This window comes from Methylobacterium indicum (genome assembly GCF_017347565.1).
GTDB lineage: Bacteria > Pseudomonadota > Alphaproteobacteria > Rhizobiales > Beijerinckiaceae > Methylobacterium > Methylobacterium indicum.
Genome location: NZ_AP024145.1, coordinates 3,505,463 through 3,561,468, shown reverse-complemented (window position 1 = coordinate 3,561,468; position 56,006 = coordinate 3,505,463). Strand labels below are relative to the sequence as shown.

At 71.5% G+C, this 56,006-nt stretch carries 50 protein-coding genes and 1 other RNA gene (2 of these 51 running past the window's edge); 24 read left to right on the top strand and 27 right to left on the bottom strand.

The window, feature by feature from the left end; all coding sequences use genetic code 11:
* The 3 genes in view from miv_RS16700 to miv_RS16690 are tightly spaced (at most 17 nt apart) and all read right to left on the bottom strand, a layout consistent with a single transcriptional unit that may run on beyond the window.
* A protein-coding gene (locus miv_RS16700; protein ID WP_244748553.1) for an AraC family transcriptional regulator crosses the window boundary here: on the bottom strand, positions 1–8 show its 5' portion. The gene continues 847 nt to the left of window position 1, outside the view; only the first 8 of its 855 coding nucleotides appear in the window; it begins with the start codon at positions 6–8; the stop codon falls past the left edge of the window.
* A gap of 17 nt (positions 9–25) precedes the next feature.
* Complete coding sequence (locus tag miv_RS16695) at positions 26–679, bottom strand: YoaK family protein (RefSeq protein ID WP_058619485.1); 654 nt, start codon at positions 677–679, stop codon at positions 26–28.
* Between the two features lie 12 nt (positions 680–691).
* Positions 692–3,460, bottom strand: a complete 2,769-nt coding sequence (locus miv_RS16690; RefSeq protein WP_207177865.1) for a bifunctional acetate--CoA ligase family protein/GNAT family N-acetyltransferase — start codon at positions 3,458–3,460, stop codon at positions 692–694.
* A gap of 309 nt (positions 3,461–3,769) precedes the next feature.
* Between miv_RS16690 and miv_RS16685 the strand changes: the two genes are divergently transcribed.
* Positions 3,770–4,096, top strand: coding sequence for a hypothetical protein (locus tag miv_RS16685; protein WP_048429779.1), 327 nt, complete (start codon positions 3,770–3,772; stop codon positions 4,094–4,096).
* Between the two features lie 187 nt (positions 4,097–4,283).
* Complete coding sequence (locus tag miv_RS16680) at positions 4,284–5,192, top strand: peptidylprolyl isomerase (RefSeq protein ID WP_207177864.1); 909 nt, start codon at positions 4,284–4,286, stop codon at positions 5,190–5,192.
* 284 nt (positions 5,193–5,476) lie between these two features.
* On the opposite strand, the gene miv_RS16675 is transcribed toward miv_RS16680, so the two are convergent.
* Positions 5,477–7,396 (bottom strand): bifunctional sugar phosphate isomerase/epimerase/4-hydroxyphenylpyruvate dioxygenase family protein, encoded by a 1,920-nt coding sequence (locus tag miv_RS16675; RefSeq protein WP_058620521.1) that lies wholly within the window; start codon positions 7,394–7,396, stop codon positions 5,477–5,479.
* Positions 7,397–7,580: 184 nt separating this feature from the next.
* On the opposite strand from miv_RS16675, the gene miv_RS16670 reads away from it, so the two are divergent.
* Together miv_RS16670 and miv_RS16665 are read left to right on the top strand one after the other, a co-directional pair.
* Positions 7,581–8,444 carry a shikimate dehydrogenase gene (locus tag miv_RS16670; protein ID WP_207177863.1) on the top strand — a complete coding sequence of 288 codons (864 nt, stop codon included), beginning with the start codon at positions 7,581–7,583 and terminating at the stop codon, positions 8,442–8,444.
* Positions 8,445–8,542: 98 nt separating this feature from the next.
* Positions 8,543–9,871 carry an MFS transporter gene (locus miv_RS16665; RefSeq protein ID WP_207177862.1) on the top strand — a complete coding sequence of 443 codons (1,329 nt, stop codon included), beginning with the start codon at positions 8,543–8,545 and terminating at the stop codon, positions 9,869–9,871.
* 90 nt (positions 9,872–9,961) lie between these two features.
* On the opposite strand, the gene miv_RS16660 is transcribed toward miv_RS16665, so the two are convergent.
* Positions 9,962–13,105 carry an autotransporter serine protease gene (locus miv_RS16660; protein ID WP_207177861.1) on the bottom strand — a complete coding sequence of 1,048 codons (3,144 nt, stop codon included), beginning with the start codon at positions 13,103–13,105 and terminating at the stop codon, positions 9,962–9,964.
* A gap of 270 nt (positions 13,106–13,375) precedes the next feature.
* On the opposite strand from miv_RS16660, the gene miv_RS16655 reads away from it, so the two are divergent.
* From miv_RS16655 to miv_RS16645, 3 genes are all read left to right on the top strand, one after another.
* The gene (locus miv_RS16655; RefSeq protein ID WP_058619294.1) at positions 13,376–14,263 is read left to right on the top strand and encodes an MBL fold metallo-hydrolase; all 888 of its coding nucleotides are present in this window, start codon (positions 13,376–13,378) and stop codon (positions 14,261–14,263) included.
* Between the two features lie 140 nt (positions 14,264–14,403).
* Positions 14,404–14,637 (top strand): hypothetical protein, encoded by a 234-nt coding sequence (locus miv_RS16650; RefSeq protein WP_244276589.1) that lies wholly within the window; start codon positions 14,404–14,406, stop codon positions 14,635–14,637.
* A gap of 184 nt (positions 14,638–14,821) precedes the next feature.
* Complete coding sequence (locus miv_RS16645; protein ID WP_048430238.1) at positions 14,822–15,061, top strand: hypothetical protein; 240 nt, start codon at positions 14,822–14,824, stop codon at positions 15,059–15,061.
* Between the two features lie 23 nt (positions 15,062–15,084).
* Here miv_RS16645 and miv_RS16640 read toward each other — a convergent pair whose 3' ends face one another.
* Positions 15,085–15,840, bottom strand: a complete 756-nt coding sequence (locus miv_RS16640; protein ID WP_048430239.1) for a glycerophosphodiester phosphodiesterase family protein — start codon at positions 15,838–15,840, stop codon at positions 15,085–15,087.
* A gap of 19 nt (positions 15,841–15,859) precedes the next feature.
* The gene (locus miv_RS16635; protein ID WP_048430240.1) at positions 15,860–16,333 is read right to left on the bottom strand and encodes a RidA family protein; all 474 of its coding nucleotides are present in this window, start codon (positions 16,331–16,333) and stop codon (positions 15,860–15,862) included.
* Positions 16,334–16,633: 300 nt separating this feature from the next.
* On the opposite strand from miv_RS16635, the gene miv_RS16630 reads away from it, so the two are divergent.
* The 4 genes from miv_RS16630 to miv_RS16615 all read left to right on the top strand — a co-directional run bounded on the left by miv_RS16630 (position 16,634) and on the right by miv_RS16615 (position 20,769).
* Entirely contained in the window at positions 16,634–17,827 is a 1,194-nt protein-coding gene (locus miv_RS16630; protein WP_207177860.1) for an aspartate aminotransferase family protein, read from the top strand.
* Entirely contained in the window at positions 17,827–18,774 is a 948-nt protein-coding gene (gene argF / locus miv_RS16625) for an ornithine carbamoyltransferase (protein ID WP_048430242.1), read from the top strand. Before miv_RS16630 ends, argF begins: the two co-directional genes overlap by 1 nt.
* Before the next feature lie 347 nt (positions 18,775–19,121).
* Positions 19,122–20,123 (top strand): Hsp33 family molecular chaperone, encoded by a 1,002-nt coding sequence (locus miv_RS16620; protein ID WP_058619292.1) that lies wholly within the window; start codon positions 19,122–19,124, stop codon positions 20,121–20,123.
* A gap of 94 nt (positions 20,124–20,217) precedes the next feature.
* The gene (locus miv_RS16615; RefSeq protein ID WP_207177859.1) at positions 20,218–20,769 is read left to right on the top strand and encodes a PRC-barrel domain-containing protein; all 552 of its coding nucleotides are present in this window, start codon (positions 20,218–20,220) and stop codon (positions 20,767–20,769) included.
* Between the two features lie 433 nt (positions 20,770–21,202).
* On the opposite strand, the gene argE is transcribed toward miv_RS16615, so the two are convergent.
* Positions 21,203–22,387, bottom strand: a complete 1,185-nt coding sequence (gene argE / locus miv_RS16610; RefSeq protein ID WP_207177858.1) for an acetylornithine deacetylase — start codon at positions 22,385–22,387, stop codon at positions 21,203–21,205.
* A gap of 108 nt (positions 22,388–22,495) precedes the next feature.
* Positions 22,496–22,888, bottom strand: coding sequence for a Co2+/Mg2+ efflux protein ApaG (gene apaG / locus miv_RS16605; protein ID WP_048430246.1), 393 nt, complete (start codon positions 22,886–22,888; stop codon positions 22,496–22,498).
* Positions 22,889–23,018: 130 nt separating this feature from the next.
* Between apaG and miv_RS16600 the strand changes: the two genes are divergently transcribed.
* The 3 genes from miv_RS16600 to miv_RS16590 all read left to right on the top strand — a co-directional run bounded on the left by miv_RS16600 (position 23,019) and on the right by miv_RS16590 (position 27,225).
* Complete coding sequence (locus tag miv_RS16600; protein ID WP_207177857.1) at positions 23,019–23,513, top strand: hypothetical protein; 495 nt, start codon at positions 23,019–23,021, stop codon at positions 23,511–23,513.
* A gap of 63 nt (positions 23,514–23,576) precedes the next feature.
* On the top strand, positions 23,577–24,662 hold the full coding sequence (locus miv_RS16595; RefSeq protein ID WP_048430247.1) for a 2'-deoxycytidine 5'-triphosphate deaminase: 1,086 nt from the start codon (positions 23,577–23,579) through the stop codon (positions 24,660–24,662).
* A 340-nt stretch (positions 24,663–25,002) separates the two neighbouring features.
* On the top strand, positions 25,003–27,225 hold the full coding sequence (locus miv_RS16590) for a methyl-accepting chemotaxis protein (RefSeq protein ID WP_207177856.1): 2,223 nt from the start codon (positions 25,003–25,005) through the stop codon (positions 27,223–27,225).
* Positions 27,226–27,238: 13 nt separating this feature from the next.
* Here the strand turns inward: miv_RS16590 and pgl are convergent, their stop codons facing one another.
* From pgl to rpmH, 9 genes are all read right to left on the bottom strand, one after another.
* Positions 27,239–27,958, bottom strand: coding sequence for a 6-phosphogluconolactonase (gene pgl, locus miv_RS16585; protein WP_207177855.1), 720 nt, complete (start codon positions 27,956–27,958; stop codon positions 27,239–27,241).
* Positions 27,955–29,487, bottom strand: coding sequence for a glucose-6-phosphate dehydrogenase (zwf, locus tag miv_RS16580; protein WP_207177854.1), 1,533 nt, complete (start codon positions 29,485–29,487; stop codon positions 27,955–27,957). The genes pgl and zwf overlap by 4 nt, the downstream gene beginning before the upstream one ends.
* The gene (gene gnd, locus miv_RS16575; protein ID WP_207177853.1) at positions 29,484–30,458 is read right to left on the bottom strand and encodes a phosphogluconate dehydrogenase (NAD(+)-dependent, decarboxylating); all 975 of its coding nucleotides are present in this window, start codon (positions 30,456–30,458) and stop codon (positions 29,484–29,486) included. Before gnd ends, zwf begins: the two co-directional genes overlap by 4 nt.
* 244 nt (positions 30,459–30,702) lie before the next feature.
* Complete coding sequence (locus tag miv_RS16570) at positions 30,703–33,525, bottom strand: bifunctional transaldolase/phosoglucose isomerase (protein ID WP_207177852.1); 2,823 nt, start codon at positions 33,523–33,525, stop codon at positions 30,703–30,705.
* A 113-nt stretch (positions 33,526–33,638) separates the two neighbouring features.
* Positions 33,639–34,010 (bottom strand): DUF423 domain-containing protein, encoded by a 372-nt coding sequence (locus tag miv_RS16565; protein ID WP_207177851.1) that lies wholly within the window; start codon positions 34,008–34,010, stop codon positions 33,639–33,641.
* A complete protein-coding gene (gene yihA, locus miv_RS16560) occupies positions 34,010–34,681 on the bottom strand; it encodes a ribosome biogenesis GTP-binding protein YihA/YsxC (RefSeq protein WP_207177850.1) in 672 nt (223 codons plus the stop codon). The genes miv_RS16565 and yihA overlap by 1 nt, the downstream gene beginning before the upstream one ends.
* A 13-nt stretch (positions 34,682–34,694) precedes the next feature.
* Entirely contained in the window at positions 34,695–36,530 is a 1,836-nt protein-coding gene (yidC, locus tag miv_RS16555) for a membrane protein insertase YidC (RefSeq protein ID WP_207177849.1), read from the bottom strand.
* A gap of 116 nt (positions 36,531–36,646) precedes the next feature.
* Entirely contained in the window at positions 36,647–37,141 is a 495-nt protein-coding gene (locus miv_RS16550) for a ribonuclease P protein component (RefSeq protein WP_058618158.1), read from the bottom strand.
* 30 nt (positions 37,142–37,171) lie between these two features.
* Positions 37,172–37,306, bottom strand: a complete 135-nt coding sequence (gene rpmH / locus miv_RS16545) for a 50S ribosomal protein L34 (protein WP_010300405.1) — start codon at positions 37,304–37,306, stop codon at positions 37,172–37,174.
* A 214-nt stretch (positions 37,307–37,520) separates the two neighbouring features.
* Between rpmH and miv_RS16540 the strand changes: the two genes are divergently transcribed.
* Positions 37,521–37,712, top strand: a complete 192-nt coding sequence (locus miv_RS16540; RefSeq protein WP_058618157.1) for a DUF1192 domain-containing protein — start codon at positions 37,521–37,523, stop codon at positions 37,710–37,712.
* 724 nt (positions 37,713–38,436) lie between these two features.
* Positions 38,437–38,961 (top strand): protease adaptor protein RcdA, encoded by a 525-nt coding sequence (gene rcdA / locus miv_RS16535; RefSeq protein ID WP_048428927.1) that lies wholly within the window; start codon positions 38,437–38,439, stop codon positions 38,959–38,961.
* Between the two features lie 203 nt (positions 38,962–39,164).
* Here rcdA and rpmE read toward each other — a convergent pair whose 3' ends face one another.
* A complete protein-coding gene (gene rpmE / locus miv_RS16530; protein WP_048464135.1) occupies positions 39,165–39,401 on the bottom strand; it encodes a 50S ribosomal protein L31 in 237 nt (78 codons plus the stop codon).
* Between the two features lie 227 nt (positions 39,402–39,628).
* Here rpmE and miv_RS16525 point away from each other — a divergent pair, with 227 nt between their 5' ends.
* Positions 39,629–41,461: an ABC transporter transmembrane domain-containing protein gene (locus miv_RS16525; RefSeq protein WP_058618156.1), complete on the top strand. Its 1,833-nt coding sequence runs from the start codon at positions 39,629–39,631 to the stop codon at positions 41,459–41,461.
* A gap of 230 nt (positions 41,462–41,691) precedes the next feature.
* Here miv_RS16525 and miv_RS16520 read toward each other — a convergent pair whose 3' ends face one another.
* The 5 genes from miv_RS16520 to ssrS form a co-directional block, all read right to left on the bottom strand.
* On the bottom strand, positions 41,692–42,705 hold the full coding sequence (locus miv_RS16520; protein WP_048428925.1) for a peptidoglycan -binding protein: 1,014 nt from the start codon (positions 42,703–42,705) through the stop codon (positions 41,692–41,694).
* A gap of 19 nt (positions 42,706–42,724) precedes the next feature.
* Entirely contained in the window at positions 42,725–43,777 is a 1,053-nt protein-coding gene (locus miv_RS16515; RefSeq protein ID WP_207177847.1) for a MotA/TolQ/ExbB proton channel family protein, read from the bottom strand.
* A gap of 177 nt (positions 43,778–43,954) precedes the next feature.
* Positions 43,955–44,776 (bottom strand): TIGR00282 family metallophosphoesterase, encoded by an 822-nt coding sequence (locus miv_RS16510; RefSeq protein WP_048428923.1) that lies wholly within the window; start codon positions 44,774–44,776, stop codon positions 43,955–43,957.
* 8 nt (positions 44,777–44,784) lie between these two features.
* Positions 44,785–45,372, bottom strand: coding sequence for a 5-formyltetrahydrofolate cyclo-ligase (locus miv_RS16505; RefSeq protein WP_207177846.1), 588 nt, complete (start codon positions 45,370–45,372; stop codon positions 44,785–44,787).
* A 10-nt stretch (positions 45,373–45,382) separates the two neighbouring features.
* Positions 45,383–45,540: non-coding RNA, 6S RNA (gene ssrS / locus miv_RS16500), on the bottom strand.
* 141 nt (positions 45,541–45,681) lie between these two features.
* Between ssrS and miv_RS16495 the strand changes: the two genes are divergently transcribed.
* Positions 45,682–46,101: an MAPEG family protein gene (locus miv_RS16495; protein WP_207177845.1), complete on the top strand. Its 420-nt coding sequence runs from the start codon at positions 45,682–45,684 to the stop codon at positions 46,099–46,101.
* Between the two features lie 71 nt (positions 46,102–46,172).
* On the opposite strand, the gene miv_RS16490 is transcribed toward miv_RS16495, so the two are convergent.
* Positions 46,173–46,361: a hypothetical protein gene (locus miv_RS16490; protein ID WP_048428920.1), complete on the bottom strand. Its 189-nt coding sequence runs from the start codon at positions 46,359–46,361 to the stop codon at positions 46,173–46,175.
* 111 nt (positions 46,362–46,472) lie between these two features.
* Here miv_RS16490 and miv_RS16485 point away from each other — a divergent pair, with 111 nt between their 5' ends.
* The 3 genes from miv_RS16485 (at position 46,473) to miv_RS16475 (ending at position 50,105) form a co-directional block, all read left to right on the top strand.
* Positions 46,473–47,759, top strand: a complete 1,287-nt coding sequence (locus miv_RS16485; protein ID WP_207177844.1) for an RsmB/NOP family class I SAM-dependent RNA methyltransferase — start codon at positions 46,473–46,475, stop codon at positions 47,757–47,759.
* A 254-nt stretch (positions 47,760–48,013) separates the two neighbouring features.
* On the top strand, positions 48,014–49,066 hold the full coding sequence (locus miv_RS16480) for an alpha/beta hydrolase (protein WP_058618151.1): 1,053 nt from the start codon (positions 48,014–48,016) through the stop codon (positions 49,064–49,066).
* 106 nt (positions 49,067–49,172) lie between these two features.
* Complete coding sequence (locus tag miv_RS16475) at positions 49,173–50,105, top strand: alpha/beta fold hydrolase (protein ID WP_207177843.1); 933 nt, start codon at positions 49,173–49,175, stop codon at positions 50,103–50,105.
* A 78-nt stretch (positions 50,106–50,183) separates the two neighbouring features.
* Here the strand turns inward: miv_RS16475 and miv_RS16470 are convergent, their stop codons facing one another.
* Complete coding sequence (locus miv_RS16470) at positions 50,184–50,420, bottom strand: hypothetical protein (protein WP_048428916.1); 237 nt, start codon at positions 50,418–50,420, stop codon at positions 50,184–50,186.
* A gap of 141 nt (positions 50,421–50,561) precedes the next feature.
* Between miv_RS16470 and guaA the strand changes: the two genes are divergently transcribed.
* Together guaA and miv_RS16460 are read left to right on the top strand one after the other, a co-directional pair.
* Positions 50,562–52,118 carry a glutamine-hydrolyzing GMP synthase gene (guaA, locus tag miv_RS16465; protein WP_048428915.1) on the top strand — a complete coding sequence of 519 codons (1,557 nt, stop codon included), beginning with the start codon at positions 50,562–50,564 and terminating at the stop codon, positions 52,116–52,118.
* Positions 52,119–52,438: 320 nt separating this feature from the next.
* Positions 52,439–54,508, top strand: coding sequence for a putative bifunctional diguanylate cyclase/phosphodiesterase (locus miv_RS16460; protein ID WP_207177842.1), 2,070 nt, complete (start codon positions 52,439–52,441; stop codon positions 54,506–54,508).
* Positions 54,509–54,541: 33 nt separating this feature from the next.
* On the opposite strand, the gene miv_RS16455 is transcribed toward miv_RS16460, so the two are convergent.
* A complete protein-coding gene (locus miv_RS16455) occupies positions 54,542–55,561 on the bottom strand; it encodes a TRAP transporter substrate-binding protein (RefSeq protein ID WP_048428914.1) in 1,020 nt (339 codons plus the stop codon).
* 311 nt (positions 55,562–55,872) lie between these two features.
* On the opposite strand from miv_RS16455, the gene miv_RS16450 reads away from it, so the two are divergent.
* Positions 55,873–56,006 carry the 5' portion of a lysophospholipid acyltransferase family protein gene (locus miv_RS16450; RefSeq protein WP_048428913.1) on the top strand. 616 nt of this gene lie beyond the right edge of the window, so only the first 134 of its 750 coding nucleotides appear in the window; it begins with the start codon at positions 55,873–55,875; the stop codon falls past the right edge of the window.

The following is a 56,006-nucleotide window of genomic DNA, read 5'->3' as shown; positions in this document are numbered from 1 at the left end:
TCGGCCACGGCGGTGCCTCCGGTTCTCACGCCGCCGCCCGCACGGCCCGGCCGACGGCGAGCGCCAGCACCAGACCGACGCCCAGCATCGGCACCGCCAGGGCCTCGAGCCCGTGAGCCCGATACGCCAATCCCCCCGCCACCGCGCCCGCGACCAGCGCCAGCCAGGTGCAGGCATCCGGCAGCCAGCCGAGAGCCGGGCCGATCCGGGTGGCGGCCTGGGCCAGGGTGTGGCTGAGGCTGAACAGGGTCCCGGTGACGAAGGTGACGCCGGGCCGGAATCCCGCGCTCCGGCGGAGCGCCGCGTTCTGCGCCCCCATGGCGGCGGCGAGAAGCGGCGCCACCGGCCCCTGCGCGGGGCCGAAGGCGAGGGACAGGGCCGCGGCCAGGAGCGCCGCCTCGACCGCCAGCACCGCGGCCGGCCCCCAGCGGCCGGGGGTGCGCAGCGAGACCACGCTGCCGCAGAAGCCGCCGGTAAGGAACGACACGAAGAGGAGGCCGATCTCCCAGGCGACCGGGTGGCCGGGTTGCGCCAGCGAGACCGCGAACTGGGTCGAGTTGCCGCTCATGAACGAGGTGTAGAGCCCGTCGAGCCGCAGAAAGCCGACGGCGTCGACGAAGCCGGCGGCGGCGGTGAGGAGCAGGCCGCCGGCGATGTCGAGGGGAGGGGTGTCGCGCATGGGAGGAGGGTGTCAGGTTGCGGGCGCGCCACTCTCCTCCGCCAGCGCGCGCCGCACCAGCATCAGGTCGGGGTCGGAGGGGTCGGTCCTCACCGTAAAGCCGAGCTTGCGGCACATCGCCAGCATGGTGGTATTTTCGCGAAGCACCTGGCCCTCAACGTGGCGCAGGCCCTCGGCCCGGGCCCAGTCGAGCATCAGCCCCATCAGCGACCAGCCCAGCCCGAGGCCCTTGAGGTCGGAACGGACCAGGATCGCGTATTCGCCGGTCTCGTGGTTGGCGTCGGCGTGGAGGCGCACGGCCCCCATCATCGTGCCGGTCGCCTCCTCGATCGCCACGAAGGCGATGGCGCGGGCGTAGTCGAGCTGGGTCAGGCGGGCGAGAAAGGCGTGGCTGAAGTCGCGCACCGGCGCGAAGAAGCGCAGGCGCAGGTCCTCGGCGCTGACCTGCTTGAAGAAGGCCTCGAACAGCCCCTCGTCCTCGGCCCGGACCGGGCGGACCAGGATGCCCTGCTCGTCGAGGACGATGCGGCGCTCCCAGGCGCGGGGATAGGGCCGCACGGCGAAGCGCGCGTGGCTCGGTCCGGCGCCCGCGTCGCGCCGCCGCTCCGGCGGCAGGGGCGCCACCGCCGCGCGGGCGTCGAGGGCGATGACGCCGTCGCGGTCGGCCAGCAGCGGATTGATGTCGAGCTCGCGCAATTCCGGCAGGTCGGCGGCGAGCTGGCCGAGCTTGACCAGCACCAGGGCGACCGCTGCCTCGTCGGCGGCCGCGACGTCCCGGTAGGCCTTGAGGCGGCGCGCCACCCGGGTCCGCCCGATCAGGTCGGCGGCGAGACGCCGGTCGAGGGGCGGGAGCGCCAGCGCCCGGTCGTCGATCACCTCGACGGCGGTGCCGCCGCGGCCGAACACCACGACGGGACCGAAGACCGGATCGTCGACGAGGCCGGCGATCAGTTCGCGCGCCTGCGTCCGGCGCAGCATCGCCTGGACCACGAAGCCGGTGACGCGGGCCTCGGGCCGCTCCTGCGCCACCCGGGCCAGCATCTCGGCGGCTGCCTCCCGCACCGCCGCCTCGCTGGTGAGCCCGAGGCGCACGCCGCCGACATCGGACTTGTGCACCACGTCCGGCGAGGCGAGCTTGAGCGCCACCGTGCCCCCCGCCGCGATGATCGGCCAGGCGGCCTCCGCGGCCGCATCGGCGTCGGCGGCGAGCGTCACCGGCTGGGCCGGGATGCCGTAGGCCGCGAGCAGGTCCGCCATCTCGCGCGGGTCGAGCCAGGTGCGTCCCTCCGCCAGCACGCGGTCGACGATCGCCCGGGCGGCGCCCGCATCCGGCACGAGGTCGTCGGGCAGCACCGCCGGGGTGGTGGTGAGGTCGTCCTGCGCCTCGCGGTAGCGCACGAGGTGGGTGAAGCCCTCGACCGCGTCGGCATCGGTGGCAAAGCGCGGGAGGCCGGCCTGGCTCAGGATCTCGCCGGCCGCCTCGTCGCCCACCGTGACGGCGAAGACCGGACGGGCGCGGAACGCGCCCTTGCGCCCCCGCTTCACCGCCTCGACGATCTCGCTCGCGACCGCGCTGCCGCCGGACAGGGCGGTCGGCACGTTGATGACCAGCACCGCGTCGTTGTCGCGCTCGGCCATCAAAGCCTCCAGCGCCGCGGCGTAGCGCGGCCCGTCGGCGTCGGCGCCGATATCGACCGGGTTGTGCCAATCCTGTGCGCTCGTGCCCGGCACCGCCGCGGCGAGCCGCGCCCGGGTCTCGTCCGAGAGGCCGGCGAGGGAGCCGCCGAGGTCGATCAGCCGGTCGACCGCGATGGCGCCGACCCCGCGGCCGTTCGCCAGGATGGCGAGGCGCCGGCCCGGGAAGGGCCGCTGGCGCCCGAGCGTCTCGACCGCCGAGAACATCTCGTCGAGGTCCTGCACCCGCAAGAGGCCCGCGCGCCGGAAGGCGGCGTCGTAGACGGCGTCGGTGCGGGCCAGGATTCCCGTATGGGTGATGCCGGTATGGGCGAAGGCGCGAGAGGCGGGACGCCCGTCGGCGATCCGGGCGGCGTCGTGGCGGCCGGAGCGGAGCACCACCACGGGCTTCGCCCGCGCGGCGGCCCGCGCCGCCGACATGAATTTCGGCGCGTCGGTCACGGTGGCGATCGACAAGAGGATCGCCCGGGTGCGGATGTCGGCGGCGAAGTGGTCGAGGCAGTCGGCGATGTCGACGTCGAGAGCGTTGCCGAGGGAGACGATGCCCGAGAAGCCGGTGCCGCGCGCCTGCGCCCAGGCGACGATGCCGGCCGCCACCGTGCGCGACTGCGAGATCAGCGCCAGGTCGCCGGGGAGCGGCGCCCGGGCGAGCAAACTCGCGTTGAGCGCGCTCCCCGGTACGGCGAGCCCCATGCTGTCGGGCCCGACGAGCCGCAGCGAGTGGCGCCGTGCCGCCGCCCGCGCGGCTTCCGCCAGCGAATCCGGCCCGCTGCCGAGACCGGTGGTGATGACGACCGCCGCCCCGCAGCCCTTGCGGCCGGCCGCCGCCACGACGTCCGGCACGGTCTCGGGCGGGGTCACGATCACCACGAGGTCGGCGGGCTCGGGCAGGTCGGCGAGATCGGCGAAGGCCTGGACGCCGTCGACGCTGTCGTGGCGCGGGTTGACCGGCCAGATCGGTCCGGAGAACCCCGCCTCGCGCAGGTTGCGCAGGATCGCGGCACCGAACGCGTTCGGCCGTGCGCTCGCGCCCACCAGCGCCACGGAGCGCGGGCTGAGGAGCCTGTCGAAGCGGTAGGTACTCATGGCGAGTCCAGCAAGTGGCTGCCCAGCCATCCGGGTCGGCGAGGGCGGGCGGCCATGTGAGACGGGTCGACGGGGCAGGTAGGGCGGAGCGGCCCGCAGGTCACGGGAGGTCGGAAGGCGCGATGGGCGGCACGCGCGGTCGCACTGCAGGATGAGCATGAATGCAGGCGGGCCGATGCACCCGCATCATTGTGCAATGCAATATGTTTCTATTGCGTCGCACAATGGTGAATGCTTTATTGACGTCTCCCGGCAGATCCCGGCTTTCCGGACGCGCTTCTCGCGCCGGACAGAACTCCTGGACCACCGATGCGCCTCATCGCTCTCTCCGCCCTCGGTCTCGTTCTCGCCACCGCGGCGGGTGCCTCCGAGCTGACCCCGCGCCAGTCGCACAGCCTCGATCTCGGCCCGGTGCGCGGCTCGGCTTACTACACCGTCGAGAAGGACGGCCTGCGCGTCGTCGCCACCCTGGCGCCGACCGACGCGACCGCCGCCACCCCGCTGCGGGTGATCACCACGCTCGCCTCCGACCAGGTCGTCAGCTTCTCGGTGCCCGGCACCCAGGACGGCGCGGCCGCTTCCGTCGCCTTCGCGCGCCGCGGCAACCGGGTCGAGGTCGCCTCGACCGGCTACTGAACGCCTCGCTCCCGCATCCCCGCGGACCGCTCGTGGTCCGCGGGGCGCGTCTGTCCGTTGTCGCTGCGGCGGCCTGCGCCGTCTGCCTGCCTCTGCGGCGCCGTGCGCCGCTTGTCTTGGCGACCGATCTTTGCCACCTGTCCGCCGTCTGAAAACGACCTCGCGCACGGGCCCCAAGGATCACGCCATGCCGACCCACCCTCCCTTCTGGCGCAACGGCGCGCTCGCCCTCGGGCTCCTCCTGCCCGGCGCCGCACTCGCTCAGGCGCCGGCCGCCGCGCCTGCAGCCGCTCCGGCTGCTGCCCCTGCCGCCGCCCCGGCCCAGTCCCCCGACACCGTCGTGGCCAAGGTCAACGGCGCGACCATCACCGCCGGCGACCTCGCGGTGGCGGCCGACGACCCGGCCCTGTCGCTGCCCGGCGTCGACGAGGCGCAGAAGCGCAACCTCCTCGTCGACTACATGGTCGACCTGAAGATCGGCGCCCAGGCCGCCGAGAAGGACAAGGTGGCCGAGAGCCCGGACTTCGCCCGCAAGCTCGCCTATTTCCGCGACAAGCTCCTCCTCGACGAGTACCTCGAGCGCGAGGCCAAGAAGGCGGTGACGCCGCAGGCCGAGCGGGCGCTCTACGACGAGACCGTCAAGGCGATGAAGCCCGAGGAGGAGGTCCACGCCCGCCACATCCTCGTCGACAACGAGGCCGAGGCCAAGAAGATCGCCGCGCGCCTGAAGGCCGGCGAGGACTTCGCCAAGGTGGCGGCCGAGACCTCGAAGGACCCGGGCTCCAAGGCCGAGGGCGGCGATCTCGGCTGGTTCACCAGGGAGCGGATGGTCGCGCCCTTCGCCGACGCGGCGTTCAAGATCGAAGCCGGCAAGATCTCCGACCCGGTCAAGACCCAGTTCGGCTGGCACGTCATCAAGGTCGAGGAGAAGCGCAGCAAGCCGGTGCCGAGCTTCGACGAGATGAAGGAGCAGGTCGAGGCCTACCTCACCCGCAAGACCCAGCAGGACATCATCACCAAGCTGCGCGAGGGCGCCAAGATCGAGCGGGTCGGGGCCGCGCCGGCCGCGGCGCCGAAGGCAGACGAGAAGAAGTAAACCGCGACGTCGGTTGAAGGACAGCCCTCGGAAGCCCTGCTTCCGGGGGCTTTTTGCTGGCTCGCGATCGAGCCGGTCACCCGCGCCCTGTCCCGGACGACTGAAGCGTCAGCGGAAGGAGATCCGGGATCCAGGAGACAAGTGCCGCGAAGCGGCTCTGTAGGCTGCAACGTTGCAGAGAGCGGTCGCTTCGCGAGTCCGTGTGCTGGTTCCCGGATCTCCTTCCGCTTCGCTGCAGTTGTCCGGGAAAGGGGAGGGGCGGAACAGGCCCGCCCCCGACCCGCCTACCGCAGCACCTGCGACAGGTTCGGCCCCCGCAACGCCGCCAAGGCCGCCATTCGCACCGGCGCGTTCGGCGCGCCGTAGAGGTCGTAGCCGCCCTTGCGCTGCACGACCTCGAAGTAGAACCGCTCCTCGAACGGCGTCGTGTAGAATTGCAGGAACTCGCCGTCGCCGACCCGGTCGTAGAGGATGCTCAAGCTCTGCATCCGCGCGATGGTCGCATCGTCGAGGCCGAAGCGGGCAGCCACGTCGTCGTAGTAGTTGGCCGGAATCGGCAGCAGCGTCGCCCCGGCCGCCTTCAGGCGCTCGGCCGCCGCGAAGATGTCGTCGGTGGCGAGCGCGATGTGGTGGACGCCGGCGCCCGCGAAGCTCGATACCAGGCGGGCGGTGGCGGTGTTGCGGCTCTCCGAGATGTTGAGCGGCAGCCGCATGGTGCGCTCGGCGTTCGACATCGCCTTGCTGCGCACGAGGCCGTAGGGATCGGGCAGCACCACGACGTCCTCCGGCTCGAGACCGAGCACGGCGCGGTAGAACAGCACCCAGGAATCGAGCTGGCCCTCGGGCAGGGCCTGGGCGACGTGATCGACCCGGGTCAGCAGGCCCGCCGGCTCGGGCGCGTCCTCCATCACGAAGTCGTGCTCGAACTCGCCCCCGGTCTGCGGATCGGTGAGGATGATCAGGCTGCCGTCGGGGGCGCGGATCGACGGGAAGGAATTCTCGTCCGGCCCGATCCGGCCGCCGAACCGGGCGGCGCCGTAGGATTCGGCCCGGCCCAACGCCGCGAGCGCGTCGTCGGTGGCGATGGCCTGGGCGCAGACCGAGGGGCCGTGCATCAGGAAGTAGGACGAGGCGAAGGAATCCGGCTCGCGGTTGAGGACGATGCGGATCTCGCCCTGGCCGTAGAGCGTCACCGCCTTGCTGCGATGCCGGCCGAGCCGGGCGAAGCCGAGCTGGCCGAGGAGGCGCGCCAGCGCGTCCTCGCAGCGCTCATCCACCGCCACCTCGATGAAGCGGTGGCCGGTGATGGCCGGCGGCAGCGGCGGATCGAACAGCTCGACCCGGCGCCGGGGCCGCTTGACCGGGGAGGGCGCCTGGGAGGCCGCCTCCTCGGTGCGGCGCACCCGCTCCTCGAGGAACAGCAGCGAGCGGTGGCCGTCGGCCGCGGTCTGGCGCGGGGGCGCGGCCCGCATGTCGTCGTTGAAGATTTCGAGCGAGATCGTGCCGGTATAGCCGCAGGCGAGCACCGCCTGGAGGAAGCCCGGCACGTCGAGGTCGCCCTGGCCGGGCAGGCAGCGGAAGTGGCGGCTCAAGGTCAGCGGGTTCATGCCGATGCGCGGCGCATCCGCCAGCTGGACGAAGAACACCCGCTGGCCCGGGAGATTCGCGATGCCCGACCAGTCGTCGGGGAGCGCGAGCGTGTGGAAGCTGTCGAGGATCAGGCCGAGATGCGGGTGGTTGGCCCGCTCGACGATGCGCCAGGCCCGGTCGAAGGTGCGGACCTTGGTGCCCCAGGACAGGGCCTCGAAGCCGATCTTGAGGCCTCTTTTCGCCGCCCGCTCGGCGAGCTGGTAGAGCTGGTCGGCCATCCGGGCATCGTCGTCGGACACGTCCGTGCCGACGTTGGAGCAGACCAGGATCAGGGGCGCGCCGAGCTCCTCCATCAGGTCGAACTTGCGCTCGGCCCGGTCGAGGTTGCGCTTCAGCTGCTCGTCCGACACGCCCTCGAAATCGCGAAAGGGCTGGAACAGGTCGATCGAGAGGCCGAGATCGGAGGCGTAGCGGCGCACGTCGCGGGCGGCGCCGGTGTGGAACAGAAGATCGTTCTCGAAGATCTCGACGCCGTCGAACCGCGCCGCCGCGATCGCCTCCAGCTTCTCGATCAGCGTGCCGCTCAACGACACCGTGGCGATCGCCTTCCTCATCGCGTTCTCCCGTCCGCTTCTCCGGCCCTCCATGGCAAACGGGGCCGGCTCCGTCGAGCCCGGCGCGGCGGCCCGCCGGCCTCCGTTCGTCCCGGCTTGACATGAACGTACTGGTTCGTACATTTGGATTCAAGCGCGTCGCAATCGCGCCATCCGAGGAACGTTCGAGAGAGGAGCCCGCATCATGGGCGCATCCCCCAGATCCGTCCTGGCCGGCTTGATCGGCAACGGCATCCAGGCATCCCGCACCCCTCCGATGCACGAGCACGAGGGCGACGCGCAGGGCCTGCGCCTCCTCTACCAGACAATCGACCTCGAAAAGCTCGGCCTCGGTGCCGACGCCCTGCCGGAGCTGCTCACCGCCGCCGAGCGGATGGGGTTTTCGGGCCTCAACATCACCCATCCCTGCAAGCAGGCGGTGCTCGCCCACCTCGATGCGCTGTCGCCGGACGCAGCGGCCCTCGGCGCGGTCAACACGGTGGTGCTGCGCGACGGCAAGCGCGTCGGCCACAACACCGACTGGTGGGGCTTCGCCGAGGCGTTCCGGCGCGGCCTGCCGGACGTCAATCTCGACCGTGTGGTGCAGCTCGGCGCCGGCGGCGCGGGCGCGGCGGTGGCCCACGCGCTCCTGACCCTCGGGGTCAAGGACCTCGTTCTCAACGACATCGATCCGGCGCGCGCGGCGGGCGTCGCCGCCTCGCTCTGCGAGCGCTTCGGCGCCGGCCGGGCGCGGGCCTGCACCGATCTCGCGGCGGAGGTCGCGGCGGCGGACGGCCTCGTCCACTGCACGCCGACCGGCATGGACAAGTATCCGGGCCTGCCGCTGCCGGCCGAATACCTGCACCCCGGGCTCTTCGTCTCCGAGATCGTCTACTTCCCGCTCGAGACCGCGCTCCTGCGCGAGGCGCGCCGGATCGGCTGCCGCACCCTCGACGGCGGCGGCATGGCGGTGTTCCAGGCGGTCGAGGCGTTCCGCCTCATCACCGGCCTGACCCCGGACCCGGAGCGGATGCTCCGCCACTTCGCCGAGCTCGGCCGGACGGCCTGAGCCGGTCCCGGTCGGCGGCCCCTCGCCGCCACCCAATCCCCCGAAGAATGCGGTCCGATCCAACGGGCCCGTCGCCTCCCTCCTACAGGAAACGCCCGATGACCTCCTCCGTCTACCCGGCGGCCGCCGCTGCGACCGCCGAGACCGAAGCCGTGAAGACCCCGAAGAAGGCCGCGCTCGCGAGCTGGATCGGCAGCGCAGTTGAATATTACGACTTCTTCATCTACGGCACCGCCGCGGCTTTGATCTTCCCAAAACTGTTCTTCTCGGCCGACAACCCGCAGGCGGCGGCGTTCGCCTCGTTCGCGACCTTCGGCGTCGCCTACATCACCCGGCCGCTCGGTGCCGTGGCGCTCGGCCATATCGGCGACCGCTTCGGCCGCAAGAAGGTGCTGACCTTCACGCTGCTGCTGATGGGCCTCTCGACCTTCATGATCGGCTGCCTGCCGACCTACGGGCAGGCCGGCATCCTGTCGCCGATCCTGCTGGTGATCGCCCGCCTGCTCCAGGGCATCTCGGCCGCCGGCGAGCAGGCCGGCGCCAACTCGATGACCCTCGAACACGCGCCCGCCAACCGGCGCGCCTTCTTCACCAGCTTCACCCTGAGCGGCACCCAGGCCGGGCTGATCCTGGCGACGCTGGTCTTCCTGCCGGTCTCGGCGATGCCCGAGGCGCAGATGCTGTCCTGGGGCTGGCGCATCCCGTTCTTCCTCAGCGCCCTCGTGGTCGCGGTCGGGTTCTGGGTTCGCCGCACCCTGCCGGAGACCCCGGTCTTCGAGAAGGAGCAGGAGCACGAGAAGGCCGGCCTGCCGGTGGCGGTGCTGTTCCGCACCCAGTGGGCGGACGTGCTGCGGGTGATCTTCGCCGCGCTGGTCTCGGTGGTGAGCACGATCTTCAGCGTCTTCACCCTGTCCTACGCTGTCAACACGATGAAGATCGACCGTCCGACGATGCTGACGGTGCTGATCCTCGCCAACGTGGTGGCGCTCGGCGCGATCCCGGCCTTCGCGGCCCTGTCCGACCGGATCGGCCGCCGCCCGGTCTTCATCTTCGGCGCGCTCGGCTCCGCCGCGCTGATCTGGCCCTACATGTGGGCGATCAGCCAGGGCAACATCCCGCTGATCTTCACCTTCGGCATCCTGCTCTCGGGCGTGGTCTACAGCGCCGCCAACGGGGTGTGGCCGTCGCTCTACGGCGAGATGTTCGGCACCAAGGTCCGTCTGTCGGGCATGGCGATCGGCACCCAGATCGGCTTCGCCCTCGGCGGCTTCGCTCCGGCCATCAGCGCCGAGCTCCTCGGCGCCGGCCCGACCGGCTGGGTCCCGGTCGCCGCCTTCGTCACCGCCACGGCAGCGATCGCCGCGGTGTCGATCTTCACGGCGCGGGAGACCTACCGCACGCCGATGGAGATGCTGGGCAAGCGCTGACACGCGCGGCCCCGCCCCCATCGGCCCCGTCCCCATGAGAAAGGCCCGCCGCCTCGATCCGAGGCGGCGGGCCTTGTCCGTTCCAGGTCCTCAGAACCGGTAGGTGAAGTTGCCCTTCACCGCGTGGTCCTGCGCCCGCTCGCCGGCCTGGCCGGTATAGGACACGCCGAGCGTCGTCGCCGGGGAGACGGCCCAGTCGAGGCCGGCCTGCGCCACCACCGCGTCGCGGTTGATCGGCACGCCCGCGACCAGGAAGCCGGTCTGGCCGGCCCCGAAGGCGAGGAGCGCCTTCGGCACCACGTCGCCATAGGCCCGGCGCCAGCCGACGAGGCCGGTCAGGGTGACCGGCAGGTCGGCCGAGATCCGGGTCGAGCCGCGAACGCCGACGGTCGTGGCGGCGAGGTCGTTGTCGCGGCCGAGGCCGGAGAGCGCCGCCGGCCCGCCGCGCTCGGTGAAGGCGTCCTGGCCGATGCGGATCGCCGCCGCGCCGACGAAGGGCTCGATGACGGCGGCCCCGAACGCCACCCGGTAGCCGACCTCGCCGAAGACCTGGGCGGTGATCCCGCCGGTGCGGGCGCTCAGCCCCTGGTTGAAGCCGGGGGCCAGGATGCTGCGCCGGAGCGACAGGCTGTTGCCGCCCGCCACCCCGCCGAAGCGCAGGGCCACCGGCCCGAGGGTGGTGCCGGCATAGAGGCCGCCGAAACCGCTCTCGATGACGCCCGAGGCGGCCCGCCCGGTCACGTCGAGGCTGGTGTTGGTGTAGCCGCCCGCGACGCCGACCCGCCAGGCGCCGGGAAGCCCGCCGAGATCGAGCCCCGTATCGGCACCGAGCACGAATCCGCTGATCTGGCGCGACAGCGAGGCGGCGTTGCCGTCGCCCCGCGTGCGGCCGAAGGCGCCGAAACCCTGGCCCCAGAGGCCGTAGGCCCGCGGCGCGGCGAGTTGCGCCGGCATCTGGACCGGCGGCGCCACCCGGCCCGGCAGGTCGGCCGAGTAGGCCGCCGGCAGGCTGGGGGCCGAGAGACGACCTCCGAAGACCGGCGCGCCCGCGACGTCGCCCCGGCGCAGGCGGTCGAGGATCGCCTCGCGGACGAAGAACGCGGTCTCGAACTGCGCCGTCACGGCGCTGGCATGGACCTCGCCCGACAGGGACGCGAAGGCGGAGCGCGCCGCCGCCGGATCGGCGTTGACCAGCACCGTCTCGTAGAGGGCGTTGCCGGCGCCGAGCGCTTCGATCGCCCCGCCGGTCGCCGCCTGGTTGCGGGTGGCGCCGATGGACGCGAAGGTGGTGGCGTTGCGCGCCAGCGTGAGCCCGACGCTGTCGGTGGCGTAATCGAGGTTCGCCCCGATGAAGGTGTAGCCCGGCGTCACGGCGTCGAACCGACCGACGACGCCGTCCGTCGTCTGCAGGATGGTGGTGCGCTGCCCGAGCAGGCTCCGCAGGGCACCGGGCGTGATGCTGTTGGACCCTTCGGATGCGACCGTCACGGTGCCGCCCTCGATCCGTGCCGTGCCGGCGACGCCGACCCGGTCGCTGCGGCCCGATGCGACCTCGACGGCGTACCGCGAGCCTCGGGCGAAGCTGAGGTCGCCGAACACCGTGAGACGATCGATGCCGCCGATCCCGGGAGAGAGCGTACCTCCGGACCGGACGTTGACGTCGCCAAGGAAGCCCCCGCCGCCGAGCGTACCGCCCGCATTCACATTGGTGACCGATCTCACCCAGCCGTCGACCGCCAGCAGGCCGCCATTCACCTCCGTGCTGCCGGCATAGGTGTTGAAGCCGGTCAGGATCAGCGCGCCGTCCCCGGCCTTGGTCAGCCCGCCCTGGTAGGTGCGGTTCAGGAAGGCCTGATCGCGCGCCTCGCGCCAGGTGTACTCGATCTGCTGGTCGGCGGTCGCGCCCGCCGGCAGGCCGGCGCTCCAGCCGCGGGCGGCCTTCACCTGCAGCCAGGTCGCGTGCTCGGCGCCGTCCTCGACCTGGCGCTGGCGCAGCGCGGCGTCCGAGATATCGTTCGACCAGATGTCGACCGTGCCGCCCGTCAGGGTGGCGGTGAAGCGGCCGAGGAACTGGCCCGGGCCGTTCATGGCGCGGCCGAGGTCGATCTTGCCCCAGCCGAAGGTCTCGTTCGGCACGTTGGCCGGGCCGCTGCCGAGATGGGTCGCGGTGGTGAGCAGCACGTCGCGCGCCTGCTCGTTGGTCATGTAGGGGTAGCGCTCCATCACCAGCGCCAGCGCGCCGGTGACGTGGGGCGCCGACATCGAGGTGCCGCTCTTGGTGCCGTAACCCGCCACGCCCGTGGTCGAGGTGACGGTGCTCAGGATCCCGCGGCCGGGCGCGGCGATGCACCAGTACTTGGCGAGCCCGCAGCGGTTGAACGCCGTGCCGTCGTCGATGGTCAGGCCGGACGCCGCGATCCAGCGCGATTCGAGGTCGGGCTCGAAATAGGGCAGGGCGGCGCGCACCGTCGGGTTGTTCACCCCGGCATTGCCGGCGGCGAAGACCATGACCGTGCCGTATTGCCGGGTGGTCTCGGCCACCGCGTCGAGCCAGTCGAGGCGGCCCTGGAACTTGGCGTAGCCGGCCGCGACCCCCGCGAGGGTGTTGTAGTTCTCGGAGGGCGGCGGGCTGCCCCAGGACGAGTTGATCGCCCGCGCGCCGGCCGCCGCCAGGTTGCCGTAGGCAGCCTTGAAGTAGGCGTAGTCCTGGTTGGCGCCGTAGATCGAGGAATCGGTGGCGTTGGTGTTGGTGGCGAGCAGGGTCGCCCCGAAGGCGACGCCGTGCATGCCGGTGCCGTCGCGGCGCGCCACGATGGTGCCGTCGACATGGGTACCGTGGTCGTCGTTGACGCCGCGGATCCAGGTGCCCGGCACCGAGAAGGCGCTGCCCGCCGTGAACGGGTCGCTGCGCACGCCCGCGGCGGTCTCGTAGCGGTAGCCGTTCGAGAGGTAGGTGCCCTGGACGGTGAGCGGGGTCACCTGTCCGGCGAATTCCGGATGGGTGGCGAGGAAGCCGGAATCGACCGAGCCGACCACGACGCCCCGCCCGGTGATGCCGCTGGCATAGGCCTGGTCGGCCCGCATCGAGGTCAGGCCCCAATCGCCGAGATATTCCGGCGTGCGCCAGCTCGCCGCGTCGCCGAGGCGGCCCGGATCCTGGGTGCCGGACGACTGCGCCAACGCTGCGTAAGAGATCGTCGAGCAGAGGAGCGAGATCAGGCCGCGCGCAGCCATCGTCTTGCGTCTCGACTGTGTCTGAACTTGCATCAAATTGCCTCGATCTGGGCGTGGGCTTTGCAGCCTTCTTCTTCGGGAACGGCGCCCGTGAGCGCTGGATGCGAGCGTAGCCGCGAAAAAGCCCGATTGGGGCCACGGATGTTTCGCATTCGTATATTTCCGAGCCGTCGTTGCAGAAACGTCACGACGGCGGCATCGCCCGGGCCCGCGACCGGGAACTGATACTCCTTGGGAGCATTGATCGGGCATTCCCCGCGAGGTCCCGGCATGACCCAGCAGATCCCGATCGGCCCCGATTCGGTCGACGACGTGCCCGCCGGCCCGGACGGCACGCACGCGCTGCGCGCGGACCTCGCCTACCAGCGGCACGTCCTCGTCAACGTCGCCTATCTCGGCCCGCCCGGGGCCGGGGACCGGGGCTGGGTGCTGGTCGATGCCGGGATCATGGGATCGCGGTCCGCGATCGAGGCGGCGGCCGCCGCCCGCTTCGGCCAGGGTGCGCGCCCGGCGGCGATCGTCCTCACCCACGGCCATTTCGATCACGTCGGCGCGCTCGAGGATCTGGCCGAGGCCTGGGATGCGCCGGTCTGGGCGCATCCGCTCGAGCGGCCCTACCTCGACGGCAGCGCCGCCTATCCGGCGCCGGATCCGAGCGTCGGCGGCGGGCTCGTCGCCCGTCTCTCGCCGCTTTTTCCCACAAGGCCTGTCGATGTCGGCGCCCGCCTGCGCCTCCTGCCGGAGGATGGGAGCGTGCCGCCGCTGCCGGGCTGGCGCTGGATTCACACGCCCGGTCATTCCCCCGGTCACGTCTCGTTCTGGCGCGCCGCCGACCGGACGCTGGTCGCCGGCGACGCCTTCGTGGCGACGGCGCAGGAATCGGTCTACGCCGTCGCGACGCAAGCGCCCGAGATGCACGGGCCGCCGCGCTACCTCACGGTCGACTGGGATGCCGCCGGACGCTCGGTCGCGACGCTGGCGCAGCTCGAACCCGAGCTGGCGCTGACCGGCCACGGCCGGCCCCTGCGCGGTCCGGGCCTGCGGCAGGCCCTGCACGACCTCGCCCGCGACTTCGCGTCGGTGGCGGTGCCCGAGACGGGGCGCTACGTCGAGGCCCCGATCCGGGCCGGCGATCCGGCGGCGACGCCGAAGCCCTGAGCCCCGCTCTCCCCGCTATCCACATCGGCCGCCGGATGCGCGAAGGCAGCTTGACCGGACTGGCCTCGCCGTGGCTTGTTCACGTTATGTTCTAACGTGAGTCGGCGGCGCCGGCCTCGTGCAGCGGTGAGCCTGAAGCCATGAACGGCGTCATGAACCACGACCCGGCGGAGCGACGCGACGGCCGGGGGCCGGGCGTCGAGACGATCGCGGTCGCCTACCTGACGGCGGCCGGAGGGGATGCCGGCCTGGCGCTCCGCCGGGCGATCGCCGACGCGCTCGCCGATCTCGGCGAGGCCGAGCGGAGGACGCGCCAGCGCGACCGGCTGATCTCCCGCGGCTACGTGCGGGCCGGTCCGATCGGGCGGGGGTGACGGAGCGTCGGAGGGCGCTGCCCCCTGGACCCTCCCGCGCGGAGGGGAGAGGGTTGGGCCTCCCGCCCCGCCAGAGGCCGTCTTGCCGAACGGCCCATCCGCCGCGCCGCGTCGCGTGCGCGCCGGCACATCGACCCATGCCCTCACCGGACTACGCATCCCTCACCAGCCGGGACGTTCACCCATGTCGATTGCCATGTCGATCCACGCCACCCGCTACGACATCCGCCGCGACCGCGACGGCTGGACCGTCTACGACGTGCGCTCCGGCGCCATCGCGGTGATCGACGACGTGCTGCAGGTCGGCCTCGCGATGGAGGAGGCCGACGCGGTGGCCGATGCGCTCAGTGCCGAGTGCCCCTCGGCGGCGCTCGCCGGCCTGATGCCCCGGTTCGCCTGGTTCCAGCTTCCGGCCAGGCCGTGAGCGCTCTCCCGGCGAAGCCCTGATCAGGGACGGAAGCCCTCGAACACCATCTGGTCGGCATGCGCCTGGGCGAGGCGCACCTGCGCGTCGGTGCGGACGGTCCAGGTCATCACCGGCATCCGCCCGAGCAGGCGGCAGAGATGGGTGGCGGCGTTCGGCAGGTCGTCGACGCGCCAGGACAGGAAGTCCGGCCGGCTCTCCGCAACATGCAGCAACTGGCCGAGCCCGTGCCGCTGCGCCTCGGTGAGAGTGGCGTAGGACGGGTCGTCGTGCCGGCTCTCGGCCACGATGCCGCGCGGGATGCCGGGGATCAGGTCGGCGAGCGCCCCGACGATCACCGGATCGAACGACTTCACCGCGACCGGACCGTCATAGGCGGCCACGATCTCGGCGGTCCGGCGGGCGAGCGCGAGGTCGCCGTCGTGCCGGGTCTTCACCTCGACGATCAGCGGCGTGCGGCCGGCGATCTTGTCCAGGAATTCCGGCAGGGTGGGCACGCGCTCGGCGCTGCCGAGCACCGTCAATCGCCCGAGATCGGCGGCGTCGCGCTCGCGCACCACGCCCTCGGTCCCGGTGAGCCGGCCGAGGCCGGCATCGTGAAACACCATCGCCTCGCCGTCCCGGCTGAGCTGGACGTCGCACTCGATCGCGTAGCCGCCCGCGATCGCGGCCTCGGCGGCCGCGATCGTGTTCTCGGGGATGCCGGCGGCACGGTCGTGCAGGCCGCGATGGGCGATCGGGCGGGCGGTCAGCCAGCCGGGGGCGAGGCGGTCTGTCATGGTATCAGGGAACCTCGGATCACCGGACCTCGAACAGGCCTTCGACCTCGACCACCGCGTCGAGGGGCAATTCGGCCACGCCGATCGTCGAGCGGGCGTGGCGGCCGCGCTCGCCCAGCACCTGCACCATCAGGTCGGAGGCGCCGTTCATCACGCCCGCCACCGCCGAGAAGCCCGGCGCCGCGTTGATGAAGCCGCCGAGCCGCAGGCAGGACACCACCGCGTCGTCGAGGTTGCCGGCCGCCGCCCGCAGCTGCGCCAGGATGTTGAGGGCGCAGTGACGCGCGGCCTCCGCCGCCGCCTCGGGCGAGACCGCGGCGCCGACCTTGCCCTTGTGGGCCGGGTCGATCTGGCCGTCGGCGCCGAAGGGCAGCTGGCCCGAGATGATCACCAGGTTGCCGCTGCGCTGGAAGCCGACATAGTTCGCCACCGGGGCCGCGGCCGGCGGCAGGGTGAAGCCGAGCTCCTTCAGGCGGTCGAGGGTCGCGCTCATCTGTCAGGTCTCCCACCAGGCCCGTCCGGGGCGTGCCGCCCGCCGGAGCGATCAGCCGGTCCGTCATCCCGCGGCGGTCCCGCCGCGGCGCGGCCGAGCCCGGCCGCTCCCCGGTCTGTGCCCCGAAGGAAGTCCGGCCGCAACCCCGGGCGGGGCTCCTCTCGCCGTCATCTCGGCGTCATCTTCACGGCCGGCGTTGACAGGGCGCGCTCGTTCCATAGTATCCGCGCGCGCCGCCCTTCGAGGCGGCGCTTTGTTTTCCGGTCGACCGACTCACTCGACCGCGACGGAGACGAGATCGTGACCTCCTCGCTGCTGCCGACCTACGCCCGGGCCAAGGTGTCCTTCGAGCGCGGTGAGGGCGCTTGGCTCATCGCCCGAGACGGCTCGCGATACCTCGATTTCGGCGCCGGCATCGCGGTCAACTCGGTCGGCCACGGCCACCCGCACCTCGTCGCCGCGCTGACCGAGCAGGCCCAGAAGGTCTGGCACGTCTCGAACCTGTTCGAGGTGCCCGAGGCCGAGCGGCTGGCCCAGCGCCTCGTCGAGGCGAGCTTCGCCGACGTGGTGTTCTTCGCCAATTCCGGTGCCGAGGCCAACGAGGCCTGCATCAAGATGGCCCGCAAGTACCACGCCGCCGGCGGCCATCCGGAGCGCTACCGGATCGTCACCTTCGAGGGTGCGTTCCACGGCCGGACGCTCGCCACCATCGCGGCCGGCGGCCAGCAGAAGTACATCGACGGCTTCGGCCCGAAGGTGGACGGTTTCGACCAGGTGCCGTTCGGCGACCTGGAGGCCCTGAAGGCCGCGATCACGCCCGAGACCGCCGCCCTGATGATCGAGCCGATCCAGGGCGAGGGCGGCCTGCGGGTGGTCTCGCACGAGTGGCTGCGCACCCTGCGGGCGCTCTGCGACGAGCACGGCCTCCTGCTCATCATGGACGAGGTCCAGACCGGCATCGGCCGCACCGGCAAGCTCTTCGCCCACGAGTGGTCGGGCGTCACGCCCGACATCCTGTCCTCGGCCAAGGGCATCGGCGGCGGCTTCCCGATGGGCGCCTGCCTCGCCACCCGCGAGGCGGCCCGCGGCATGGTGGTGGGCAGCCACGGCACCACCTTCGGCGGCAACCCCCTCGCCATGGCGGTGGGCAACGCCGTGCTCGACATCGTGCTCGCCCCCGGCTTCCTCGAGCAGGTGCGCCAGACCGGCCTGCTCCTCAAGCAGCGGCTCGCCGCCCTCAAGGACCGCCACCCGGACATCGTCGACGAGATCCGCGGCGAGGGCCTGATGATGGGCCTGCGCCTCGTGGTGCCCAACACCGAATTCGCCGCCGCCGCCCGGGACGAGCACCTGCTGGTGATCCCGGCCGGCGACAACGTCGTGCGCCTCCTGCCCCCGCTGATCATCGGCGAGGGCGAGGTGGCCGCGGCACTCGACAAGCTGGAAGCGGCCTGCGCCGCAATGGAAACGAGGGGCCGGAGGGCCGCAGAGTGATGAACGCGCCCGTGAAGATCGCGCCGGCCCCCCGGCACTTCCTCGACCTGACCGACTTCTCAAGCTCCGAGCTGCGGACGGTCCTCGATGCCTGCGCCGACCTGAAGCGGCGCCGCCGCAAGGGCGAGCCGCCGGCGGAGCGGCCGCTCGCCGGCAAGTTCCTGGCGATGGTGTTCGACAAGCCGTCGACCCGCACCCGCGTCTCGTTCGACGTGGCGATGCGGGAACTCGGCGGCGAGACCCTGATGCTCACCGGCCGGGAGATGCAGATCGGCCGCGGCGAGACCGTCGCCGACACCGCCCGGGTCCTGTCGCGCTACATCGACGCGATCATGATCCGCATCCTCGACCACGGCATGATGCTGGAACTCGCCGAGTACGCCACCGTGCCGGTGATCAACGGCCTGACGAAGGACTCGCACCCCTGCCAGATCATGGCCGACGTGCTGACCTTCGAGGAGCATCGCGGCTCGATCAAGGGCCGCACCGTCGCCTGGTCGGGCGATGCCAACAACGTGCTGGCCTCCTGGGCCCACGCCGCGGCGCGCTTCGACTTCACGCTCAACGTCGCCTGCCCGCCCGAGATGCCGGTGCCCGAGAGCCTGATCGCCCGCGCCAAGGCCGAGGGCGCGACGCTCAACATCACCGCCGACCCGTTCGAGGCGGTGGCGGGGGCCGATTGCGTCGTGACCGATTGCTGGGTCTCGATGGGCGACGAGGACGAGGCGCACCGCCACAACCTGCTGATGCCCTACCAGGTCAACGGCCGGCTGATGGCGGCGGCGGCCAAGGACGCGGTGTTCATGCACTGCCTGCCGGCCCATCGCGGCGAGGAGGTCACCGCCGAGGTGATCGACGGGCCGCAATCGGTGGTGTTCGACGAGGCGGAGAACCGGCTCCACGCCCAGAAGGGCATCCTGGCCTGGTGCCTCGGCGCCGTGCCGTGAGGGTTTGACCGGCGGGCCGGCGGTTCCGTCCCCACGCTTCGATCCTCCTCCACGTCATCCCGGGCTCGGCGAAGCCGAGAACCCGGGATGACGTGGCGTGGGTGAAGACCGGGGGGCCGGCGGACAGGCTCGGGCTTCATCCCCCGGTAACCCCTTCGAAAACATCGCCGGACCCTCCATATACCAGGATACGCCGGTCTCTCGCCGCGGCGTCTCCCGCCCCATCCCTCCGCCTGCCCGCTCGTTGCGAGGACTAGCGGCGCGGCTCGTGCGGAAGACTCCTCGCCGGGAGACCTTCATCATTGGCGCGAGAGCCGGCCTTCAGGCTTGCCGGCGGCGGTGAGAGCATGTCCGAGACCACGTCCCCTCAGAATCCCGAAGGCCGCGACGACGCGATCCTTCCCTTCGCGGTCGAGCCCCTCGACGTGCGCGGCCGCGCCGTGCGCCTCGGCCCCTCGATCGACACCATCCTGCGCCGGCACGGCTACCCGGACACCGTCGCGCGGCTCCTCGGCGAGGCCGCGGCGCTGACCGTGCTGCTCGGCTCCTCGCTCAAGTTCGAGGGCCGGTTCCAGCTGCAGACCAAGTCCGACGGCCCGGTCGACATGGTGGTGGTCGATTTCGAGGCGCCCGACCGGTTGCGCGCGACCGCCCGCTTCGATGCCGGCCGCGTCGCCGCGGCGGGGGCTCGCGCCGGTACCGCTCAGCTCCTCGGTCACGGCCACCTCGCCATGACCATCGACCAGGGCTCGGCCCAGAGCCGCTACCAGGGCGTGGTGGCGCTCGAGGGCCAGGGCTTCGAGGAGGCGGCGCACCAGTATTTCCGCCAGTCGGAGCAGATCCCGACCCGGGTGCGCCTCGCCGTCGCCGAGCAGGTCGAGGGCGGGGGTCAGGCCTGGCGCGCCGGCGGCCTGCTGATGCAGTTCCTGCCGCACTCGCCCGAGCGCGCCCGCCTCGCCGATCTGCCGCCCGGCGACCTGCCGGAGGGGCACGCCCTCCTCGACGACAGCGCGAACCGGGAGGACGACGCCTGGGTCGAGGCCAAGTCGCTGGTGGCGACGATCGAGGACCACGAACTCGTCGATCCGACGGTGTCGAGCGAGCGCCTGCTCTACCGGCTCTTCCACGAGCGCGGCGTGCGGGTGTTCGAGGCGCAAGGGGTGCACGAGGCCTGCCGCTGCTCGCGCGAGCGGGTGATGGGCATGGTCCGCAACTTCTCGGCCGAGGAGCGCCGCGACATCGTCGGCGAGGACGGCCGCATCGGCATCACCTGCGAGTTCTGCTCGCGGCACTACGATCTCGATCCGGCCGAGGTCGAGGCCGAGATCGCCGGCGGCCCGCAGGGCTGACGCTGCGAAAGGGGAGGGCGCGAGGGAACCTTTCGCACCGCAACCGACTCTTCCTGCGCCCGAGCGTGTCGGGCGCACGCAGTCGGAGCCGTCGATGTCCCGCCCCCTCCTCGCCGCCGCGTTCCTCCTCGTCGCCGGCGCCAGCGCCGGACTGGCGCAGGATGCCGGCGGTCCCAAGCCCGTGCCGGGCACCCCCGCGACCCTCAACAACGACCTGCGGCCGACCTTCGTCGCCCAGGCGCCGAGCGACCTCGTCGCCACGAAACTGATCGGCCAGAGCATTCAGAACGGCGCCAACGAGACCATCGGCTCGATCGCCGACATCGTGCTCGGGCCGGATCTGGCGGTGAAGTCCTACGTCGTCGGCGTCGGCGGCTTCCTCGGCCTCGGCACCAAGTACGTCTCGGTCGCCAAGGAGGCGCTGCAGGTCACCCGCGTCGACGACAAGACCCTGAAGGCGGTGATCAACACCGACAAGGATCAGCTCCGCGCCGCGCCGGAATACGTCTATCTCGGCCAGCAGCCCGCCAAGACGGATGCCTCGAAGACCGATACGTCCAAGTCCGGCGCGCAGGCGACCGACACGTCGAAGCCCGACGTTCCCGCCGCGACCGGCACCACCACGACCCAGCCGGCGCAGCAATAAGCGTCTCCGGGCCTGGCAGGGCGGCGGCCTGCATCGCACGCCGCCTTCCGGTCCGCTGTGACAGTCAAGCGCCTCCCCCTCTCCCACCCGGGCTAGCGTGTTCACACATCTCGGTTTGAACGCTTCTCCCTTTGAAAGTAGAGCGCCTCTCCTCCCCAGGCGATCCCGGGCTTGCCCGGTATCGCTGCAAGTTGTGGGGAGGAGTTGGAGGTGGGGGTGGTGCCGGAGGAGACTCAGCGGTGCCTTCTGCACCACCCCCACGCGGGATCTTCGATCCCCATAGCCCCTCTCCACAAGGGGGAGGGGAAAGCGCGATTACCTTCGATGGGTTAGCATTCAGAGGAGAAGTGAGAATCCGCTAGCCCACCCTGGCGAGGGGATCCCGCGACTCAGATCGATCGCATGAAGGATCTTGGAAAAGGCGAATCCACCCTCACGCCGGGCTCCACCCCGCCGCGCAATCCCGCACCAGCTGGCGCAGAAACACCTCGCCCGCCTCGAACGCCGCCAGCGTGATGTACTCGTCCGGCTGGTGGGCCTGGTCGATCGAGCCCGGGCCGCAGACCACCGTCGGCAGGCCGGCGAGCTGGAAGCGGCCGGCCTCGGTGGCGTAGGGCACCGTGATGGTGTGGTTGCGGCCGGCGAGCCGGAGCGCCAGGCGCTCGGCCGGAGAGCCGGGCTCGGGCGCCAGGCCCGGCACCGCGGCGTCCTCCTCGGTCTCGATGTGCCCGTAATTGCCGAAGCGGTTGAGCCGCTCGCGGGTCACTCGCTCGACTTCCGCGGCGAACAGGCCCGGGATCTCGTCGCGGGGGAGATCGGGCAGGCCGCGGAACTCCCACTGGAACTCGCACGATTTCGGCAGGATGTTGCGGGCGGTGCCGCCGCCGATCACCCCGACATGGACGGTGGTGTAGGCCGGATCGAACCGGCCGCTGGCGTCGCCCTTCGCCGCCATCCGGTCGGCGATGCGGTTGAGCCCCGCCACCAGCTCGGCCGCCGCCATCACGGCGTTGGCGCCGAGCGCGGGCTTCGAGGAATGCGCCTCGTGGCCGTGGACGGTGGTGCGGTAGGTGTAGATGCTCTTGTGGGCGTCGGCGACTTCGAGGTCGGTCGGCTCGCCGACGATCACGGCGCCGGGCCGCGGCAGGTCCTTCCCGAAGCGGGCGATCACGTCGACCACGCCGAGGCAGGTCAGCTCCTCGTCATAGGAGAGCAGGATGTGGATCGGCGTCTTGAGGTCGGCCGCCAGCATCTCCGGCACCAGGGCGAGGCAGAGCGCATCGAAGCCCTTCATGTCGACGGCGCCGCGGCCATAGATCTTGCCGTCGGCGACGCGCAGGGTGAAGGGGTCGCTGGTCCAGGATTGTCCCGCCACCGGCACCACGTCGGTATGGCCCGACAGCACCACGCCGCCGTCCCGCATCGGCCCGATCGTCGCGAAGAGCGCCGCCTTGTCGCCGGCCTCGTTCGGCGCAATGACGTAGGGCACGCCCCAGGCGTCGAGATACTCGGCCACCCAGCGGATCAGCGGCAGGTTCGACTTCTGGCTCTCGGTGTCGAAGGAGACCAGCCGGGCGAGGAGTTCGAGCGGGGTCAGGCGGGGGCCGGTCTGGGTCATCGGGCGGGCTGTTCTCGCGGCGGAGGGAGCCGTGTCATAGCCCAGCTGGAGCGCTCTCGACAGCCGACCGGATGCAGGCGCCCCCAGACACCCGAGCACGGGTGAGCGTCAGTGCATCACCCGGCGCACATGCGGCGAGTCGAGCGAGAAGGCGGGGATCGCCGCCTCGAAGCTGTCGCCGTCGGCGGTGGACATCGTGTAGGTGCCCTCCATCGTGCCGTCCGGCGTGGTGAGGGGGCAGCCGCTGGTGTAGCTGAACGACTCGCCGGGCCCGAGCACCGGCTGCTTGCCGACCACGCCGGCGCCGCGGACCTCCTGCATCTCGCCGCGCCCGTCGACGATGCGCCAGTGGCGGGAGCGCAGCTGCACCTGCTCGCTGCCGTTGTTGGTGATCTCCACCGTATAGGCGAAGAAGTAGCGGCCGCTGTCGGGGGAGGATTCTTCTTCCACGAAGCGCGGCTGCACCGACACGCTGATGCCGCGGGTCTCGGCCTTGTACATCGGGGAACCTCCGCTGGCGGCCCGCGAGCAAGCGCGACGGCCGGCGGGCGTCGTGGTACGTCCGGCCCTCCGGATCGTCAATCGCCGCGAAGTGCGGTCGGTAATCCTGCACGAGGCGCCCTACCCCGTCATGCGGCTTCCTTCCTCGTCCACAGCCGTCGCGGGCCTCGCGGCCGCGCTGGCGCTGGCCCTGCGCGCCGATCCGGTCTGCCTCGCCCTCCTCGTCGTCTGGCGCGGGCTCGCGCATCGGGCGTCGCCGGGTTCGGTGGGGGAGGGGCCGTGGCTGCGCGTCGCCCTGGCGCTCGCGTTCGCCTGGCGGATGCCCGGCTGGCCGGCGGCGGCGCTGCTGGCTTCTCTCCTCCTGGAGATCGCGGCGGCGCGGCTCGCGGGCTGGCTCGCGGCGCGACGCGGGATCGCCCTGCCGGGCCTCGAGCTCCACACCCTGATCCTGGCCGGCGGGCGGGCCGCCGACACCGTCGCGGCCCTGGTGCTAGCCGCCGCGATCCTGCTGCCGGAGCGGGCGGCGCCCCTCGTCGCGGCGCTCGCCGGCCTCATCGCCATGGGGGCGATCGCCCGGGCGAGCCTCGCCGTCGTCCTCGTCCGCGGCGTGCGCGACGAGGCGTGATAGGCTCTTCACGTCGTGGAAACCCCGCTCCTGCGACAAAGGCCCGTTGAGGATGGACGTGTCATGGTGAAGCTCGTGGACGGGATTCAATCGGCGGAGGGCATCGCGGCGCTCGCGAGCGCCGGGGTGATCCGGCCGGCCAGCCCCTTCGCGGACGACCAGATCCAGCCGGCGAGCCTCGACCTGCGCCTCGGCGCCCGGGCCTGGCGGGTGCGGGCGAGCTTCCTGCCGGGGCGCACCCGCGACGTCGCCGCCTGCCTCGAGAAGCTCAAGCTGCACGAGATCGACCTGCGCCAGGGTGCGGTGCTGGAGACCGGCTGCGTCTACATCGCCGAGCTGCAGGAGGGCCTGGCCCTGCCGCCGGACCTCGCCGCCAGCGCCAACCCGAAGAGCTCGACCGGGCGCATCGACGTGTTCACCCGCGTCATCACCGACCAGGCGCGGGAATTCGACATGGTCGAGGCCGGCTATGCCGGACCGCTCTTCGCCGAGATCTCGCCCCGCACCTTCCCGGTGCTGGTGCGCACCGGCTCGCGCCTGTCGCAGCTGCGCTTCCGCCGCGGCGCGGTGCGGCTCGACGATGCGGCGCTCGCCCGCCTGCACGCCGCGACCCCGCTCGTCGATTGCGCCGATCCGTCGTTCCAGGGCGGCGTCGCCGTCTCGGTCGATCTCTCCGGCTTCGACGGGCTGATCGGCTACCGCGCCAAGCGCCATACCGGCCTCGTCGATGTCGACCGGCCGCGGTCCTACCCGGCCTCCGAGTTCTGGGAGCCCCTGCGCGCCGACGGCTCCGGCACCCTGATCCTCGATCCGGGCCAGTTCTACATCCTGGCCTCGAAGGAGGCGGTGCAGGTGCCGCCGGATTTCGCCGCCGAGATGGTGCCGTTCGATCCTCTCGTCGGCGAGTTCCGCGTCCATTACGCCGGCTTCTTCGATCCCGGCTTCGGCCATGCCGAGGCCGGCGGCACCGGTGCTCGCGCGGTGCTGGAGGTGCGCTCCCGCGACGTGCCGTTCATGCTGGAGGACGGCCAGATCGTCGGCCGCCTCGTCTACGAGCGCATGGCGACCCGCCCCGCCGCCCTCTACGGCAGCGCCGCCGGGTCGAACTACCAGGCCCAGGGGCTCAAGCTCTCGAAGCACTTCGTCTGACGCCGCCGGGTTTCCGGCCCGCACCATGGTCGCCTCCGCCGGCCCGGGACGCCTCCACGTCCCGGGCCGTTCGCGTTCGGGGCCGATCTGCACCCTCGCGGCGAAAAGACCGCTCCGGCTTCCACCCGAAGTGTCTCCCCTTGAAGAGCTGCCGCCGTGCCTTGATCTCGGTCAATCCGGCGACGGATCTAACGGACGTTTTAACTTAGACTATTGCAGATACTGATATTTACTATTTGTTAGACCGATTCTCGACAATCGAGGCCTGCCAGATCGTGGGGCGATGATTGTGCAGCCTGTCGATCGAAGCCAATGCATTCGCGCCAAGGGGGCGATCGTCATGCTGTCCGGTCACGCAAAGAGCGATAGGGTCTCGTTTCTCAGGTCGGTCAAGTTCAAGATCATCGCCGCCTCCAGCACCTGCGGTCTCGTCGCCTCGATGCTGATCGTCGGATTCGGCGCCTACTCGACGATCAGCAACAGCCGCTTCGTCACCAAGACCTTCGAGACGGTGCTCGACGAGAAGAGCCGCAGCTATCTGCAGGCGATCGCGGCGAACCAGGCGACGGCGATCCAGCACAAGCTCGATTTCGCCTTCGCGGCGGCGCGCAACACCTCGGGCATCCTCGAGGCCCTGACGACCGGCAAGGCGGGCGCGAAGCCGGCGCAGATGCGCACCGTGCTCAACGACTTCCTGCTCGGGGTGCTGAAGCGCAACCCGGATTTCAACGGCACCTACAGCGCCTGGGAGCCGAACGCCCTCGACGGGGCCGACGAGAGCTTCGCCGGCCGGCGCGACACGGGCGCGGACGCCACCGGCCGGGCGCTGCCCTACTGGACCCGCACCGCCGACGGCCAGATCGCCGTCCAGCCGCTGGTCGAGTTCGACAGCCGCGATCAGCACCCGAACGGCGTGATGAAGGGCGGCTGGTATCTCGGCCCGAAGGAATCCGGCCGCGAGAGCCTGCTCGCGCCGCTGCCCTACGTCGTCCAGGGCCAATCGGTCTATCTTGCCACGATCTCGGTGCCGATCGCCGTCGGCGGCCGGTTCGCGGGCGTCGCGGGCACCGATTTCGACCTGTCCTTCGTCCAGAAGGCCGCCGAGGCCGCGAGTGCCTCGATGTATCGCGGTGAGGGCTCGGTCACGATCGTGTCGCAGGCCGGCCTGGTGATCGCTTCGAGCCGCGATGCGAGGCGCATCGGTCATCCCCTCGGCGAGGGCGATGCCGGCTGGAGGGCCTACGACAAGACGATCCGGTCGGCGCAGAGCTTCGTCGGCTACGACGGGACGCTCGACGAGTTCCGGGTGATCGCCCCGGTCGTCCTCGGACGGACCGGCACCGCCTGGTCGATCCTGATCGCCCTGCCGCGTGCCGCCGTGATGGCGGATGTCGTCAGCTTGAGCGCCGACCTCGCCAGCCGCTCCCGGAGCGACCTCTCCTGGCAGCTCCTCGTCGGTGTGCTCGTGGCCTTCGGGGCGATCGGGGTGATGTATGGCCTAGCCAGCAACCTGGCGAACCCGCTCTCGCGGCTGGCGCTGGCGCTGCAGGCGATGGCGCGCGGCGACGAGATCGGGGCGATTCCGGGCTCGGACCGCAAGGACGAGATCGGCGCCGTCGGCCGCGCCGTCGAGGCGATCCGCGCCCTCGTCTCCCGGCGCGCCGAGGAGCAGGCGGAGATCCGGCGGGCGGCCGAAGCCGCGGCGGCGGCCGAGCGGCAGCACGCCATGGCGGGGCTCGCCGACACGTTCGAGCGGGCGGTCGGCGGCGTAGTGGGCCTCGTCTCCTCCTCGGCGACCGAGCTGCAGGCCACCGCCCACGGCATGACGACCAGTGCCGGCGAGACGGCCAGCCGGTCGGCCTCGGTGGCGCAGGCGGCCCGGGAGGCGGCCACGAATGTCGGTACCGTGGCGGCGGCGGCGGAAGAGCTCGGCGCCTCGGTCCTGGAGATCGGCCGGCAGGTCCACGGCTCGGCCGAACTCGCCCAGGCCGCGGTACGGCAGGCCGACGAGACCGCCGGCCTCGTCAACGCCCTGACCGAGGCGGCCGCGCGCATCGGCGATGTGGTCAGCATGATCTCGACCATCGCCGGGCAGACCAATCTTTTGGCGCTGAATGCGACGATCGAGGCGGCCCGGGCCGGAGAGGCGGGGCGCGGCTTCGCCGTGGTGGCGGCGGAGGTCAAGGAACTCGCCAACCAGACCAGCCGGGCCACCGACGAGATCGCCCGGCAGATCGCCCAGGTCCAGGGCGTGACCGGCCAGGCGGTCGGCGCCATCGGGTCGATCACCGGGCGGATCCGCGAGATCGACGCGCTCGCCACCGCCATCGCGGCGGCGGTGGAGGAGCAGTCGGCGGCGACCCAGGAGATCGTCCGCAACGTCGCGCAAGCCGCGACCCGCACCGGCGAGGTCACCGGCACCATCGCCGGGGTGGCGAGCGCCGCCGAGGGCGCCGGCGCCGCGGCCTCGCAGGTTCTCTCTTCCGCCTCCGAACTGTCGCGCCAGTCCGAGCACCTGAACGCGGAGGTCTCGCGGTTCCTCGTCTCGGTGCGGAGCGCCTGAGGCGGGCGGGGATCTACCCCGCCGCCGCCTCGTCGAGGAGCCAGACCGTCTCGCCGGCGGCCCGCACCCGACCCGCCGGCAGGTCCTCGCCGGCGGCGAGGCGGGCAAGCGGCGCCCGCTTGCCGGCGCCGGTGACCAGAAAGAGGGCGAGCGGCGTCGCCGCGAGCGCCGGCAGGGCGAGGCTCACCCGCGGCACGAAGGGGGCGAGGCCGGCCTCCGGCACCGCCACCACCCAGGCCTTGCTCTCCCCCGCCTCGGGCTTGCCCGGAAACAGCGAGGCGGTGTGCCCGTCCTCGCCGAGGCCGAGGAGCACGCCGTCGAAGAGCGGCTTGGCCGGATCGAGCCGGTCGGCGCCGTACCAGGCCTCGAGCGCTGCGGCGTAGGACGCGGCGCAGGCCTCCGGGGTCCCGTCTGTCGGGATCGGGTGCAGGTGACCGCGTGGCACGAGATCCCCGAACGCCTCCTCGGCGAGGCGCCGGTTGCTGCCGGCCTCAGGCCCGTCGCCGACCCGCTCGTCGCCGAAGAACCAGTGCAGGCGGTCCCACGGCAGCCTGTCGCGAAACTCCGGCCCGGCGAGCAGCCGGTAGAGGAGCTTTGGGGTCGAACCCCCCGACAGGCAGATCCCGATCCGGTCCTGCCTGGCCGCCGCGATTCCGACCAGTCGCTCGGCCGCCGCGCGGGCGACCGCCTCGGCATCGGGCAGCACCCGATGGCCTGCTTGGTTTGCGCTCATGTCGGATGCTCCAGCGAGCGCCAGGCGCGCCCCTCGCTGGTCAACAGTTCGTCCGCTTCCTTCGGTCCGGCGCTGCCGGCCTCGTAGGGAATGGTCTCCAGCTGCCCGTTTGCGGCGGCGTCGAGGATCGGCTGCACGATGCGCCAGCCGGCCTCGATCATGTCGGCGCGCTGGAACAGCGTCGGGTCGCCGATCATCGCGTCGTAGATCAGCGTCTCGTAGCCGGTGCTCGGCTCGGTCTGGAAGTAGTCCTTGTAGCAGAACCGCATGTCGACGCTGCCGAGCCGCACCGCCGGGCCCGGGATCTTGGCGCCGAATTGCAGCGAGATGCCCTCGTCGGGCTGCAATTGCAGCACCAGCCAGTTCGGCACGTCCTCGCGGACGTTGGTGCCCTTGAACAGCGAGAGCGGCGCCTGCTTGAAGCGGATGGCGATCTCGGTGTCGCGCCGGGTCATCGCCTTGCCGGTGCGCAGGTAGAACGGCACCCCGGCCCAGCGCCAGTTGTCGATGCCGAGCTTCAGGGCCACGAAGGTCTCGGTGTCGCTGTCCGTCGCCACATCCGGCTCGTCGCGATAATCCTTCACCGCCTTGCCGTTGACGGTGCCGGCCGTGTAGCGGCCCCGCACCGCGTCCTCGACCCGGGCCGACGGGGTGGCGAGCAGCACCTCCTCCTTCTTGTCGCGCACGGCCTCGGCCTCGAACGAGATCGGCGGCTCCATGGCGACCAGCGTGTAGAGCTGGAAGAGGTGGTTCGGCACCATGTCGCGGAGCGCACCGGTTGCCTCGTAGAACTTGCCCCGGCCTTCCACCCCCACCGTTTCCGCGACGGTGATCTGGACGTGGTCGATGTGGTCGCGGTTCCACAGCGGCTCGAACAGGCCGTTGCCGAACCGGAACGCCATGATGTTCTGCACCGTCTCCTTGCCGAGGAAGTGGTCGATGCGGAAGATCTGGTCCTCGGACAGGACCTTCAGGATGTCGGCGTCGAGCTTTTCGGCCGAGGGCAGGTCGTGGCCGAACGGCTTCTCGATGATGACGCGGCGCCAGCGCTCGTCGTCCTCCTCGGTCAGCCCGGCCTCGCCGAGCTTGGCGATGGTGGGCCCGAACAGGCCGGCGGCGACCGCGAGGTAGAACAGGACGTTGCCGCCATTCTCCGTCCCCGAGACCTCCGCGATGGCGCCCTTCAGCTCCTCGAAGAACGCCGAATCCGAGAGGTCGCCCGAGCGGTAATGCACGCGCCCGACGAGGTCGCTCCACACGCCCTCGTCGAACGACCCGCCGCCGGCCTCGCCGCCCTTGGTGGTGAGGAAGCCGCGTACGGTCTCGCTCAGCTCGTCGCGGAACTCCTCCGAGGACATCTCCGTGCGGCTGACGCCGATGACGGAAAACTCTTTCGGCAGAAGGCCCCAGCGGCCGAGATTGTAGAGCGCCGGCATCAAGAGCCGGTGGGTGAGGTCGCCGGTCGCCCCGAAGATCACCAGGGTGCAGGCGGGCGGGGGCGCGGCCCCCTCGGCCATCGAACTCGTCATTTCGGCTCCTGGTGGCCGCCGAAGCCCTTGCGCATCGCCGAGAGCAGCTTGTCGGCGTAGGTCGCCTCCTGGCGCGAGCGGAAGCGAGCATAGAGCGCGGCGGACAGGACGTGGGCCGGGACGGCCTCCTCGATCGCGGCGTTCAGCGTCCAGCGGCCCTCGCCGGAATCGGCGACGTGGCCCGAGAAGGCGTCGAGGTTCTCGTCGCCGGCCAGTGCCGTGGCGGTGAGGTCGAGGAGCCAGGACGAGACGACGCTGCCGCGCCGCCACACTTCCGCGATGTCGCCGATGTTCAGGTCGAAGCGCTGCGCCTCCGGCAATTCCGAGGAATTGGCGTGCTTGAGGATGTCGAAGCCCTCGGCATAGGCTTGCATCAGGCCGTACTCGATGCCGTTATGGATCATCTTGACGAAGTGGCCGGCGCCGCTCGGCCCGGCATGGATGTAGCCGTGCTCGGCCCGCGGGTCGCGGCCGTCGCGGCCCGGCGTGCGCGTGACCTCGCCGAGGCCGGGCGCGAGCGTCGAGAAGATCGGGTCGAGCCGGTCGACCGCCGCCTTGTGGCCGCCGATCATCATGCAGTAGCCGCGCTCCAGCCCCCAGACGCCGCCCGACGTGCCGACGTCGACGTAGTGCAGGCCCTTCTCGTCGAGGGCGGCGGCGCGCCGGATGTCGTCCTTGTAGAACGAGTTGCCGCCGTCGATGATCACGTCGTCGGGCTGCATCAGCCCGGCGATCGTCATGACGGTGACTTCGGTCGGGTCGCCCGCCGGCAGCATCACCCAGGCGGTGCGGGGCACGTCGAGCTTGGCGACGAAATCCTCGAGGCTGTCGGCGCCGACCGCGCCCTCCTGCACCAGGGCCGCCACGGCCTTGGGATCCTGGTCGAACACGACGGCACTATGCCCGTTGCGCAGCAGCCGCCGGACGATGTTGCCGCCCATCCGACCGAGACCGACCATGCCGAGTTGCATCGTGTCACTCCTCGCCGGCGAGGCCGGGGCCGGCGGCCCGTGGGCGATGAGGCCCGTCACATGTCGTCTGTCGCGATTCCCCTCTCCCGTGTGGGAGAGGGGTTAGGGGTGAGGGTGCTACGCTTCCGAGTTGAGTTCGGACCGTCGCGCCAGCAGCTCGATGTTCGGTGCCGGACCCAGAACCGTAGCACCCTCACCCCCGACCCCTCTCCCAACCGGGAGAGGGGAGATCGCGTTGGAGGAGCTAACTAAGCGCCGACTTCAGCCGGTCGAGCCCCTTGGCCACATCGCCCTTGATGTGGACGCGCAGGGCCCGGCGGCCGCGATCGGACAGGACGCCGAAATCGCCCCGCGCCTGGGCGGCGATCACGGTGGCAAAGCCCAGGCTGCGGCCGGGAATCGGGAGGTCGGGCGCCTCCGAGGTGATCTGGAGGAAGACGCCGCTGTCGGGCCCGCCCTTGTAGGCCTGGCCGGTCGAGTGCAGGAAACGCGGCCCGAACTCGGCGCAGGTCGCGATGTGCCGGGCCTCGCGCAGCGCCACCCGGGCCTCCTGGAGCGGCTTCAGGTGCTCCGGGTTGCGGGTGACGTAGGCGAGCAGCGCGACGTAGTCGCCGGCTCCCACGCGTCCGATCTGAGCCTTGATCCAGCTCACCGGATCGGAGCCGGCCCCGGCCTTGCGCAGGGCGTCGGCATTGGCAGCGTCGGTGTAGAGCGCGAAGGTGTCGTCCTCCGCCACCGGCGTCTCGGCCGGGAGCGCGCCGTCCTTCTCGGCGGCCGAGAACAGCTCCCGGGTCTTGATCTTGCTCGCCTCGACGTCGGGCTGGTCGAACGGGTTGATGCCGAGCACTGCGCCCGCCACCGCCGTCGCGATCTCGAAGCGGAAGAATTCCTGTGGCAGATGCGCCTTCGAGGCGAGGTCGATCCGCACCACCGGGTGGCCGGCCTGCTCCAGCGCCGTCACGGCGGCGTCCTGGCCGGCATCGGTCGCGCCCTCGAGGCGCAGCTGCACGAAGACCCGGTCGTTGCCGTAGGCGGCGGGTGCGGCGAGCGGCTCGTTGTCGATCGGGATGAGGCCCTTGCCCTCCTTGCCGGTCGATTCGGCGATGAGCTGCTCGGCCCAGGCGCCGAAGGTGTCGATGCCCTTCGAGGCGATCAGCGTGACCTTGTCCCGGCCGGCTTCCGTTGCCGCCTTGCCCAGCACCAGGCCGAGCTGCACGCCCGGGTTCAGGTCCGGCGGCACGTCGGAGCCGCAGGAACGCACCATGACGCGGGCGCTCTCCAGGAACACTTTCACGTCGAGGCCCATCGCGGCGGCCGGCACCAGCCCGAAGGCCGAGAGCACCGAGTAGCGCCCGCCGATCTGCTTCACGCCGTAGAAGATGCGCCGGAAGCCGTCGTCCTTGGCGGCCTTCTCCATCGCCGAGCCCGGATCGGTCACCGCAACGAAGTGCCGGCCGGCCTTGTCGTGGCCGACCACGTCGCGCATCCGGCCGAGGAAGTAATCGCGGAAGACGTTGGGCTCGAGGGTCGAGCCCGACTTCGAAGCGACGATGAACAGCGTGCGCTCGAGGTTCACCGCAGCCTCGACCGCCCGGACCTCGTCCGGATCGGTCGAATCGAGGATGCGCAGGCGCGGGAAGCCGGGCTGCTGTCCAAAAGTCTCGGCCAGAACCTCCGGGCCGAGGCTGGAGCCGCCCATGCCCAGCACCACCGCATCGGTGAAGCCCTCCTGCTTCACCTCAGTCGCGAAGGCGGCGTAGTCGGCGGCCTTCGCCAGCTCGTCCTCCACGATGGAGAGCCAGCCGAGCCACTGCGCCTCGTCGGCGCCGCTCCAGACGCTCGCGTCGCGCTGCCACAGGCGGCGCACGAGGCCGTGCTTGCGCCAGGTCTCGATGGCCTTCTTCACCGGCTCGTCGAGGCTGCCGAGCGCCAGGGCCTGCCGGTCGAGGCCATTCCCTAGAAATGTCTGGCGCTTGCCGGCGACCGCGCCCAGCAGCTTGTCGGCGGCATCGACGAAGAGCTGCACGCCCTCCTCGACGAGCTGGCGCGCCACCGCGTCGAGGTCGATGCCGGCCTTGGCGAGATCGGCGAGCACGCGCTCGGCCTCGTCGACGCCCTCTTCCAGGCTCGCCCGCACCGTGCCGTGGTCGCGGAAGGCGTCCATCGTCGCCGGCGGGATCGTATTGACGGTGTTGGGGCCGATCAGCTCCTCGACGTAGAGCACGTCGGAATAGGCCTTGCTCTTGACGCCGGTCGAGGCCCAGAGCAGGCGCTGCGGATGGGCGCCCTTGGCGGCGAGCTTTTGCCAGCGATCCCCGGCGAAGAGGCGCTTGTAGCGCCGGTAGGCGAGCTTGGCGTTGGCGATCGCGACCTTGCCCTTGAGGCCTTCGAGCGCCGCCTTGTCGCCGCCCGCCGCGACCTTCTCGTCCAGAAGTTTGTCCACCGCCGCGTCGATGCGGCTGATGAAGAAGCTCGCCACGCTGGCGACCCGGGCGACGTCGCCGCCCGCGGCGGCGAAGCGTTCCAGGCCCTCGATATAGGCGTGGGCGACCTGCTCGTAGGCGTCCTGCGCGAAGAGCAGCGTGACGTTGATGTTGATGCCGTCCGCCGTGAGGTCGCGGATCGCCGGAATGCCCTCGGGTGTCGCCGGCACCTTCACCATCAGGTTGTCGCGGGCGACCGCCTTGTGGAGGCGGCGCGCCTCCTCGAGCGTCTCGGCGGTGTTCAGCGCCAGGTAGGGCGACACTTCCAGGCTGACGAAGCCGTCCTGCCCGCCGCTCGCGTCGAAGACCGGGCGCAGCACGTCGGCCGCCGCCTGGATGTCGGCGATGGCCAGACCCTCGTAGAGGTCGATCACCCGCTCGTCGCCCGCCGCCTTGATGGCGTCGTCGTACTCGTCCGAGTGGCCGATCGCCTTCTCGAAGATCGCCGGGTTGGAGGTGACGCCGCGCAGCCCGTCCTCGTCGACCAGGCGTTTGAGCCCGCCCTCCTGAACGAAACCCCGGGCCACGAAATCGAGCCAGACGGCCTGGTCCTGTTCGGCGTGCAGTTTCTTGAGCGGGTTCATGCCTGGGTCTCCGCGTGGTTGTCGCAGATGTGGACCGCAGGTGGGTTCTGTCCAGAGGGAGAGGTGAGGGAAGCTTGACCGTAGGGTCGAAAAACGGTGCGCCGGATCGAACGTCAGCGCTTCGCGGGCCAGAACGCCGTGATCGCGACCAGCACCCAGCCGAAGATCAGGATCATGCCGCCGCTCGGCGCCGCCATCGGGAAGAGCGGCACCTGAAGGAGGGCCCGGACCGACAAATCGCCGGAGAACAACGCGAGACCGAGCGCGAGCGCGAAGCCGGCGATCCGCACCGGGACCGGATGCGCCCGCCCGCTGCCGGCGAGCAGCGCGAGTCCGAGGAGGGCGGGGGCATGGAACAGCAGGAACTGCGCCGCCGTGGCGAGGCTCGTCGCCCCGGCGATGTGGGCGGCGGCCGCCGAGAGGCCGACGCCGAGCGCGCCGGCGAGGCCGGCGAGCGCGATCAGCATCCGGTCGGCCGGATGCATCACGCGTCCCCGCGCTCGGAGAGAAGCCGGGCGATGCTGGCGCGCAGCTCGGTCACGCCGTCATCGGTGCGGCTCGAGGTCAGGATGATCTCCGGATAGGCCGCCGGCCGCCGGGCGATCGCCGTCCTCGTCGCGTCGAGCCGGGCCTCGATCTCGTGCTTCTTGAGCGCATCCGACTTCGTCAGCACGATCTGGTAGGAGACCGCGGCCTTGTCGAGGCCGTCCAGCACCTCGGCGTCGATCGGCTTGATGCCGTGGCGCGAGTCGATCAGCACGTAGACCCGGGCGAGGTTGGCCCGGCCGCGCAGGTAGTCGTGGATCAGCTCGGTCCAGGCCGCCACCTTCGCCTTCTCGACCGCGGCGTAGCCGTAGCCCGGCATGTCGACGAGGACGAGCTTGCCGCCGCCTATGTCGAAGAAGTTGAGCTGCTGGGTGCGCCCCGGCGTGTGCGAGGTGCGCGCCAGCGCGTTGCGGCCGGTGAGCGCGTTGATCAGGCTCGACTTGCCGACGTTGGAGCGGCCCGCGAAGGCGATCTCGTGTCCCCGCATCGGCGGCAGGATCGCGAGCTTGTCGGCGGCGTAGAAGAAGTCGGCGGAGCCGGCGAAGAGCAGCCGCCCTGCTTCACGCAGGGCGGCTTCCTTCTCGGCCTCTGTCTGAGGCTGGTCCTGCATCGGTTCTGGACCTTCAGCCCTTGGCCTTCGCGGCCTTCGGGCGTGAGAATGTCGAGCGCAGGTTGTCCCACAACTCCACCTTCACCCCGTTGCGCCGCATGATCACGTATTGCTGGATCACCGACAGGGTGTTGTTCCAGGCCCAGTAGATCACCAGGCCGGCGGGGAACGAGCCGAGCATGAAGGTGAAGATGATCGGCATGAAGGTGAAGACCTGGGCCTGGACCGGGTCCGGCGGCGCGGGGTTCATCTTCATCTGAACGAACATCGTCACGCCCATGATGAGCGGCCAGATGCCGAGGTGGAGGAAGTCCGGCGGCGTGTAGGGCAGGAGGCCGAACAGGTTGAACAGCGAGGTCGGGTCCGGCGCCGCGAGGTCGCGGATCCAGCCGAAGAACGGCGCGTGCCGCATCTCGATGGTGACGAACAGCACCTTGTAGAGCGAGAAGAAGACCGGGATCTGCACCAGCACCGGCCAGCAGCCGGCGACCGGGTTGATCTTCTCCTTCTTGTACAGCTCCATCATCGCCTGCTGCTGCTTCACCTTGTCGTCGCCGTAGCGCTCGCGGATCGCCGTCATCTCCGGCTGGACGGCCTTCATCTTGGCCATCGAGACGTAGGAGCGGTTGGCGATCGGCAGGAACAGCAGCTTCAGCAGGAAGGTGACGATCAGGATCGAGACGCCGAAGTTGCCGAAGAGCCGGTAGAAGAAGTCCAGCGCCTTGAACATCGGCTTGGTGATGAAATAGAACCAGCCCCAGTCGATGAGCAGATCGAAGCGCTTGATACCAAGCGACTTCTCGTAGCCGTCGATGGTGCCGACCTCCTTGGCGCCGGCGAAGAGGCGCTGCTCCGACGACACGGTGGCGCCGGGGGCGAGCTGCTTGGCCTCGCCGAGGCTGCTCGCCTGGTAGACCTTGGTCGCGCCCTCGTCGCGCTCGGTGAACGAGCCGGTATAGGGCGTCTTCTGGTCGGGAATCGCGGTGGCGGCCCAGTACTTGTCGGTGATGCCGAGGAAACCGCCGGTCACGCCGGTCCAGGACAGGCCGCGGGTGCCCGGGGTGCCGAGGGGGTTCTCCTTGCCGAGCTTGTCGTAGGTGTATTCCTGCAGGCCCTTGTCGCCGAGCACGCCGATCATGCCCTCGTGGAGCACGTAGTAGCCCTGCGTGTGCGGCTTGCCCCAGCGCGAGACGAGGCCGTAGGGCAGGAGGCTGACGGCGTTGGCGCCCTTGTTCTCGACCGTGTCGGCGATCGTGAACATGAACTTGTCGTCGACCGAGATGGTGCGGCGGAAGGTCAGGCCGGCGCCGTTGTCCCAGGTCAGCACCAGGGGCTTCTCGGGCGTGAGCACGTCGCCCTCGGCGGTCCAGAGCGTGTCGCCGCCCGGCAGCGCACCGGCATTCTGTCCCACCCAGCCGAACTCGGCGTAGTACGGGTTGGCCGAGCCGGTCGGCGAGAGCAGCTCGATGCGCGGCGACGAGTTGTCGACGGTCTCGTGGTAGTTCTTCAGCAGCACGTCGTCGATGCGGCCGCCCTTGAGCGCCACCGAGCCGGCGAGCGCCGGGGTGTCGATGCGCACCCGCGGCGAGCGGGCCAGCGCCTCGGCGCGGTTGGCCGCGAGCGCCGGGCTGCCGCCGGGCGCGCCCGGCAGGGTGCCGGGCAGCGGGCTGGCGGGACCGCCCTCGCGCGGGCTCGCCGCCGGGCCGTCCTTCGCCGCCTGCGCCTGCTTGGCGGCCTGCTCCTGCCGCTGGCGCTCCACCTGCGGCGCGCTGACGAAGTAGTTCCAGCCGAGGAGCACTGCCAGCGACAGCACCACGGCGATGATCATGTTCGTCTTGTCGTTACTCATGGACCCGCGACGCCTGCCGCCAAAAGAGCGGGGCCGACGGACGGGCCAAGGCGGCCCGCGCGCATCCGGCCCTCACGACCAACACGACGAGGCGATTCCGGCTTCCCGGGACCGCCTCACGAATTCCGTTTCGGGGGCGCGCCCTGCGGCGCGGCTTCGGTCCCGCCCGGGCCCCGCGTCCCGCCGCGGCCCCGCCCCCCGCTGCGCGCGGGGCGACCGGTGTCCTTCGAGGGATCCCGCGGCGCTTTCGGCTTCGTCACCACGCCGAGGGCCTGCCGGACGTCGTCGACCAGCTGGGCGAAGGACGCCGAGAGGGCGTCGCGCCGGCCGATCAGCACGACGTCGGCGGGCTTGTCCCGCTGCGCCGGCCCGGCCTGCGTCGCCGCGATCTGCGCCGCGACCTTGAGCCGGCGGCGGATGCGGTTGCGCTCGGTGGCGTGGCCCTCGCGCTTCGTCACGGTGAAGCCCACGCGCAGGCCGCCCGGCGGTCCATCGTCCCGCAGGCGGCCCTGCGCCGTCAGGCGCTCGGTATGGAAACGGCGGCCCTTGGCCGCCGCCAGATAGTCCGGGCGCCGGGTGATCCGGCCGACCGGCGGTTCACCGCCGGGCATCGCGGCGCGCTCGGGCACCGCGGGCTGCCCTTACGCCGACAGGCGCTTGCGGCCGCGGGCGCGGCGGGCGGCGATGACCTTGCGGCCGCCGACGGTGGCCATGCGGGCACGGAAGCCGTGGCGGCGCTTGCGCACGAGCTTGGACGGTTGATAGGTTCTCTTCACGGCATGTCTCCGAAGGCCGGGGCCGGCCGCGCCTGTGGCGCTGCCGAGGCCCTCGTGGTCCAGAATGTCTCGACGAAAGCGAACCGCGCCCGAATGGGGCGCGGTCACGTCGCGCCGGTGTATGGCGGAATGGCCCCTGGGAGTCAATCGCGTTAAGGATCCGCCCGGGGCCCGGCAAGGACCGCTGGACCATCGTTTTTCAAGGGAGACGCCGATGTTCGACGAGGCCGAGCGCGGGACGCGGCCGCGCAACGTGCACGAGATCGGCCAGGACCTCTCGGTCCTGTCTGTCTCCGACCTCGACGAGCGGATCGAGGCCCTGCGCCGGGAGATCGCCCGGCTCGAGGAGGACCGCCGCCGCAAGCTTGCCTCGCAGGAAGCGGCGCGTGCGGCATTCAAGTTCTGAGGCCGTCCCGGTCCCGAAGCGGGACGTGTCCGGGCGCGGCCGTTCCGGATCGGGACGGCGGGGCAGGATCGGAGAGGCCCGGCGCCGTTCGCATTCGTCGGCGCGCGCGGCCGGGGCACTCATGATGCGCGGTCCACGCTCCAACTCGATCGAACGGGGCTTTCGTCCCTGAGATGCCGCCGTGGCCGCAGGCTGGCCGGCGAAGGGGAACGGTGTGGGATCCCCTCCCTCACCGCCCGTAGGGAGAGGGGAACCCGCGTCTTTCCTTTCACGGGCCGCCTTGCCTCTCCGGGGGAGGGGAGGTGCCCGATCTCGAATTCGTCGGTTCGTCCGGTCCGATTCCTTGCCGTCGCCCCGCCATCCCCTTGCCGCCCCGCCGCTTCCCCGGCGAATGACCGACAGCGTTAACCATTTTTTAAGCCTTCCGGGCGATAACCAAGCCGGTCCAGCTTTCTGGATGTCGAGTGGTTTTTCTGTCCACTCTGTTTGATGCCTCCCTGTACGACTCTTTCGCCGCCCCACCGGGGCGGCTTTCTTTTTTCCGCTCCGATTTCTCCACAGCTCCGGGATCGTCCGTCCCCCGGCCGCGTTGACGTTAAGGTTAACTTTTCGTTGACGGCGCGCCGCTCGCCCGATGGCGCTATCGTTGCGCCAGTCAGCCCGAGCGCACCGTGAATGTCCCGTATCGAGGCGGGACCGGCGTCGCGGTGGCACAGGAGGGATCATGGGCGTGATGGACGTGATGTTTCGGGACGAGCAGCCCACCGTGCGGTTCGGCGAGACCTTCGTGGCCTCCGAGAGCTTCAAGCTGCTGTTCCGCGAGGGCATGACCCTCGTCGAGGAGACTGCGGCCTATCTCGACGGGCCCGGCCGGGACGAATCGCGCCTGCTCGCCCGCCACGCCGCCCTGACCTATGCCAGCGAGAGCATGCGGCTCACCACCCGGCTGATGCAGATCGCGTCCTGGCTCCTGGTGCAGCGCGCGGTCTCCGAGGGCGAGCTGAGCCTGAGCGAGGCCGCCGAGGAGAAGACCCGGGTCCGCCTCACCACCGCGGAGACGAACGAGGCCGCCCCGGTCCTCGTCGCCGAGCTGCCGCTGTCGCTCCAGGCCCTGATCGGCCAGTCGAAGCGGTTGCATGCCCGTATCCTGCACCTCGACCGGCTGATCTCCGACGACCGTCCGACCCCCGAGCCGCGGGTGAGCCCGGTCTTCGCCCAGCACGACATGCTGCGCGTCGCCTTCGGCTGACACCGGCTCCGCACCTGACAGATCGCATCGCCGGCCCGACCCGACGGGGCAGGCCGGTGGTGCGAGTCGCGTCGGGCGGGGAGGGTGGGTCCGCGCGCCCGGCGGCGGTCGCGCAGGAGTGCCAGGCACGAAAAAAGCCCCGGCCATGAGGCCGGGGCTTTTTTCGCGCGAAGCAGCGGCCCTGAGGCGTACTTCCTGGGGGCTTACTTCTTGCCGAACGAGATGCCGGCGAAGCGCGAGTTGAAGCGCGAGAGGCGGCCGCCGCGATCCATGAGCTTCTGCTCGCCGCCGGTCCAGGCCGGGTGCGTGCTCGGATCGATGTCGAGGTTCAGGGTGTCGCCCTCCTTGCCGTAGGTGGAGCGGGTCATGAACGAGCTGCCGTCGGTCAGCACCACCTTGATGAAGTGGTAGTCCGGGTGCTCGGTCGCCGTGCGGGCCACCTTGGGGCTCGCGACCGACTTGCCGGCGGGGACCGCCTGCTTGGCGGCGGGGGCTGCTTGCTTTGCCATGACGAATTCCTAAAGAGTGCGACCCGCGCCGAACGCTCCGCTTCGGGCCGCGGCCATTGATCGCGCGTAATCGGATGAGCGGCGGCCTATACCTCACCTCCGTGCGCCAAACAAGCGCCGGCACCCGGACAGCACGACACCCGCACATGGCACGCTAGATGGCACGATCCCCTGCACGACCCGAGACGGCCCGTCCCCGCGCCGCCCTGGGGGCGTTGAAGCCCCTCTTTCCCTTCGCGGCGCGCTACAAGGGCCGGATCGCCGCGGCGATCGTCGCGCTCGTGGCCGCCTCCGGCGCGACCCTGGTGGTGCCGATCGCGGTGCGGCGGGTGGTCGATCTCGGCTTCGTGCACCATGCGCCGGGCGTGGGCGAGGTCGGGATGATCGACGCCTATTTCGGCGGGCTGATCGGCGTGGTGGCGGTGCTCGCGGTGGCGAGCGCGGCCCGCTACTACTGCGTCGTCACGCTGGGCGAGCGGGTGGTGGCGGATCTGCGCGCCGCGGTGTTCGCGCGCCTCACCACCCTCGATCCCGCCTTCTTCGATCGGGCGCGCAGCGGCGAGCTGGTGTCGCGCCTCACCGCGGATGCCGCGCAGGTGAAATCGGTCTTCGGCGTCTCGCTCTCGATCCTCCTGCGCAACCTCTTCCTGTTCGCCGGCGCGATCGGCATGATGGTGTGGACGAGCCCGCGGCTCTCGGTGCTGGTGCTCGCCGCGATCCCGCTGATCGTCTTCCCGCTGATCCTCTCGGGCCGCGGCGTGCGGCGGCGCTCGCGGGCCGCGCAGGACCGGCTCGCCGACGCCTCGGCCTTCGCCACCGAGGCGGTGGGCGCGGTGCGCACCATGCAGGCCTTCGGCATGGCGTCGGCCACCGCGCGGCGCTTCGCCGCCGCCTCCGAGGAGGCGTTCCTGGCCTCCCGCGCCTCCGCGCGGGCGCGGGCGCTGCTCACCGGCGTCGCCATCTTCCTGATCTCGGCCAGCGTCGTCGGGGTGCTGTGGTACGGCGCGCAAGGGGTCGCCGCCGGCACGCTCTCGGCCGGCCAGCTGTCGCAGTTCGTGCTCTACGCGGTGTTCGGCGCCAGTGCGCTCGGCCAGCTCTCCGAGGTCTACGGCGAATTGACCCTCGCGGCCGGCGCCGCCGAGCGCCTCGCCGAGATCCTCGACACCGTGCCGGCGATCGGCGCTCCCGACCGGCCTCGCGCCCTGCCGGCCCCGCCGCGTGGCGAGATCGCCTTCGAGCGGGTGCGCTTCCATTATCCGACCCGGCCCGAGCTGCCGGCCCTGCACGACCTCAGCTTCACGGTGGCGCCGGGCGAGCGCGTCGCCCTCGTCGGCCCCTCGGGCGCGGGCAAGAGCACGGTGCTGCAGCTGCTGCTGCGCTTCTACGACCCGGAATCCGGCACCGTGCGGGTGGACGGCGTGCCGGCCGACGCGGCCGAGCCCGAGGCCCTGCGTGCCCGCATGGCCCTGGTGCCGCAGGACCCGACCGTGTTCAGCGGCAGCATCCTCGACAACATCCGGTACGGCCGGCCCGAGGCCAGCGAGGCCGAGGTCGAGCACGCCGCCGCGCAGGCCCATGCCGACGGCTTCATCCGCGCCCTGCCGCAGGGCTACGCCACCCTCGTGGGCGAGCGCGGCGTCACGCTGTCGGGCGGCCAGCGCCAGCGCATCGCGATCGCGCGGGCGATCCTCAAGGACGCCCCGATCCTGCTCCTCGACGAGGCGACCTCCGCGCTCGACGCCGAGAGCGAGCGGGCGGTGCAGGCCGCCCTCGACGTGCTGATGAAGGACCGGACGACGCTGGTCATCGCCCACCGCCTCGCCACCATCCGGGCCGCCGACCGCATTCTGGTGATGGAGGACGGCCGCATCGCCGAGCAGGGTACCCACGACGCGCTGCTGTCTCGCGGCGGGCTCTACGCCCAGCTGGCGGCGCTGCAATTTGGGGCCGGGGCGGACCTGTCCGGGGAGCGGCAGGTCGCGGAGGTGTAGACCCGCGCAAGGGAGGAATCGCGCGCTCTTCCCACGAACGGCATGACCCCCCCCCGCGACAGTCCGGGTCCGCCCGAGCGGAACCCGGAATGTCGCGGAGGGGGAAGGAATGAAGCGCGATGCGTTCCGCTCTCTTCCGAGCGTCCTGCGCTTCCGGATCCCGGGCTCCACCCTTGCGGCCCCGGGATGACCTGGAGCGTGGCAGGAGCGCTCGGTGGGGATTTGAAACCTCAGCGCTCCGTCAGCTTCATCTCGATCCGGCGGTTGCGCGCATAGGCCTCCTCGCTCGTCCCGGATTCGAGAGGCTGGAACTCGCCGAAGGCGCCGGCGAGCAGCCGCTGGGGCGGGATGCCCTTGCCCACGAGGTACTGCACCACCGCGATGGCGCGGGCGGCCGACAACGCCCAGTTCGACGGGAATTGCGGGGAGTTGATCGGTCGCGCGTCGGTGTGCCCGTCGACCCGCAGCACCCACGGGATGTCGGCCGGGATCTGGCGGTTGAGTTCCAGGATGGCGCTGGCGATCCGGTCGATCTCCGGGCCGGCCTCGGGCTTCAGCACCGCCTGGCCGGCGGAGAACAGCACCTCGGATTGCAGCACGAAGCGGTCGCCGACGATGCGGATGTCGGGGCGGTTGCCGAGGATCTGGCGCAGGCGCCCGAAGAAGTCGGAGCGGTAGCGCGCCAGTTCCTGCACCCGCTGCGCCAGCGCCACGTTGAGGCGGCTGCCGAGGTCGGCGATGCGGGCCTGGCTCTCGCGGTCGCGGGTCTCGGAGGCGGCGAGCGCGTCCTCGAGGGCGGCGAGCTGCTGGCGCATCGCCGAGATCTGCTGGGTGAGAAGGTCGACCTGGCTCAGCGCCCGGGCGCTGGTGCCCTTCTCGGCGTCGAGCTGACGGCCGAGCTCCGCCGCCTTGCCCTCGGCGCCCTGGCCGCTGGCCAGCAGCCCCTGGAGGCGCTTCCTCTCGGCTTCCGATCCCGACAGGTTCGCCCGCAGGGAGGCCGCGCTCTCCTCCAGCGCCCGCTTACCCGAGCGCTCCAGCGCCAGGAGGTCGGTGAGTTCCGAGATCTGGCGGTTCAACCGCTCCAGCACCGTGTCGCGGCCCGACAATTCCTGCGACAGGAAGAACTGGCCGGTGACGAAGATGGTCAGCAGGAAGACGACCGAGAGCAGCAGCGTCGTCAGGGCGTCGACGTAGCCGGGCCAGACGTTGAGGGCGCGGTCGCGCCGGACGAGGCGGCCGGCCATCAGGCGGGGTCTCCTGCGCTCACTCCACCTTCTCCCGGGCGAGACGGTCGAGCACCTGCTTCAGCTCGCGCTCGCGGTTGGCCTGGGCCTCGACCCAGTCGCGGATCATCTGCTGCTCGGCCCGCATGTGCTGGACGAGGCCCTGGATGCCCTCGGCGAGGTTGGCCATCGCCTGGGTGCTCGCCCGGCTGTGGGCGGTGCCGTCGCCGACCAGCGTGCCGAGCCGCGTCATCGCGTCGGCGACCTCCTTCAGCGCGGTCTCGCTCCTCTGGTCGCGGGGCGCGGGCTCGGGCGGGCGCGGGGCGGTGCCGGCGAGGGCGGCCGCTGCCGCCGGTACCGTCACGGGGACCGGCACCGGCGCGGGCGCCGGCCCGGCGGCGGTGACGAGCCAGTCCTCCAGCTCGTTGTAGAACCGGGTATGGGCCTGGCCCGCCTGAAGGTCGAGGAAGCCAATCACCAGCGAGCCGGCAAGGCCGAACAGCGAGGCCGAGAAGGCGAGGCCGATCCCCGACAGCGGTACCGCGAGCCCGCTCTTGAGCTCGTCGAACATCACCGCGGCGTCGCCCCCGCCCGCCCGCATCGAGCGAATCACGCCGCCCACTGCCGAAAGGGTGTCGATCAAACCCCAGAAGGTGCCGAGCAGGCCGAGCAGGATCAGGAGCCCGCCGACGTAGCGCAGGATCTCGCGCCCCTCGTCGAGGCGCGAGGCCACCGTGTCGAGGAGCGGCTGGAACTGTCCTTGCGGGTGGGGCCGTCCGTCCCTCGCCTCCCGCAGGGCCGGCGCCAGGGCGGCGAGCACCCGGGGGGTGCCGGGATCGGGCGCGCCCGTCGCGGTGCGGTTGGCGAAGCGCACCTCTCGGAAGAGCCGCTGCACCTGCCCGAAGGCCATCACGATGGCGATCAGCGTCGCGCCGAGGATCAGGCCGTTGAGCCCCGGATTGGCCATGAAGGCCGGTACGATCTGGCGGTACAGCACGAAGGCCAGGAACCCGGCCAGGACCAGGAAGACCACCATGCGGATGAGATAGATCCGCGGCGAGGTCAGGGGAGGGGACGCAGCGCTCGCCGCCATCGCGGGCCGTACTCACTGTGGCGGACGGGGCCCGATCGCGCCGCGCCCGGGATGCCGGGTCGCCGCCGACCTCGAGGATTCCCTCAAGGCAGCGGCGCCGTCACTGTGCCGGGTGCCGCCGGGGCGATCAAGCCGGCGCCAGACTTGTCCTGCCCCGGTCGCATCGTCCGAAAGTGCTTAGTCCCAGTGCCGCGGCCAGGTTTCCTCGAGATGCGGCCCGAGGCGCACCGGGCTCACCCGCCGGGCAAGACCGGTGGCATCGTCGGTCTCGACCGCGATGCCGCAGAGCGTGCCCTCGCCGGTCGCGGCTTCGAGCCGGCTGCCGGGGGTCTTCTGCAGGAAGCGGCGCACCGGCTCGTCCTTCTGCATGCCGAGCACCGAATCGTAGTCGCCGCACATGCCGACATCCGACATGTAGGCGGTGCCGCCCGGCAGGATGCGGTGGTCGGCGGTCGGGACATGGGTGTGGGTGCCGACGACCAGGCTCGCCCGCCCATCGAGGAACCAGCCGAAGGCTTCCTTCTCGCTCGTCGCCTCGGCATGGACGTCGACGATCACCGCGTCGGCGGCGTCGCGCAGCGGGCAGGCCGACAATTCGCGCTCGGCCGCCGCGAAGGGATCGTCGAGGGGGTCGAGGAAGATCCGCCCCATCACGTTGACGACGAGGACCCGGGCACCGCTCTGCGTCTCGACCACCGTGGCGCCGCGGCCGGGCGTGCCGGGCGGGTAGTTGGCCGGGCGCACCAGCCGCGGCTGGCGGGCGATGAACACCATCGCCTCGCGCTGATCGAAGGAATGGTTGCCGAGCGTCACCGCGTCCGCCCCGGCATTGATCAGTTCGTCGCAGATGCTCTCGGTGATGCCGAAGCCGCCGGCGGCGTTCTCGCCGTTGATCACCACGCAATCGAGGCGCCAGCGCTCGCGCAGGGCCGGCAGACGCTCGCTCACCGCGAGCCGGCCGGGCCGGCCGACGACGTCGCCGAGGAAGAGAAGGCGCATGGCGGTGTTCAGTCTCCGGTGGGGTGGATCAGGCCCGCCTCGGTGACGATGCCGTCGAGGGCCCGGTCGTACGGGCCGTCCGGTACGACGGGGATCTCCTGGGCCGAGAAGGCGATGCCGATGGCGAGCGCGCGCTCTCGCGCGTCGAGGCGGGCGAGCGCCCGGTCGTAATAGCCCTTGCCGTACCCGATGCGGTGGCCGCGCCGGTCGAAGGCGGCGAGCGGCACCAGCAGCGCGCGGGGATCGACCGCCGGCGCGTCCGGCCCGGGCTCGCTCAGGCCGAAGCCGCCGTGGCTCAGCGCGTCGCCCTCGGCCGCGAGACGGAACACCAGGCCGTCGGGCGTCACCTGCGGCAGCGCCACCGCCTGGCCGCGGGACCGCAGAGCCGCGATCAGCGGCCGCACGTCGACCTCGCTGCGGATCGGCCAGTAGGCCGACACCACATCGGCGCGGGCGATTCCCGGGAGGGAGAGGACGATCTCGGCGATGCGACGGGAGGCGGCGTTTCGCGCCTCGACCGTCAGCCCGTCCCGCCGCGCCAAGGCCGCCTTTCGCAAGGTCGCCTTCGAGGAATCGGGGGAAGCGTCGATCGTCATCAGTATCCAGCGCGGGGCCACGAGAGCCGTTGGAGAATCGATCCCGGGAAACCTACGAAGTAGGTGGGCGCCGTTATGCCCCGGTCCACGGACCAGGGCAGTGACAGCTCCCGAGGGAGTCGATAAGGCCCCGGGGAATGTGTCTCCTGACGAGAGCCGCAGCCCCGCCGACCTCATGTAGCGCCGCGACGCCCGTTGCGAAAGGGGGCGGTCCGGGGGATTTGGAGGCAGGCGCGGGCGTGGAACCTCCCCGGAGCCGCCCGCCCGTCCACCATCTCCGCCACGGATCGCGCTACGGATCGCACCACCATGAGCATCAAGGCCCTCCTCGCCCCCGTCTTCGTCCAGGTCCTGCTGACCTTCGTCCTCCTGTTCTGGACCGGGCGGGTGCGCTTCGCGGCGGCGCGGGCGGGGGCCGTACAGGTGAAGGACGTCTCGCTCGGCGAGCGGACCTGGCCGGCGCCGGTGCAGCAGGTCTCGAACGCCTTCGCCAACCAGTTCGAGCTGCCGGTTCTGTTCTACGTCGTCGTCGGGCTCGCGCTGGCGACCCGGCAGGCCGACACGCTGTTTATCGGCCTCGCCTGGCTGTTCGTGCTGACCCGGATCGTGCATGCGGGCATCTACGCCACCAGCAACGTGGTGATCCGGCGGTTTCAGGCCTTCCTCGCCGGGGCGCTCGTGCTGCTGGCGATGTGGTTCGTCCTCGCCGTCAAGATCCTGCTCGCCTGACGGCCCGGAAACGGGCGGCGGGGCGATGCGCCTCCTCGCCTTGGCGGCGCGAGGAGGCTAAGGGGGCGGCTTCAGTAGCGCGGGGCCCGCGGCGGCGGGTTGCCGTATTCGAGCTGCGTCTTGGCATCGTAGGGCCGGGGCGGCGGCGGGGTCAGGTCGACGGCCGGCGCCGCCGGGGCGGTGGCGCAGGCGCCGGCCGACAGCGCGATCAACGCGGCCAGACTCACGGCGAGGGCGGACGGAATGGGACGACGGATCATGCGGGCGATACTCAGGTCTCCGGGAACGAACGGCCAAGGTGTCGGGACCGTCCGGGCCGAAAGCTTGGCCGTGTTGCGCCGGTCCCGCGGCACGACCGTGGCGGTTTCGCGATGACCCCCGGCGCCCGCCTCTCCGCCGCCATCGAGGTTCTGGCCGACATCGCCGCGCGTCGCCGCCCGGTCGCCGACGCCCTCAAGGATTGGGGCCTCGCCCACCGCTTCGCCGGCTCCGGCGACCGCGCCACCATCGCCACCCTGGTCTACGACGCCCTGCGCCGCCGCGCCTCCGCGGCCTGGATCATGGGCGAGGACTCTCCCCGCGCCGTGCTGATCGGCTCGCTGCGGCTGCAGCGCGGCCTTGCCGCCCAGACCATCGCCGACCTCTTCACCGGCGAGCGCTTCGCCCCCGCCCCGCTGACCGAGGCCGAGCGGCACCGGCTCGAGACCGGCACCCTGGCGGAGGCGCCGGTCCACGTCGCCGGCGACGTGCCGGAATGGATCGTGCCGTCGCTGGCGGCGGCCTTGGGCGACGACCTCCTGCCCGAGTTGCGGGCGCTCGCCCGCCGGGCGCCCCTCGACATCCGGGTCAACACCCTGAAGGCGAACCGGGACACGACCCGGGAGGCGCTCGCCCATCTCGACGCGGAGCCGACGCCGCTGGCGCCCGACGGCTTGCGGGTGCCGCTCGGCGAGGACGGGCGCGGCCCGGCTTTGCATGTCGAGCCGGAATTCCTCGACGGCTGGTTCGAGATCCAGGACGAGGGCTCGCAGCTCGCCGCGCGGCTCTCGGGCGCGAGGCCCGGCATGACGGTGATCGATCTCTGCGCCGGCGGCGGCGGCAAGACCCTGGCCCTCGCCGCCCTGATGAGGAACGAGGGAAGGCTGATCGCCACCGACGGCGATCCGCGCCGCCTCGCGCCGATCCACGAGCGCCTGCGCCGGGCGGGGGCGACGGCGGAGATCCGCACGCCGCGCGGCGGCAAGGGCCGTCCCGACGTGATGGCCGACCTCGACGGCACCGCCGACCTCGTCCTCGTCGACGCGCCCTGCACCGGCGCGGGCACCTGGCGGCGCAACCCGGACGCGAAGTGGCGCCTGCGCCCCGGCAGCCTCGCGACCCGGGTCGCCGAGCAGGAGGCGGTGCTCGACCGCGCCGCACGCCTGGTCCGCCCGGGCGGACGGATCGTCTACGTCACCTGCTCGCTCCTGCCGGAGGAGAACGACGCGGCGGTGGCCGGGCTGGCGGCGCGGCGCGACGACGTCGCCCTCCGCCCTCTCGACCTGCCGCCGGACCTCGCCGAGCGGGTGCGCCGCACCGCCCACGGCATCCAGATGAGTCCGGAGCGGACCGGCACCGACGGCTTCTATGTCGCCGTCCTGGAGCGCGGGCCCGGCTAAGCAGATTTCGCCGAAGTGGTTACCGGTTCGGCGCCGAAAATCTGCGGCAAAACAAGAATCTAAGCGGGCGAAGCGTTGGCCTGCCAACGCAAGTCCGCTTGGTTCCGACGATCCCGCTCGGGACTCTCCGTCCCGGCCGGTATTTTTCTGCCGTGCATCCGCGGCAGCTTGGCGTATGCCAAGTGGACGAGGGGTCATCCCGGCCGGCACGCCTTCCCGCGTCGTCGGGTCTTCGAGAGTGTCGGACGGTCGGCATGCTGCTGCATCGCAGGACGTTGCTCACGGGAGCGGCCGCCCTCGCCGTCGCGCCGGAGGCCGTGGCGCAAGGAATCGGGGCAGCGGGGACCGCCGCTCCGGGGGGCATCGCCCAGCCCGCTGCCCCGCCGGCCGGTGGGGCGGGCCTCGTCGGGCATGACGCGCCGCCGCAGGCCGCGCCGGGCTCCGCCCTCGAGGTGCTGCGCCTCTGGCCCGGCACGCCGCCGGGGGGAGGGGGGCCGAACCCCGAGGGCCCGCGCTTCGACGAGAGCCGCGAGGGCGTGGTCACCGGCGTCGCCGAGCCCTGCCTGCTGGTGATGCGCCCGGCCAAGCCCACCGGCAGCGCGATGGTGATCGCCGCCGGCGGCGGCTACCGCCGCATCGATCTCGGCCACGAGGCGGTGCCGGTCGGTCTCTGGCTCAACGGCCTCGGCGTCACCGCCTTCGCGCTGGTCTACCGCCTCCCCGGCGAGGGCTGGGCCGCCGGTGCCGACGCGCCGATCCAGGACGCCCTGCGGGCGGTGCGGCTCGCCCGTGCCCGGGCCCGGCGCTACGGCTACGAGCCGAACCGGATCGGGGTGATGGGTTTCTCCGCCGGCGGCCACCTGATGGGCTCGGCCAGCACCCGCTTCGCCTCGCCGCTCTATCGGCCGGTGGACGAGGACGACGCGCTCTCGGCCCGGCCCGACGTCGCGGCACTGATCTACCCGGTCATCACCCTCAAGCCCCCCTTCGACCGCACGTCGAGCCGTCGCGTCCTCGTCGGCGACAGCCCGACCCGCGTCGCCACCGACGCCTATTCGGTCGAGACCCACGTCCCGCCCGAATCACCCCCGACCTTCCTCGCCCAGGCCGCCGACGACCCGATCGCGGTCGTCGACAATTCCCTGCTGATGTTCTCCGCGCTCAGGGCCGTCGAGGTGCCGGTGGAGATGCACCTGTTCGAGCGCGGCGGCCACGGCTTCAATCTCGGCGTACCGGGTTCGCCGGCCGCCGCCTGGCCCGGCCTGTTCGCCACCTGGGCACGGCGGCGGGGATTCATCCGGGCGTGAGAAACCGAGTTTTCGAACTCGGGCACTCCATCGGGTGTATCCTCACCATACCGTCGACTCCAATCCCAATTGACACGGCGTCCGGCCCCGCCGCATCATCCGGCGCGTGAGCGAACTTCCCCCCGACCCGAACCTGTCCGCCCCCCTCGGCCACCTGGAGGGCGATGCCCCGCCGGCCCCCGACTGGTTCCGGGACGCGGTCGCGGTCGCGCCGGAGGTCGGGCGCGTCACGGTCAAGGGGGCCGGCATCGAGACCTTCGCCTGGGGCGAGCGCGGCCGTCCGGGGCTGCTGCTGCTCCACGGCAACGGGGCGCATGCGGGCTGGTGGCGCTTCATCGCGCCGTTCCTCGCAGGCCACTATCGCGTCGCGGCCCCGTCCTGGTCGGGCATGGGCGGATCGGACTGGCGCGAGACCTACGACCTCGACACCTTCGCCGACGAGATCGAGGCCGTAGCGACGGAGGCCGGCCTGTTCGCGGCGGGCCCGCCGGTGATGGTCGGCCATTCCTTCGGCTGCTTCCCGATGCTGACCGAGGCGGGGCGCGAGGCCGGCCGCTGGCGCGGGGCGGTGATCGTCGATCCGCCGATCTTTTCCCCCGAGCGCCGCACCGGGCGCCGGCGCGAGGACGGGCGCTTCGCGCCGCACCGGATCTACCCGACCCTGGAGGCGGCGCTCGCCCGGTTCCGCTTCGCACCGATGCAGCCCTGCGAGACGCTCTACGTCGCCGATCTCATCGCGCGGGAATCGCTGAAGGAGGCCGCGGGCGGCTGGAGCTGGCGCTTCGACCCCTCGCTCTGGGCCCGCCTCGTCCTGCCCGATCGGGCCGCGATGGTGCGGGACGCCCGCTGCCCGCTCGCCCTCGTCACCGGCGACCGGTCGGACCTGATGCGGCCGGCGGACGCGGCCTATGTCCAGGGCCTGCTGCCGCCGGGCTCGCCCCGGATCGACCTGCCGGAGGCCTATCACCACGTCATGGTCGACCAGCCGCTCGCCTTCGTGGCCGCCCTGCGCGCCCTGCTGGCGGCTTGGCCGTCATGACAACTCGCCCCTCATGAAAAAAAGGGCGGCCCCGCCCGGGGCCGCCCTCTCGAATCTCGGTGCGGGACGCGGTGCGCGTCAGAAGCAGCGGCGCACCTTGCGCACCACCACCCGGCCGAAGGGCCCCCGGGTCCGGGTCACCTTGACCACGCAGCGGGGACCGCGACGGACCACCCGGCGGGTGACGTACTGCGCCTGATCGACCGAGGCCGCGGGCGCGACGGTGCCGCCGGGGACGACCGGCATGGCCGAGGCGGGCGCCAGGCTCAGGCCGGTGGCGAGGGTGGCGGCGATCCCGAGGACGATGGCTCGCATGGCGAGGCTCCTTGTCTGGTGGGTTGGGGGCGTCTCCCTCACCGTTAGCGCATGAACGTCCGGTTAATGCCGTGGACGCACCGTGGCCCCGCCATCGCGACGCGTTGCGTGCGGGGCGGCCCTCGTCTAACTCATCGTCCCATGACGACCGAGCACGACAAGATCCTCATCATCGACTTCGGCAGCCAGGTGACCCAGCTCATCGCCCGACGGGTGCGTGAGGAGGGCGTCTACTCCGAGATCGTCCCGTTCCAGGCGGCCGAGGCGGCCTTCGCGGCGATGAAGCCCAAGGCGGTGATCCTGTCGGGCGGACCGGAGTCGGTCACGGTCGAGTCCTCGCCGCGGGCGCCGCAAGGCGTGTTCGAGGCCGGCGTGCCGGTGCTCGGCATCTGCTACGGCGAGCAGACCATGGCGGCCCAGCTCGGTGGCGAGGTCGAGGGCGGGCACCACGCCGAGTTCGGCCGGGCCGAGGTCGAGATCATCGCCGACAGCGCGCTCTTCCGCGGCGTCTGGCATGTCGGCGAAAAATATCCCGTCTGGATGAGCCACGGCGACCGGGTGACGAAGCTGCCCGACGGCTTCACCACCGTGGCGATCTCGCCCAACGCTCCCTTCGCGGCAGTGGCCGACGAGGCCCGCCGATTCTACGCGGTGCAGTTCCACCCCGAGGTCGCCCACACCCCCCACGGCGCGCTCCTCATCCGCAACTTCGTGCGCGACATCGCCGGCTGCACCGGCGACTGGTCGATGGCCGCCTTCCGCGAGGAGGCGATCGAGCGGATCCGCGCCCAGGTCGGCGGCGCCAAGGTCCTGTGCGGCCTCTCGGGCGGCGTCGACTCGGCGGTGGCGGCGGTGCTGATCCACGAGGCGATCGGCGATCAGGTCACCTGCGTCTTCGTCGATCACGGCCTGCTGCGCCAGGGCGAGGCCGAGGAGGTGGTGCGCCTGTTCCGCGACCACTACAACATCCCGCTCGTCCACGTGGAGGCCTCCGACCTGTTCCTCGGCGAACTCGCCGGGGTCACGGATCCGGAGGTCAAGCGCAAGACGATCGGGCGCCTGTTCATCGACGTGTTCGAGGCGGAAGCGAAGAAGATCGGCGGGGCGGACTTCCTGGCGCAAGGCACGCTCTACCCGGACGTGATCGAGAGCGTGTCGTTCACCGGCGGCCCCTCGGTCACGATCAAGAGCCACCACAATGTCGGCGGCCTGCCCGCCCGCATGAACATGAAGCTCGTCGAGCCCCTGCGCGAGCTGTTCAAGGACGAGGTCCGGGTGCTCGGCCGCGAGCTCGGCCTGCCCGAGGCCTTCGTCGGCCGCCATCCCTTCCCCGGACCCGGCCTCGCCATCCGCTGCCCCGGCGAGATCACGGGCGAGAAGCTCGACGCGCTGCGCAAGGCCGACGCGATCTACCTCGAGGAGATCCGCAAGGCCGGGCTCTACGACACGATCTGGCAGGCCTTCGCGGTGATCCTGCCGGTCAAGACCGTCGGCGTGATGGGCGACGGGCGTACCTACGACCACGTCTGCGCCTTGCGCGCCGTCACCTCGGTCGACGGCATGACGGCGGATTTCTATCCCTTCGACATGGCGTTCCTGGGCCGCGTCGCGACCCGGATCATCAACGAGGTCAAGGGCATCAACCGGGTCACCTACGACATCACGTCGAAGCCCCCCGGCACGATCGAGTGGGAGTGATACGAAATCCGGAGCTGGCGCCCCGGTCTCGTATCAGGATCCCGCGCGGTGGAGCTGTCGCCCCTCTGCATCTGAGTGAAGCCGGTTTCCGCATCGCGACGCGAGCGATCGGAAGCCCTACGACCCAATGTCCGTGCCGATTCAAGCCGGACAGCCCGAGGTTCCGTCGCGGCGGCATGACCTTTCGTCCAGGCAGAACTTGCCGGGACCAGTAGGGTTAGGCCGATAAAGTGACTCAACGCTCGCGGATGAATCCCCTAATCTGTCGCATCGGTGTCGCGGGCAACGGAGCCCGGACCGGCGCGACGGAGCGTGCGACGATGTGGAGCGAGGCGAGCGCGGCGATGGCGGTCCAGACCGACGAGCCGATGACGGCCCCCGCCCTCCACGATGCCTATTGCACCCTCGTCTGGGGCGCGGCGGACCAGGCCCTGTGTCTCCTCGATACGGACGGGCGGGTCGCGGCCTGGAATCCCGGCGCCGAACGGCTCACCGGCTATCCGGCGGCGGAGGTCCTCGGCCGCGTCTTCGCGTATGGCGACGGGCCGGCCGGGGAGAGCGCCGCCACCCTCGCGACGGCCCGCGAGAGCGGGCGCTACGAGACCGAGGGCTGGTGGCCGCGGCGCGACGGCAGCCGGTTCCGGGCCCACACCGTCATCGTGGCGATCCGCGACGGAGCGCGCCTCTCCGGCTACGCGCAGCTCATCCGCGAGGTGCCGGCCCGCAGCGAGCGCAGCGGCGAGATCGAGGCGGTGGCCCTGATCCTCGACCTCGCCCTCTCGACCATGTCGCAGGGCCTGTGCCTGTTCGATGCCGACCGCAAGGTGCGCCTGCTCAACCAGCGCTTCCACGAGATGTTTCCCGCCCCCGGGCGGGATCTCGTCGGCGCCCCGATCGAGGCGATCTGGGCGCTCGCCTTCGGCGGGCCCGAGGCCGGCCTCTGGGAGGGCGCCGCCCTGCTCGCCGGGCACCGGGGCTCGTTCGGCAACGGCGAAACCGTCGTGATGGCGACCTCCGACGACCGGGCGATCGCGCTCGTAAGGCGGGAGGTTCCGGGCGGGGCGTTCGTCGTCACCTTCGAGGACGTGACGCGCCAGCGCCGGGCCGAGGAGGAGATCAGCCGGCTCGCCCACCACGACGCCCTGACCGGCCTGCCCAACCGGGCGATGCTGTGGCGGCGCCTGGCGGAGAGCGCCGCCGACGGCGCCCTGCCGGCGGGCACGGCGCTGCTCTTCCTCGACCTCGACGGCTTCAAGGCGGTCAACGACGAGCTCGGGCACCAGGCCGGCGACGCGCTCCTGCAGCAACTGGCCGACCGGCTGCGGGCGGCCCTTCCGGAGCCGGGCCTCGCCGCCCGGTTCGGCGGCGACGAGTTCGCGCTGCTCCTGCCCGGGGGGGCGGGCGAATTGGCGGTGCCGCTGGCCGAGCGGCTGCTGCTCGAGCTCGGCCGCCCCTACGACATCGAGGGCCAGCCGGCGCGTCAGGTCACGGCCAGCATCGGCATCGCGCTCGCCGATGCCGCGGCGACGCCGGACACGATGCTGCGCCAGGCCGATTGCGCGCTCTACGCCGCCAAGGGCGCCGGCAAGGCCGCCTGGCGCCTGTTCACCCGGCGGCTGGAAACCGAGCGCAGCGACGAGATGCGCCTCGAGCGGGACCTGAGGCAGGCGATCGCCGCGGGCCAGCTCGCCCTGGCCTACCAGCCGATCATCGAACTGGCGCAGGGCTCGGTGAATGCCCGCGAGGCGCTCCTGCGCTGGACGCACCCGGAGCGCGGCCCGGTCTCGCCCCGGCGCTTCATCCCGATCGCCGAGAAGTCGGACCTGATCCGCGAACTCGGCCTGTGGGTGCTCGACGAGGCCTGCCGCGCCGCCGCGGCCTGGCCCGACCAGGCGCGGATCTGCGTCAACGTCTCGGTGCATCAGCTCGGCGACGGCAGCCTGCCGCGGGCGGTGCAGGACGTCCTCGCCCGCACCGGCCTGACGCCCCGGCGTCTCGAGATCGAGATCACCGAGACGGTGCTGAGCACCACCGCCGGCGGCATCGTCGACGACCTCCAGCGCCTGCACGCCATGGGGGTCAGCATCTCGCTCGACGATTTCGGCGTCGGGTTCTCGTCGCTCGCCCGGGTCCGCGCCTTCCCGATCGACCGCATCAAGATCGACGGCTCGTTCGTGCGCGACGCCGTCGACCGGCCGGATTGCCGGGCGATCGTCGGCATCGTGGCGGAACTCGGCCGCCGGCTCGGCATCGAGACGGTGGCGGAGGGGGTCGAGACCCCGGCCCAGCTCGCGGTGGTGCGCGAGGAGGGGTTCACGGAGGCGCAAGGCTACCTGTTCGGCCGCGCCGTCCTGCCGGCAGCCCCGGCGGCGCGTCCCGCCGGAGCGTAAGGCGACGCCCCACCGAGGGGTGTCGCCGGCCGGTCAGGCGATCGGGCCGGTGTGCTTCTCGAGGAGCGCCCAGGCGTCGTCGCCGAACTTGCCCTTCCACTCCTTGTAGAACCCGGCCGATTGCAGCTTGGCCTGGAACGCCTTGGTGTCGACGTCGCGGATGTCGAGGCCGCGGGCCTTCAGGTCCTGCTCCGTCGTGCCGGCCCGCTGGGCCATGTCGGCGCGCTGGGCCACCGCCTGGGCGTTGAAGTGCTTGGCCACCACGGTCTTCACGTCCTGGGGCAGGCCGCGCCAGACCTTGCCGTTCGACAGGAGCCAGAAGCCGTCCCACATGTGGTTGGTCTTCGAGAGGTACTTCTGCACCTCGTAGAGTTTGGCGTTGTCGATCAGGGTCAGCGGGTTCTCCTGCCCCTCGGCGATCCGCGTCTGCAGCGCCGAGTACACCTCGGCGAAGTTGATCGTCATCGGGGCGGCGTCGAACGCCTTGAACATCGAGGTCCACATCGGGCTCGGCGGGACCCGGATCTTGAAGCCCTTGAAGTCCTCCGGCTTCAGGATCGGCCGGCTCGACGAGGTGGTCTGCCGGAAGCCGTTCTCCCAGATCCGGTCGAAGGCGAAGAGGCCGGACTTCTCGATCTGCGCCCGGACATGGGCGCCGAAATCGCCGTCCATCGCCGGCCACAGCTTGTCGTAGGACGACCAGGCGAAGCCGACGCCGCTGATCGAGGCCGCCGGCACCAGGGTGGCGAGGATCAGGGGCGAGAGGGTGAAGAATTCCAGCGCGCCCGAGCGCAGCTGGCTCAGCATGTCGGTGTCGCCGCCGAGCTGGTTGTTGGGAAACAGCTTGATGTCGACCTTGCCGCCGGTCTCCTCGCGGATCGCGTCGGCGGCCTTGGTCATGTAGATCGTCAGCGGGTGGCTGACCGGGGTGTTGTTGGCGGCCTTGAGGCTGAACTCGGCCGCGTGCGCCTTCGTGATGCGCAGCACCGCCGGGCCCGCGACGGCGCCGGCGACGGCGAGATGCAGCGCGTGGCGGCGCGTGAGCGTGGTCATGGCGTCCTCCTGGTCGGTCCGCTTCGCCGCGGACCCTTCCGTCTCCCCGCGTCTTCGGTCGCGCGGGTCCGTCGAGGCTTAAAGCACGTTTTTCCCGGCCCGGCATCCGTCGCCCGGGTGGGCGTCGTCAGGTTTCCCCGCCCGCCGGGCCGCGCCGACCCGCCCTTTCGCGGGCACCGAAATGCTCTAAGGAAGGGCACCGCATCATGCGGGCGGCGCTTCGACCGGGCGCCGCGTTCCCGTCCGCCGCGCGGCCGGGCCCGAGGCGATCGGGCCGTCCGCCCGAAGGACCGCCGTTGTCGCCCGTATCCATGCCGCTCGTCCGCTCGATCCTGTTCACCGTCGCGTTCTACCTCGTCACCGCCGCGCTCCTGATCGGCGGGCTGCCGCTGCTCGCCACCCGGCGCAGCGTGATCTGGCTCGCCCAGACCTGGGGCCGGATCAT

Coding starts and splice junctions, on each gene's coding strand:
- miv_RS16695 (WP_058619485.1), bottom strand. CDS start 679: ATGCGCGACACCCCTCCCCTCGACATCGCCGGCGGCCTGCTCCTCACC.
- miv_RS16690 (WP_207177865.1), bottom strand. CDS start 3,460: ATGAGTACCTACCGCTTCGACAGGCTCCTCAGCCCGCGCTCCGTGGCG.
- miv_RS16685 (WP_048429779.1), top strand. CDS start 3,770: ATGCGCCTCATCGCTCTCTCCGCCCTCGGTCTCGTTCTCGCCACCGCG.
- miv_RS16680 (WP_207177864.1), top strand. CDS start 4,284: ATGCCGACCCACCCTCCCTTCTGGCGCAACGGCGCGCTCGCCCTCGGG.
- miv_RS16675 (WP_058620521.1), bottom strand. CDS start 7,396: ATGAGGAAGGCGATCGCCACGGTGTCGTTGAGCGGCACGCTGATCGAG.
- miv_RS16670 (WP_207177863.1), top strand. CDS start 7,581: ATGGGCGCATCCCCCAGATCCGTCCTGGCCGGCTTGATCGGCAACGGC.
- miv_RS16665 (WP_207177862.1), top strand. CDS start 8,543: ATGACCTCCTCCGTCTACCCGGCGGCCGCCGCTGCGACCGCCGAGACC.
- miv_RS16660 (WP_207177861.1), bottom strand. CDS start 13,105: ATGGCTGCGCGCGGCCTGATCTCGCTCCTCTGCTCGACGATCTCTTAC.
- miv_RS16655 (WP_058619294.1), top strand. CDS start 13,376: ATGACCCAGCAGATCCCGATCGGCCCCGATTCGGTCGACGACGTGCCC.
- miv_RS16650 (WP_244276589.1), top strand. CDS start 14,404: ATGAACGGCGTCATGAACCACGACCCGGCGGAGCGACGCGACGGCCGG.
- miv_RS16645 (WP_048430238.1), top strand. CDS start 14,822: ATGTCGATTGCCATGTCGATCCACGCCACCCGCTACGACATCCGCCGC.
- miv_RS16640 (WP_048430239.1), bottom strand. CDS start 15,840: ATGACAGACCGCCTCGCCCCCGGCTGGCTGACCGCCCGCCCGATCGCC.
- miv_RS16635 (WP_048430240.1), bottom strand. CDS start 16,333: ATGAGCGCGACCCTCGACCGCCTGAAGGAGCTCGGCTTCACCCTGCCG.
- argF (WP_048430242.1), top strand. CDS start 17,827: ATGAACGCGCCCGTGAAGATCGCGCCGGCCCCCCGGCACTTCCTCGAC.
- miv_RS16620 (WP_058619292.1), top strand. CDS start 19,122: ATGTCCGAGACCACGTCCCCTCAGAATCCCGAAGGCCGCGACGACGCG.
- miv_RS16615 (WP_207177859.1), top strand. CDS start 20,218: ATGTCCCGCCCCCTCCTCGCCGCCGCGTTCCTCCTCGTCGCCGGCGCC.
- argE (WP_207177858.1), bottom strand. CDS start 22,387: ATGACCCAGACCGGCCCCCGCCTGACCCCGCTCGAACTCCTCGCCCGG.
- apaG (WP_048430246.1), bottom strand. CDS start 22,888: ATGTACAAGGCCGAGACCCGCGGCATCAGCGTGTCGGTGCAGCCGCGC.
- miv_RS16600 (WP_207177857.1), top strand. CDS start 23,019: ATGCGGCTTCCTTCCTCGTCCACAGCCGTCGCGGGCCTCGCGGCCGCG.
- miv_RS16595 (WP_048430247.1), top strand. CDS start 23,577: ATGGTGAAGCTCGTGGACGGGATTCAATCGGCGGAGGGCATCGCGGCG.
- miv_RS16590 (WP_207177856.1), top strand. CDS start 25,003: ATGCTGTCCGGTCACGCAAAGAGCGATAGGGTCTCGTTTCTCAGGTCG.
- pgl (WP_207177855.1), bottom strand. CDS start 27,958: ATGAGCGCAAACCAAGCAGGCCATCGGGTGCTGCCCGATGCCGAGGCG.
- zwf (WP_207177854.1), bottom strand. CDS start 29,487: ATGACGAGTTCGATGGCCGAGGGGGCCGCGCCCCCGCCCGCCTGCACC.
- gnd (WP_207177853.1), bottom strand. CDS start 30,458: ATGCAACTCGGCATGGTCGGTCTCGGTCGGATGGGCGGCAACATCGTC.
- miv_RS16570 (WP_207177852.1), bottom strand. CDS start 33,525: ATGAACCCGCTCAAGAAACTGCACGCCGAACAGGACCAGGCCGTCTGG.
- miv_RS16565 (WP_207177851.1), bottom strand. CDS start 34,010: ATGCATCCGGCCGACCGGATGCTGATCGCGCTCGCCGGCCTCGCCGGC.
- yihA (WP_207177850.1), bottom strand. CDS start 34,681: ATGCAGGACCAGCCTCAGACAGAGGCCGAGAAGGAAGCCGCCCTGCGT.
- yidC (WP_207177849.1), bottom strand. CDS start 36,530: ATGAGTAACGACAAGACGAACATGATCATCGCCGTGGTGCTGTCGCTG.
- miv_RS16550 (WP_058618158.1), bottom strand. CDS start 37,141: ATGCCCGGCGGTGAACCGCCGGTCGGCCGGATCACCCGGCGCCCGGAC.
- miv_RS16540 (WP_058618157.1), top strand. CDS start 37,521: ATGTTCGACGAGGCCGAGCGCGGGACGCGGCCGCGCAACGTGCACGAG.
- rcdA (WP_048428927.1), top strand. CDS start 38,437: ATGGGCGTGATGGACGTGATGTTTCGGGACGAGCAGCCCACCGTGCGG.
- miv_RS16525 (WP_058618156.1), top strand. CDS start 39,629: ATGGCACGATCCCCTGCACGACCCGAGACGGCCCGTCCCCGCGCCGCC.
- miv_RS16520 (WP_048428925.1), bottom strand. CDS start 42,705: ATGGCCGGCCGCCTCGTCCGGCGCGACCGCGCCCTCAACGTCTGGCCC.
- miv_RS16515 (WP_207177847.1), bottom strand. CDS start 43,777: ATGGCGGCGAGCGCTGCGTCCCCTCCCCTGACCTCGCCGCGGATCTAT.
- miv_RS16510 (WP_048428923.1), bottom strand. CDS start 44,776: ATGCGCCTTCTCTTCCTCGGCGACGTCGTCGGCCGGCCCGGCCGGCTC.
- miv_RS16505 (WP_207177846.1), bottom strand. CDS start 45,372: ATGACGATCGACGCTTCCCCCGATTCCTCGAAGGCGACCTTGCGAAAG.
- miv_RS16495 (WP_207177845.1), top strand. CDS start 45,682: ATGAGCATCAAGGCCCTCCTCGCCCCCGTCTTCGTCCAGGTCCTGCTG.
- miv_RS16490 (WP_048428920.1), bottom strand. CDS start 46,361: ATGATCCGTCGTCCCATTCCGTCCGCCCTCGCCGTGAGTCTGGCCGCG.
- miv_RS16485 (WP_207177844.1), top strand. CDS start 46,473: ATGACCCCCGGCGCCCGCCTCTCCGCCGCCATCGAGGTTCTGGCCGAC.
- miv_RS16480 (WP_058618151.1), top strand. CDS start 48,014: ATGCTGCTGCATCGCAGGACGTTGCTCACGGGAGCGGCCGCCCTCGCC.
- miv_RS16470 (WP_048428916.1), bottom strand. CDS start 50,420: ATGCGAGCCATCGTCCTCGGGATCGCCGCCACCCTCGCCACCGGCCTG.
- guaA (WP_048428915.1), top strand. CDS start 50,562: ATGACGACCGAGCACGACAAGATCCTCATCATCGACTTCGGCAGCCAG.
- miv_RS16460 (WP_207177842.1), top strand. CDS start 52,439: ATGTGGAGCGAGGCGAGCGCGGCGATGGCGGTCCAGACCGACGAGCCG.
- miv_RS16455 (WP_048428914.1), bottom strand. CDS start 55,561: ATGACCACGCTCACGCGCCGCCACGCGCTGCATCTCGCCGTCGCCGGC.